The sequence below is a fragment of the Pseudomonas sp. NPDC086581 genome, from assembly GCF_044746165.1.
Taxonomy (GTDB): Bacteria; Pseudomonadota; Gammaproteobacteria; order Pseudomonadales; family Pseudomonadaceae; genus Pseudomonas.
This window is the reverse complement of record NZ_JBIVBR010000010.1, coordinates 281,238-322,863: the sequence shown is the minus strand read 5'-3', so window position 1 is coordinate 322,863 and position 41,626 is coordinate 281,238. Positions and strand designations below refer to the sequence as shown.

The 41,626-nt window shown below is 65.1% G+C and carries 37 protein-coding genes (1 of these 37 running past the window's edge); 12 read left to right on the top strand and 25 right to left on the bottom strand.

The features are described 5' to 3' along the window. Both ACIPK7_RS21395 and ACIPK7_RS21390 read right to left on the bottom strand, forming a co-directional pair. Nucleotides 1-143, bottom strand: a 143-nt coding sequence (locus tag ACIPK7_RS21395; protein WP_401090032.1) for a hypothetical protein, incomplete at its 3' end; no start/stop codon positions are given. A 457-nt stretch (nt 144-600) separates the two neighbouring features. Then, nucleotides 601-1,617 (bottom strand): ABC transporter substrate-binding protein, encoded by a 1,017-nt coding sequence (locus ACIPK7_RS21390; protein WP_401090021.1) that lies wholly within the window; start codon nt 1,615-1,617, stop codon nt 601-603. Nucleotides 1,618-1,851: 234 nt separating this feature from the next. Between ACIPK7_RS21390 and hutH the strand changes: the two genes are divergently transcribed. Then, nucleotides 1,852-3,381 (top strand): histidine ammonia-lyase, encoded by a 1,530-nt coding sequence (hutH, locus tag ACIPK7_RS21385; RefSeq protein WP_401090019.1) that lies wholly within the window; start codon nt 1,852-1,854, stop codon nt 3,379-3,381. Nucleotides 3,382-3,618: 237 nt separating this feature from the next. Here hutH and ACIPK7_RS21380 read toward each other — a convergent pair whose 3' ends face one another. After that, nucleotides 3,619-4,209 (bottom strand): HutD family protein, encoded by a 591-nt coding sequence (locus tag ACIPK7_RS21380; RefSeq protein ID WP_401090017.1) that lies wholly within the window; start codon nt 4,207-4,209, stop codon nt 3,619-3,621. After that, nucleotides 4,206-4,916, bottom strand: coding sequence for a histidine utilization repressor (hutC, locus tag ACIPK7_RS21375; RefSeq protein WP_192433448.1), 711 nt, complete (start codon nt 4,914-4,916; stop codon nt 4,206-4,208). Before hutC ends, ACIPK7_RS21380 begins: the two co-directional genes overlap by 4 nt. Nucleotides 4,917-5,151: 235 nt before the next feature. Between hutC and ACIPK7_RS21370 the strand changes: the two genes are divergently transcribed. Further along, entirely contained in the window at nt 5,152-6,516 is a 1,365-nt protein-coding gene (locus tag ACIPK7_RS21370; protein ID WP_401090015.1) for a formimidoylglutamate deiminase, read from the top strand. Nucleotides 6,517-6,579: 63 nt separating this feature from the next. Here the strand turns inward: ACIPK7_RS21370 and ACIPK7_RS21365 are convergent, their stop codons facing one another. From ACIPK7_RS21365 to thiI, 9 genes are all read right to left on the bottom strand, one after another. After that, nucleotides 6,580-7,131: a lipocalin family protein gene (locus ACIPK7_RS21365; protein WP_401090013.1), complete on the bottom strand. Its 552-nt coding sequence runs from the start codon at nt 7,129-7,131 to the stop codon at nt 6,580-6,582. A gap of 37 nt (nt 7,132-7,168) precedes the next feature. Continuing rightward, nucleotides 7,169-7,423, bottom strand: a complete 255-nt coding sequence (gene bamE / locus ACIPK7_RS21360; protein WP_192433067.1) for an outer membrane protein assembly factor BamE — start codon at nt 7,421-7,423, stop codon at nt 7,169-7,171. A 73-nt stretch (nt 7,424-7,496) separates the two neighbouring features. Then, nucleotides 7,497-8,102, bottom strand: a complete 606-nt coding sequence (locus ACIPK7_RS21355) for a DUF924 family protein (protein WP_192433068.1) — start codon at nt 8,100-8,102, stop codon at nt 7,497-7,499. Then, nucleotides 8,102-9,115: a class 1 fructose-bisphosphatase gene (locus ACIPK7_RS21350; protein ID WP_017517185.1), complete on the bottom strand. Its 1,014-nt coding sequence runs from the start codon at nt 9,113-9,115 to the stop codon at nt 8,102-8,104. Before ACIPK7_RS21350 ends, ACIPK7_RS21355 begins: the two co-directional genes overlap by 1 nt. A gap of 237 nt (nt 9,116-9,352) precedes the next feature. Further along, nucleotides 9,353-11,260, bottom strand: coding sequence for an esterase EstP (gene estP, locus ACIPK7_RS21345; protein ID WP_401090010.1), 1,908 nt, complete (start codon nt 11,258-11,260; stop codon nt 9,353-9,355). A gap of 101 nt (nt 11,261-11,361) precedes the next feature. Then, complete coding sequence (locus ACIPK7_RS21340; RefSeq protein WP_401090008.1) at nt 11,362-12,726, bottom strand: DUF3999 domain-containing protein; 1,365 nt, start codon at nt 12,724-12,726, stop codon at nt 11,362-11,364. Then, complete coding sequence (locus ACIPK7_RS21335; protein WP_401090006.1) at nt 12,723-16,427, bottom strand: DUF2339 domain-containing protein; 3,705 nt, start codon at nt 16,425-16,427, stop codon at nt 12,723-12,725. The genes ACIPK7_RS21340 and ACIPK7_RS21335 overlap by 4 nt, the downstream gene beginning before the upstream one ends. Nucleotides 16,428-16,748: 321 nt before the next feature. Beyond that, complete coding sequence (typA, locus tag ACIPK7_RS21330) at nt 16,749-18,569, bottom strand: translational GTPase TypA (RefSeq protein ID WP_138523659.1); 1,821 nt, start codon at nt 18,567-18,569, stop codon at nt 16,749-16,751. A gap of 170 nt (nt 18,570-18,739) precedes the next feature. Further along, nucleotides 18,740-20,194 (bottom strand): tRNA uracil 4-sulfurtransferase ThiI, encoded by a 1,455-nt coding sequence (gene thiI / locus ACIPK7_RS21325; RefSeq protein ID WP_401090004.1) that lies wholly within the window; start codon nt 20,192-20,194, stop codon nt 18,740-18,742. Nucleotides 20,195-20,525: 331 nt separating this feature from the next. Between thiI and glnA the strand changes: the two genes are divergently transcribed. Then, nucleotides 20,526-21,935, top strand: coding sequence for a glutamate--ammonia ligase (gene glnA / locus ACIPK7_RS21320; RefSeq protein ID WP_045215805.1), 1,410 nt, complete (start codon nt 20,526-20,528; stop codon nt 21,933-21,935). 204 nt (nt 21,936-22,139) lie between these two features. Here glnA and ACIPK7_RS21315 read toward each other — a convergent pair whose 3' ends face one another. Next, nucleotides 22,140-24,347, bottom strand: coding sequence for a mechanosensitive ion channel family protein (locus ACIPK7_RS21315; protein ID WP_401090002.1), 2,208 nt, complete (start codon nt 24,345-24,347; stop codon nt 22,140-22,142). Nucleotides 24,348-24,540: 193 nt separating this feature from the next. Between ACIPK7_RS21315 and ACIPK7_RS21310 the strand changes: the two genes are divergently transcribed. The 4 genes from ACIPK7_RS21310 to ntrC all read left to right on the top strand — a co-directional run bounded on the left by ACIPK7_RS21310 (nt 24,541) and on the right by ntrC (nt 28,398). After that, nucleotides 24,541-25,089: a DUF4124 domain-containing protein gene (locus tag ACIPK7_RS21310; RefSeq protein WP_401090000.1), complete on the top strand. Its 549-nt coding sequence runs from the start codon at nt 24,541-24,543 to the stop codon at nt 25,087-25,089. A 2-nt stretch (nt 25,090-25,091) separates the two neighbouring features. After that, the gene (locus ACIPK7_RS21305) at nt 25,092-25,682 is read left to right on the top strand and encodes a DUF4124 domain-containing protein (RefSeq protein WP_192433074.1); all 591 of its coding nucleotides are present in this window, start codon (nt 25,092-25,094) and stop codon (nt 25,680-25,682) included. A 206-nt stretch (nt 25,683-25,888) separates the two neighbouring features. After that, nucleotides 25,889-26,965: a nitrogen regulation protein NR(II) gene (glnL, locus tag ACIPK7_RS21300; RefSeq protein WP_192433075.1), complete on the top strand. Its 1,077-nt coding sequence runs from the start codon at nt 25,889-25,891 to the stop codon at nt 26,963-26,965. Nucleotides 26,966-26,967: 2 nt separating this feature from the next. Then, complete coding sequence (gene ntrC / locus ACIPK7_RS21295) at nt 26,968-28,398, top strand: two-component system response regulator NtrC (RefSeq protein ID WP_192433076.1); 1,431 nt, start codon at nt 26,968-26,970, stop codon at nt 28,396-28,398. Nucleotides 28,399-28,722: 324 nt separating this feature from the next. Here the strand turns inward: ntrC and trmL are convergent, their stop codons facing one another. Then, complete coding sequence (gene trmL, locus ACIPK7_RS21290; RefSeq protein WP_081515348.1) at nt 28,723-29,184, bottom strand: tRNA (uridine(34)/cytosine(34)/5-carboxymethylaminomethyluridine(34)-2'-O)-methyltransferase TrmL; 462 nt, start codon at nt 29,182-29,184, stop codon at nt 28,723-28,725. On the opposite strand from trmL, the gene ACIPK7_RS21285 reads away from it, so the two are divergent. Further along, the gene (locus ACIPK7_RS21285) at nt 29,183-29,635 is read left to right on the top strand and encodes a hypothetical protein (RefSeq protein ID WP_401089997.1); all 453 of its coding nucleotides are present in this window, start codon (nt 29,183-29,185) and stop codon (nt 29,633-29,635) included. The two genes, trmL and ACIPK7_RS21285, sit on opposite strands and share 2 nt — an antisense overlap. Before the next feature lie 819 nt (nt 29,636-30,454). Here ACIPK7_RS21285 and secB read toward each other — a convergent pair. Genes secB through ACIPK7_RS21270 form a run of 3 tightly spaced genes read right to left on the bottom strand, consistent with a single transcriptional unit; the run spans nt 30,455 to nt 31,653 of the window. Then, nucleotides 30,455-30,937: a protein-export chaperone SecB gene (gene secB, locus ACIPK7_RS21280; RefSeq protein ID WP_024762250.1), complete on the bottom strand. Its 483-nt coding sequence runs from the start codon at nt 30,935-30,937 to the stop codon at nt 30,455-30,457. Nucleotides 30,938-30,974: 37 nt separating this feature from the next. Continuing rightward, nucleotides 30,975-31,229, bottom strand: a complete 255-nt coding sequence (gene grxC / locus ACIPK7_RS21275; RefSeq protein WP_192433077.1) for a glutaredoxin 3 — start codon at nt 31,227-31,229, stop codon at nt 30,975-30,977. A 1-nt stretch (nt 31,230) separates the two neighbouring features. Then, nucleotides 31,231-31,653 (bottom strand): rhodanese-like domain-containing protein, encoded by a 423-nt coding sequence (locus ACIPK7_RS21270; RefSeq protein WP_401089995.1) that lies wholly within the window; start codon nt 31,651-31,653, stop codon nt 31,231-31,233. Nucleotides 31,654-31,798: 145 nt separating this feature from the next. On the opposite strand from ACIPK7_RS21270, the gene gpmI reads away from it, so the two are divergent. From gpmI to ACIPK7_RS21250, 4 genes are all read left to right on the top strand, one after another. Next, nucleotides 31,799-33,334 (top strand): 2,3-bisphosphoglycerate-independent phosphoglycerate mutase, encoded by a 1,536-nt coding sequence (gene gpmI, locus ACIPK7_RS21265; protein ID WP_401089993.1) that lies wholly within the window; start codon nt 31,799-31,801, stop codon nt 33,332-33,334. A gap of 138 nt (nt 33,335-33,472) precedes the next feature. Further along, nucleotides 33,473-34,762, top strand: coding sequence for a murein hydrolase activator EnvC (locus ACIPK7_RS21260; protein ID WP_192433079.1), 1,290 nt, complete (start codon nt 33,473-33,475; stop codon nt 34,760-34,762). 27 nt (nt 34,763-34,789) lie between these two features. After that, on the top strand, nt 34,790-36,106 hold the full coding sequence (locus tag ACIPK7_RS21255) for a S41 family peptidase (RefSeq protein ID WP_401089991.1): 1,317 nt from the start codon (nt 34,790-34,792) through the stop codon (nt 36,104-36,106). A gap of 3 nt (nt 36,107-36,109) precedes the next feature. Further along, the gene (locus ACIPK7_RS21250; RefSeq protein ID WP_401089989.1) at nt 36,110-36,892 is read left to right on the top strand and encodes a divergent polysaccharide deacetylase family protein; all 783 of its coding nucleotides are present in this window, start codon (nt 36,110-36,112) and stop codon (nt 36,890-36,892) included. Between the two features lie 118 nt (nt 36,893-37,010). On the opposite strand, the gene ACIPK7_RS21245 is transcribed toward ACIPK7_RS21250, so the two are convergent. From ACIPK7_RS21245 to hisB, 7 genes are all read right to left on the bottom strand, one after another. Beyond that, the gene (locus ACIPK7_RS21245) at nt 37,011-37,766 is read right to left on the bottom strand and encodes a substrate-binding periplasmic protein (protein WP_401089987.1); all 756 of its coding nucleotides are present in this window, start codon (nt 37,764-37,766) and stop codon (nt 37,011-37,013) included. 152 nt (nt 37,767-37,918) lie between these two features. Then, the gene (locus ACIPK7_RS21240) at nt 37,919-38,674 is read right to left on the bottom strand and encodes a substrate-binding periplasmic protein (protein WP_401090030.1); all 756 of its coding nucleotides are present in this window, start codon (nt 38,672-38,674) and stop codon (nt 37,919-37,921) included. Nucleotides 38,675-38,972: 298 nt separating this feature from the next. Further along, a complete protein-coding gene (gene hisF / locus ACIPK7_RS21235) occupies nt 38,973-39,743 on the bottom strand; it encodes an imidazole glycerol phosphate synthase subunit HisF (protein WP_138213856.1) in 771 nt (256 codons plus the stop codon). Nucleotides 39,744-39,765: 22 nt separating this feature from the next. Continuing rightward, nucleotides 39,766-40,503: a 1-(5-phosphoribosyl)-5-[(5-phosphoribosylamino)methylideneamino]imidazole-4-carboxamide isomerase gene (hisA, locus tag ACIPK7_RS21230; protein WP_401089985.1), complete on the bottom strand. Its 738-nt coding sequence runs from the start codon at nt 40,501-40,503 to the stop codon at nt 39,766-39,768. Nucleotides 40,504-40,543: 40 nt separating this feature from the next. Then, nucleotides 40,544-40,804, bottom strand: coding sequence for a DUF2164 domain-containing protein (locus ACIPK7_RS21225; protein WP_045215778.1), 261 nt, complete (start codon nt 40,802-40,804; stop codon nt 40,544-40,546). A 3-nt stretch (nt 40,805-40,807) separates the two neighbouring features. Continuing rightward, nucleotides 40,808-41,446, bottom strand: coding sequence for an imidazole glycerol phosphate synthase subunit HisH (hisH, locus tag ACIPK7_RS21220; protein ID WP_192433084.1), 639 nt, complete (start codon nt 41,444-41,446; stop codon nt 40,808-40,810). Continuing rightward, nucleotides 41,446-41,626, bottom strand: partial view of an imidazoleglycerol-phosphate dehydratase HisB gene (gene hisB, locus ACIPK7_RS21215; RefSeq protein WP_015479330.1) — the final stretch only. 413 nt of this gene lie beyond the right edge of the window; only the last 181 of its 594 coding nucleotides appear in the window; the start codon falls outside the window, past its right edge — the gene reads right to left on this strand; its stop codon occupies nt 41,446-41,448. The genes hisH and hisB overlap by 1 nt, the downstream gene beginning before the upstream one ends.

Below are 41,626 nucleotides of genomic sequence, written 5' to 3'. Positions count from 1 at the left end.
ACCACCAGCTCCTTGGGGTTCTCGGCAACTTCCGGGTCGAGGTTGTTCATCAGCATGCGCAGCGGCGCTTCGGTCAGCCAGCTCTTGGCGTTCAGTTGGGTGCCACGCGGGGCACGGATTTCGACGTCGCGGAATTTGGTCACGGAAGGCTCCTTCGCTTGCTCGGATCGTTTAAGCCGGTGAGGGCTTGGCAGTTCGTTCGACAGCTTCGAAGGTTCGAAACCATCATGTCTATGCTTGTATGTACAAGTATAAGCAAAGCAAGGGCCAATCTTGGCTGGGGAGGGCCTCAGTCAGTCTCGAAATAAATTCATCTTATTGATTTAAAAGGAATAAAAATTAGAAGAAGGGATTCTAGAGTAGCTGTCAGCCATGGCCGTGCTTCAGACAATCGCACCAGAAGAAGGCTTCGCTGCACCGTTTCGTTGCGTTCGGTAACACCGCTCGCTACCAAGGGACACAAGTTGTATAGACAAGTTCTTTCCGAGCGGAAATGGAAGACAGCAGCGGCTGATGTTCGCGAGCAAGCTTGCTCCTACAACAAGCGCGCCGATGCACACCTGTAGGAGCGAGCTTGCTCGCGAACCGCATACTGCCGCCCTACTTCAAGGCCGCATCGATCCGCGCCGCCGCCTCTGCCGTCACCCACTTCGACCACAGCTCCCGGTGCTCGCGGAAGAACTTCGCCCGCACGTCCGCCACGTCCCGGTGGTGCTCCGCCATGTCCGCCAGCAGCGCGTTGAACAACGGCAATGGCAGCTCGACCTTCTCGAACACCTGCACCAGTGCCGGCGCCTTGTCGTGAAAATCGCGGGACACGCCGATGCTGATCTTCGCCGGCAGCGAGCGCGAGCCCTTGGGGTTGGGATCGTTGGCATCGGTCAGGGTCTTCCACGCAGCCTCGTCGAACGGCGGCTCCTCCAGCTGCACCAGCTTGAAACGTCCCAGCAGCGGCGTCGGCGCCCAGTAATAGAAGAGCACCGGCTTGCCCTGGGCGATGGCCGAGCTGATCGCCGCATCCAGCGCGGGGCCGGCGCCGGTGCGGAAGTTCACGTAGCTGCTTTGCAGCCCATAGGCCTTGAGCTTCTGCGTGTTGACGATCTCGCAGGTCCAGCCGGTGGGGCAGTTGTAGAAGCGGCCCTTGTCCGGCTCCTCATCATCCTTGAACAGCGCCTTGTACCTGGGCAGGTCACTGACGGATTTCAGGTCCGGCGCGACTGCCTTGATGCCCCGCTTCGCGTCGCCGTGCACCACGTAGTCCGGCACCCACCAGCCTTCGCTGGCGCCCTTCACCGTCTCGCCTACGGAGAATACCTGGCCGGCCTTCTCCGCCTGCTGCCAGACGGTGCTGCGCCCGGCCCACTGCTCGCCGGTGACCTGGATGTCGTTCTGCTTCAGCGCGTTCTCCATGGTCACGGTGTTACCCGGCACGGCGTCGGTCTGACAGCCGTAGCCCTTCTCCAGGATGAAGCGCAGCACCTCGGTAGTGAACATGCCACTCTCCCAGTTCAGCCCGGCGAACTCCACGGGTTTCGGGTAGGGACAGCCAGCGGCAAGGGTCTGCGTGCAGAGACCGAAGGCCAGCAGCAGGGCAAACAGGCAACGGGGGGCGGACATGGGCGTCTCCGGGCGCGTTGGTGTCCCTTTGGGTTTAGCCGCCGATCCACGATTTGCCCACGACCATCGGACTGGAAATGCCACCGGCGGTGACACTCACTCCTCCCTGCGCCAGCGCACGCCACGGCGAAATGCCAGACCACGCGTCCCGGAGCGCCATGGCACAGCGATTGCTATACCTGTATATACAGGATCGATCCGCGGTAACACTTTCACCGAACCCAGGATGCTGACATGTCCGAAACCCTGCTCCTGACGCCCGGCCAGTTCGACCTCGACCAGCTGCGCGCCATCTACCAGCACCAATCCGAATTGCGCCTCGCAGATGAATGCCGCGAAGCCATCCTGCGCAGCGCGCAGACGGTCAGCCAGATCATCGCCGACCAGCGCACCGTGTACGGCATCAACACCGGCTTCGGCCTACTGGCACGCACCTCCATCGCCGAGGGCCAGCTCGCCACCCTGCAGCGCAACCTGATCCTCTCCCACTGCACCGGCACCGGCCCGCTGCTGGACGACGCCAGCGTGGCGCTGATCATGGCGCTGAAGATCGGCTCCCTGGCGCGCGGCTTCTCCGGCGTCGGCCTGCCGGTGATCGAGACGCTGCTCAAGCTGTACAAGGCGCGGGTCTACCCGTGCATCCCGTCGCAGGGTTCGGTGGGCGCTTCCGGCGACCTGGCGCCGCTGGCGCACCTGTCCGCGACCCTGTTGGGCGTCGGCCAGGTGCGCCATGAAGGGCGCATCCTCGAAGCTACCGAGGGCCTCGCCATAGCCGGCGCCGAGCCGCTGGTGCTGGGGCCGAAGGAAGGTCTGGCGCTGATCAACGGCACCCAGGTGTCCACCGCACTGGCCCTGCGCGGGCTGTTCGCGGCGGAGAAGCTGTTTATCTCGGCGGTGGTCGCCGGTAGCCTGACGGTGGAAGCGCTGAAGGGCTCGTTCGTGCCCTTCGATGCGCGCATCCAGGAAGTGCGCGGCCAGCCGGGGCAGATCGCGGTCGCCGCGCTGTACCGCGAATTGCTTCACGACAGCCCGATCAACCAATCGCACATCGACTGCAAGCGCGTGCAGGACCCGTACTCGCTGCGCTGCCAGCCACAGGTGATGGGCGCATGCCTGGATCACCTGCGTTTCGCTGCCGGAGTTTTCCTGCGCGAGGCCAACGCCGTTTCAGACAACCCGCTAGTGTTCAGCGCTGACGGCGATGTTCTGTCAGGCGGTAACTTCCACGCCGAACCGGTGGCGATGGCCTCCGATGTGCTGGCGCTGGCGATCTCGGAGATCGGCGCGCTGTCCGAGCGGCGCATCGCCCAACTGGTGGACCCGGCGATGTCGGGGCTGCCGGCCTTCCTGGTCAAGGAGGGCGGGCTGAACTCCGGCTTCATGATCGCCCAAGTCACCTCGGCAGCCCTGGCCTCGGAGAACAAGACCTGGGCCCACCCGGCCTCGGTGGACAGCCTGCCGACCTCGGCGAACCAGGAAGACCACGTCTCCATGGCCACCTTCGCCGCTCGCCGCCTGCAGGACATGGCCGGCAACAGCGCCGGCGTGGTCGCCATCGAACTGCTCGCCGCCGCGCAGGGCGTGGACTTCCACGCGCCGCTGCAAAGCTCGCCACAGCTGCAGGAAGTGCGCACACTGATCCGCAGCCAGGTGCCGCACTACGAGCAGGACCGTTACTTCGCCCCAGACATCGCCGCCGCGCGGGCATGGGTGGAGGATGGGGTGATGAGCCGGTGGATCGGCTACGCACGGTTGTATTCGTAACTCGGCGTAGGGCGTATAACGCCTCTGGCGTTATACGCCGCCCGGTCGTGACGGCGGATAAAGCGTTCCGCTTTATGCGCCTTACGGGTGCCTCCAAGCGAACAGGACAGCACGGGGCCCGTAGGATGGGTGGAGCACAGCGATACTCATGCGGATCACCGCACAGTGATTGATGGGTATCACTTCGCTCCACGCCATCCTACAAAAGCAAAGGGCGCCTTCCGGCGCCCTTTCTGCTCAGCGTGCTTCGAGTTCGATCACGCAGATGTCCGCACGGCCCGCCACTTTCAGCCGCCACTCGCGCAGCGCGCCGTCACCTTCGGCGATCAGGGTGTCATGCAGCCCCAGCACACCGCTGGCCGCACCCTTCAGGCTAGCGTGAACCCCCTCGCCCACGCTGAACAGCAGGACGGTCGATGCGCTGCTGAAGAAGTGCGCCGCACCCTCCAGCTTCAGCCACTGCAGCCGCGCCCGGTAGCGGGCGGGCGAATAGATCAGGTTGAAGTCGCGGATCGCGCCGCCCAGCAAAGTGCAATCCACCACGCTTGCACCATCGAAGGCGAAGGCATCGAGCGCGCGCAAGTCGCGGGAGTCGGCGCCATCCACGTTCAGCCGCATGCCCTCGCCTTCCAGGACGCTGATGACACGCTGGTAACCGGTGAACGCTGAGAACGGACCGGGTGCCCCGACGTCGGCGATGGACACCCGCCAGCCGAAACCTTCCAGGCCGTCGCCGGCGTCGCGGACAATCTCGCGGGTCGTGCCCGCACCGTTTTTCCAGGGCATCGCCGGGTAGTCGGCGGCGCGCAGCAACTTGATATCGCTCATGAACTGAAACGTCCCTCCAGGCGGTAGCGCGAGCCCGGATACAGCAGGCGCGCGCTGGTGACGGTATTGCGTCCGGACCAGGTGCGCCGGCGGATCAGCAGACACGGCTCGTGGCGGTCGACGGACAGCAGCTTGCATTCCTCGGGGCTGGGCAGCACCGCCTCGACCACGTGCTCGCCCTCGCTCAATGGCGCCACCTGCGTGAGATAGGCGAACGGCGTCTGCCCGGTGAAGTCCTGCTTGAGGTAATCCGGGGCCACCGCCGCATTGACGTAGCGGTCCTCGATCTGCACCGGGATGTCGTTCTCGTAGTGCACGATGATCGAGTGGAAGATGCGCTGACCTTCGCGCACGTCCAGCGCCAGGGCGCGTTCGGCGCTGGCCAGCTCTTCCACCAGGCTGATCACCACCAGATGATGTTTGTGCCCGCGGGCGGTGATTTCCTCGGCGATGTTCTGCACCTGGAACAGCGCCGACTGGCCCTTGGGCTCGGCGACGAAGGTGCCCACGCCCTGCATACGCACCAGTAGGCCGTCAGCGGTCAGCTCGCGCAGCGCGCGGTTGATGGTCATGCGGCTGACACTCAACTCTTCGACCAGCTCCGCCTCGGACGGCACGCGGTGGTGCGGCGGCCAGGTGCCGGACTGGATCTGCTGGATGATCAGCTGCTTGACGCGGGCATACAACGGCGCGGGAATTTCCCCCATCTGCGCGGCGAGCGACGAACCCTCGGCGGGCGGGGTAGGCGTGGGCGATGCGGGCACGGGAAACTCCTTGTCTGGGCGACGATGGGCGAAAGCCTGGGTCTGTCTCCGGCATGTACCGGATTCGACCGGTGCATACAAGTCCTCTGACGACCGTCGGGTGCCTTGTAGTTTACGGCCTCGGCAAACGTCTGTATATGTATATACAAATTCCAAGAACCTCGCGAGGCCTCCGCGCATGTCCGTCCTGTTCGCCGAATCCGCCCTGCTGCCCACCGGCTGGGCGCGCAATGTCCGCTTCGAGATCAATGCCGACGGCCTATTCACCGCGATCACCCCGGATGGCAGCGCAGAGGGCGCCGAACGGGTTTCCGGGCCAATGCTGGCGGGCATGCCGAACCTGCATTCGCACGCCTTCCAGCGCGCCATGGCGGGCCTGGCGGAAGTCGCCGGCAATCCCAACGACAGCTTCTGGACCTGGCGCGACCTGATGTATCGCCTGGTCGGCCGCCTGTCGCCCGAGCAGGTCGGCGTCATCGCTCGCCAGCTGTACATCGAGATGCTCAAGGCCGGTTACACCGGCGTCGCCGAATTTCACTACGTGCACCACGACGTCGACGGCAAGCCCTACGCCAACCCGGCGGAACTGGCCCTGCGCGTCAGTCAGGCCGCGACGGACGCCGGCATCGGCCTGACCCTGTTGCCGGTGCTCTACTCCCACGCAGGCTTCGGCGGCCAGGCACCCAGTGAAAGCCAGCGCCGCTTCATCAACAGCACCGAAAACTACCTGAAGCTGATCGACGGCCTGCGCGCGCACCTGGCGACCCGGCCGCAGCAGGGCGTGGGACTGTGCTTCCACTCCCTGCGCGCAGTAACCCCGCAGCAGATCACCGAGGTGCTGGGCGCTGACTCCAGCGGTTGCCCGGTGCACATCCACATCGCCGAGCAGCAGAAGGAAGTCGACGACTGCCTGGCCTGGAGCGGGCGTCGCCCGCTGCAGTGGCTGTACGAGAACGTCGAGGTGGACGAGCGCTGGTGCCTGGTCCACGCGACCCATGCCGAACCCGACGAAGTGACGGCCATGGCCCGCAGCGGCGCGGTGGCCGGCCTTTGCCTGACCACCGAGGCGAACCTGGGCGACGGCATCTTCCCGGCGGTGGATTACCTCGCCCAGCACGGCCGCTTCGGCATCGGCTCGGACAGCCATGTATCGCTCAGCGTGGTCGAGGAACTGCGTTGGCTGGAATACGGCCAGCGCCTGCGCGACCAGCGTCGCAACCGCCTCTATGGCCAGGACCAGCCGATGGTCGGCCGAACTCTGTTCGACGCGGCGTTGACCGGCGGCGCGCTCGCCCTTGGCCAACCCACCGGCGAATTGGCAGTGGGCAAGCGCGCCGACCTGCTGGTACTAGACGGGGGCGATCCTTACCTGCAGACCGCCCGTGGCGACGCCATTCTCAACCGCTGGCTGTTCGCCGGCGGTGATCGGCAGGTGCGCGACGTGATGGTCGCTGGGCAATGGCGCGTGCGCGATGGCCGGCATGCGCTGGAAGAACAGAGCGCCCGCGACTTCGCCCACGTGCTGCGCGAGCTGCTGGGATGACCGAACCTCCGGAAAACAACCCGGAATACGCTCCATGAAAAACTCCCCTCGGGGCGTTTTTCGTCAGGGCGCGGTGGAGGTCTCCCCCGCCCGCCAGATCAGGTCGTCAGTCTGGTAGCCGCGCTCGTGGGCCAGTTCCAGCAGCTTCATGCGGGTGGCATCCGGCACCACCGGCTGGCGCGAGAGCAGCCAGAGGTATTCGCGGTTGGGGTTGCCGACCAGCGCGGTCTGGTAGTCGTCGTCGACATAGAGCACCCAGTAGTCGCCCTTGGCGAGGCCGGGGAAGATCCGCGAGAAAGTGTTGTCGAAGCGCACCCAGAGCTTGTCGGTGCGGCCCGGCACCTGCGCCTCGGCGCGGCCGGTGGCCTGGTCCCATTCGCCATCCTTCGTCAGGCAGCGATTGGTCACCGCAATACTGGCATCGTCCTGCAGACGGTAGTGCGCTTCGGACTGCGCGCAGTGGCGCTGGAAGAACATCGGCTTGCGCGCCAACTCGTACCAGGTGCCCTCGTAGCGCTTGAGGTCGACCTGCGCGGTCTGCGGCGGTTGCTGGGTAGAACCGGCGCAACCGCTCAGCGCGACGAGGCAGGCCAGCCAGGTGATGGATCGACGCATTCGCTTCTCCTTGGCTGCCTGCCCTGCCAGGGCAGAATTACTTCAGGCCCTGGGCGGAGAACAGCAGCACTTTGTCGCCGGCGTACTGGATGCTGATGAAGGCTTTCTCATCACCCCAGGTGCAGCTGGAAACACCCAGTGCGCCGGAGCATTCGGTGGGCTTGCCGAGCAGGTCCTCGACTTCGGCCTTGCTCATGCCGGTTTTGATCTTGGAATAGTTCTCCTGGTTCACTTTGCTGCAAGCGGCCAGGACGACACAGAACGCGACGAGCGCGAGGCGGCGGAAGGACATCGACAACTCCATTGTTTGGGGGGCAGGCCAACAAGCTTGGCACAAGGCGACCAGTTCGGCCGCCGGGTTGGAGTCAGAATCGTGAGCCAGGTTCCGTGAGGAAGCGAGCTTCTTCGGCCGTGGACTCGCGGCCGAGGATGGCATTGCGGTGAGGGAAGCGACCGAAGCGCTCGATCACCACCTGATGCTTGCGCGCGTAGGCAAGGTAGCCGGCGAACAGGACCTTCTCGCTGTCGCTGGATTCCGCCTGCAGGGCTTCGAACAGGCGCACCGCCTCGTTCTGGCTGGCCAGGTCTTCGGCGTGCTCAAGGACGATATAGACGAATACTCGCTCGATGCGCGGCAGCTGGCGGTCGAAACCCGCCTCCAGCCCCTGGCGCACCAGTTGCTGGGCGCGGGCGTCGCCGGCATAGGCACGCGGCGTATCGCGCAAGACCATGCGCGGCAACTGGTCCAGCAGCAGGATCAGCGCCAGCCAGCTCTGCGGCTCGCGCTCCCACTCCCGCAGTCCGCCTTCCAGGGCCTGGCGCACCAGGCCGCCGAAACGGTTTTCCGAGTCCACGTCCTGGCAGGCGCTCTTGCCGAACCACAGCGCATTACGCTGGGCGGCGACTTCGTTGGCATCCAGCGCGCTGCCGAACCACCAGTCCAGCAGCGCTTGCCAGGGCGCGGCAGCCATCAGCCTTCCTTGTGGTAGGCGGTGGCGCGCTCGACTTCTTCCTTGGAGCCCAGGAACACCGCAACGCGCTGGTGCAGGTTCTCCGGCTGGATGTCGAGGATGCGCTGGTGGCCGTTGGTGGCTGCACCGCCGGCCTGTTCGATGATGAAGGACATCGGGTTGGCTTCGTACATCAGGCGAAGCTTGCCGGGCTTCTCCGGCTCACGGGAGTCGCGCGGGTACATGAAGACGCCGCCGCGGGTCAGGATGCGGTGCACGTCGGCCACCATGGAGGCAATCCAGCGCATGTTGTAGTTCTTGCCCAGCGGGCCTTCCTTGCCGGCCAGCAGTTCGTTGACGTAACGCTTCACCGGGGCTTCCCAGTGGCGCTCGTTGGACATGTTGATGGCGAATTCGGCGGTGCTGGTAGGAACGGTGATGTTCTCGTGGGTGAGCACGAAGCTGCCCAACTCGCGGTCCAGGGTGAAACCCTTCACGCCGTTGCCCAGAGTCAGGATCAGCATGGTCTGCGGACCGTAGATGGCATAACCGGCGGCGACCTGGGTGGTGCCCGGCTGGAGGAAGGCTTCCTCGCGCAGGCTGTCGTTCTGGCTCAGGTACTCATGCGGGCAGCGCAGCACGGAGAAGATGGTGCCGACCGAGACGTTGACGTCGATGTTGGAGGAGCCGTCCAGCGGATCGAAGACCAGCAGGTAGGCGCCCTTGGGGTACTTGCCCGGAATCTGGTAGGGATGGTCCATTTCCTCGGAAGCCATGCCGGCCAGATTGCCGGCCCATTCGTTGGCTTCCAGGAGGATCTCGTTGGAGATCACGTCCAGCTTCTTCTGCACTTCACCCTGCACGTTCTCGGTGCCCATGCTGCCTAGAACGCCACCCAGGGCGCCCTTGGATACGGCATGGCTGATTTCCTTGCAGGCGCGCGCTACTACCTCGACGAGGAAGCGCAGGTCGGCCGGGGTGTTGTGACTGCGGGTCTGCTCGATCAGATAGCGGCTCAGGGTAACGCGGGACATGGAAGGCTCCGGGGGAGAAGAAGGTAGAAAAAATCAGGGCGCATTCTAGCGTGGAAACGTCCGCGACGCCTCCTGCACGGCGACCTCGCAGAATGCTTGGAGCCCGCCGGGAACGGGCAGTTCCCCGACGCTCATCGGCGCCGCGACCTTCAGCCGCGCAGCGCAACGCGCGCGCGGGAAAGAAAGCGGGGCGACTGCCGGACCCGACCGTCGCCCCACATCACTCGCGTGAGCCGGTCAGAAGTCCAGGCTCAAGGCCAGGTTCACCCCCTGCGCCAGGTCGTCGCTGCTGCGGTGCGCGCTGTAGCCGCCACGCAACGACAGCTCCGGTGTCAGCTTCTGGGCGAAGCCGATGGTGGCACGCTGCAGGTGGCTCTGCGGGGTGTAGCCTTGCAGGCTGAAGCCGACGTCCGGCAGGCTGGTGAAGTTCATCCCGACGTTCTGGGTGTCGTCGGCATATTCGCGCTCCACGGCGACCTCGCTGAACAGCTGGGTTTCCTGGGACAGGTCCAGCTTGCCCTGCAGGCCGACGCCGAGTCGGCGGGAGTAGCGGTTCTGCTCATCAAAGGCCAGCGCGGTGGAACGGCCGCTGTCCTCTTCGTAGCTGTCCACCTTCACCCGTGCCCAGTCGGCGCTGACGAAGGGCGACAGGTGCCAGTTCTCGCCACCCTGGGCGATGTCGTAGCCCAGTCGGCCGCTGAAGGCCAGGAGGCTGCCGTCGGTATCGGCCTTCTCCTCTACCTCGTGGTTGATGATGGAGAACTTGCGGTTGGCATCGTCGAAGTCGAGCTTGCCGCCGGTCACGGAGGCATCAGCCCACCAGCGGTTCTGCTGGAACTGCACGAACAGGCTGCCCAGGTAGCTGTTGAGCTTGTAGTCGGAATCGTCCGAGCCCAGCTCCAGCTTCTGCCGGTAGAAGCCCAGTGAGCCGCCGACACGCCAGGCGTCATCGAGGCGGTAGCTGGTGCCCAGGGTCAGGTTGGCGCCGTAGCCGGAGCCGTCGGCTGCGCTGTCCTGGTCGTCGTAGTCCAGGTGTTGCGCGCCGCCGGTGACGAAGCCGCGCCACTGGCCGGTGCCCTGCCAGTTTTCCCAGTCCGCCAGCCACTGGCTGCGCAACTGGTCCTGGTAGGCGTTGTACGTGCCCAGGGCCATTTCCGGCAGCATGGTCGCTTCCCACGGGGCGGAGAGCACCGAGTAGGCGTAATCGGCGATCAGGCTCTGGCCGGCGATGGTCGGGTGCACGCCGTCGTTGAAGATCAGCTTGGTCGGGTCGGGGTTGCTGCCGTGGCGGCCGTAGACCGCGTTCTCGGGGCAGCTGTTGCCGCTGAAGCAGGTACCGACCAGGTTCTGGCCGGTGGCCAGGCCGTAGGCGCCGGGGTTGGCCAGCACTTCCTTGAACATCGCCGGAATGTTCAGCGGGATGACGTTGGCATTCGACGCAGCCAGTTGGCTGACCAGCTCCTGGTTGAAGATACCCGACAACTGGGTGCCGATGGATTGCAGCGCAGTGCCGTTGGTAGCGGGTGTCTGGCCAAGGTCAGGCAGCAGCCAGACCATGATGTAGCGCGCACCCGCGTTGTGTAGCGCATCCACGCTGTCCACCAGACGACCGGCCGCCGCGCGGGCCGTGGGGTCGTTGGTGATGCGCAGCTGAAGGAAGTCGTTGCCGCCGCCGGTGAGGTAGTAGAGCGCGTTCGGGTCGGCGCGGTTGTTCACCAGGTAGCCGTCGCGGGTACGGCTGTTGGAGCCGGAGGTGACCACCGAGCCACCGGCAGCGGTGATCGAATCGTAGATCTGGTCGGTACGGTAGCCGCCTACGGCCCAGTTGTTGCCGTCCACGGTGCCGGGGACCAGCGAGGTCGAGGGGTTGAGGTCGGTGCCACTGATACCCAGCTTCCCGCCCAGGATCATCGGCGCGGTGGGGCCGAAGATCTCGCCGCTGCCGTCCAGGTAGGTTGGGCCGACACGGTTGGTGAAACGGGTGCTGGCGCCGGCAGGGCCGCCGGCGTCGGCGAACTGTCCGGAATCGCTCAGGCTGTCGCCGAAGACGACCAGGGTGGAATACGGCGAAGGGGCTGCGGAGGCCTGGGTGGCAATGGCCAATGCGCACGCAGCCGCCAGCGGGGTGAGCGCCTTTCTGATCATTCTGCTACTCCATGCTTTGTTGTTATTTGGCAATCAGAACAACCAAGACAGTATCAGAATTTCTACAGGCGACACCCCTATCTTGCGGCGATCCGCGTCGATCAGCGCGCCTGACGATTGCTTCGCAACAGGCTCAGCGCCATCAGCGCGAGCAGGCCGACGCCTGCCAGCAGCAACGCCCAAAGACCGTAGCGTTTCCAGTGGGCATCAACCTTGGCTGTATTCGCCGGCAATTGTGTCGCCGGCGCTTGAAGAGTGCCCTTGAGCCGCGCTTCGCCCATGCTCGCCAGGCGCTTGGGCTCGTAGCCCGGCACCAGGGTGGTCAGCGGCAGGCTGCCATCGCTGATGGAGCTGCCGCCCACCGCCAGTTCGTAAGGCGCGCCTCCGCGGGCGAGGAATACCAGCTCGCTGGCACGAACCCCCACGCTCAGATGCGCCGTCGAACCGCCCAGGCCGCCGCCGCGCGAATCCACCTGCAAGCGCAGCTCGCCCAGGGTGGTGCCGGGCAGTTCCAGCTCTTCCTGGGTGATTTCTCCGCCCTGCCCCGGCAGGCGATACAGCACGCCGCGCGTCAGGGGAGTCCACTGCACATTGCCGTCATGGCGGCCGGAGATCACCACCGGCGCCAGGGTGTTGTCCTGCTGCAGGGGAATCCGCACGCGCTCCACTGGCAGCGCCAGCGGCAGGCTCCAGCTGAAGTCGCCGTTGTTGTCGGCCTTGGCCGCCAGCGGCTCGGACCAGAGCATCGGTACCGGGCCGCTACTGCTGCGGCTGCCGCTGAGCGTGGCGCCGACCAGTTGCGCGGCCTGCTCCGGCGACTCCCACCAAAGGCGCAGATAGCGCGCCGCCTGGCCGGGCAGCGCGATGTCGTTCTGTTCGATGCGTTGGCCGTTGAAATCCAGCCGCGCCAGCTGCCCTTCCCCCAGGGAACGCCAGTGCTCCAGGTCGTCGCTGGCCTCGATGCGCAGGCGCTGGAAGCCGTCGCTGTCCGCCGTCCAGTCCAGCTGCAAGCGATCCAGCGGCAAATCGCCGGAACCGGTTTCCAGCAGCCAGCCGCGCAGGACCTGGGTCTTGTCCTGGGCAGGCGCGTTCGGGGTGATTTCGAGGATGGTGCCGGTGGTGCTGCGGACGATCTTCAGGTTGTCGCCGGCCGCGCTGCCGGAAGCACCGCGCAGCGGGAAGATGCGCGCCTGCACTTCGCTGCGCACCTCCTTCTCGCTGGCCGCACTGGAGCGCAGGCTGTAGGGCAGCGCCTCGCCTTCGGCGTTGAAGATGCGTACGTCGCGCAAGTCGCCATGGCGGGCCGCGAACAGCACCTCGATGGGCAATTGCACGCGGTACCACGGACCGTCGCCGGACACTTCCAGCGGAACGCGGTTGGCGAAGTCCGCCGGCGTGGGCGCGGCACTGGCCTGGTTGCCCAACAGGCAGGCACCTGCGAGCAGAACGAGGGTATTGAGCTTCATGCGGAGGGTTGCTCCTGTTGCGGTTGCTCTTCAGGCACCGGCCGGCGCGGCGGCAGCGGCGCGAAGTAGCCAACGATCAGCATCAGCACGCCGACGCCGATGAAGGAAATGATGCGTTCCAGGCTGCCGCCGCTGGCGCGGTCGACGAGGAACAGCTTGATCACCACTACGACCAGCAGCACCGCACCGACCAGCCAGAAGTCGCGGCGGCCACGCAGATGCCCGGCGATCATCAGGCCCAGGGCGATCAGCGCCCAGACGATGGACAGCCCGGCCTGCACCAGCATCGACTGGCTCAGCGAGTCGAACTCGAACGGCACGCCGCCCCAGTGGTGCGCCGTGCGGCACACGGCCATGGTCAGCAGGGCGAACAGCGAAGCGCCGAGCACCGCCTGCACCGGCAGGCGCAGGGTCGACTCGGCCACGCCCAGTTGCGGCAGGCCCAGGCGCGTCCACTGGAAGATCGCCGCCAGCACGATGAGCATGCCCAGCTCCAGCGGGTTCACCAGCGGCAGGTAGGGCAGCGGGTCAGCCGCTCCGTTGCTGAACAGGTTGACCAGCCAGAACCAGCCCAGCAGCGCCAGGGCTACCGGGGCGGCGGCGATGGCGCGGTACTCACGCTCGAAGGCCGCCACCGGCCACGGCAGGCGTGCGACCCCACCCATGAGGATGAGGAACAGGCTCGGCACCAGCGCCCAGCCCAGCCAGCGCCAGGCGTTGTAATGCTCGGCCAGGGCGAAGAACAGGTAGCGCAGTTCCAGCGCCAGCACGCCGAGGATCAGCCAGCAGCCCAGCACATGGGCCGCCTGCGCAGCACGGTGCGGCAGCAGTGCAGCCAGTCGGCGCAGGGTGAAGAAGTGCACCGCGAACACCAGCAGCCAGCCGAGCCAGCCCAGTTCGGCCAGCGGGAGGTACTGCGGGTTCCAGGCGCTGGCCAGCGCCACCAGCGACACCGGCACCAGCGCCAGGCACAGCAGCGCCAGCGCGCGCCATTGCTCGCGACGCGCCAGCAGCGACCAGAGGCCGACGCTGATTGCCGCCACCAGCAGTGCCACGTGCTCTCGCATCTCGCCGGGCACGAAGCGGGCGATCTCCCACAACGCGGTCAGCGCCCACCAACCGGCGCCCCACACCAGCAGCAGCTGCGACAACTGCTCCAGGCCAAGGCCACCCAGCGCCAGGTTGCGCTCGCGTTCGCTGGCCCGGTGCAGGCGCCAGGCGCCAACCAGCGCGGCCAGCGCCAGCACCGTAGGTGTCCAGAAGCCCATGTGCGCCAGCGGTTTCAGACCCTCGCTGGGCAAGTCGCCAAACAGTGCCGAGCCGCCGAGCAGGAAGGCCCCGGCACCGATCACCTGCAGCACCAGGCCGAAGACGAAGGCCGCGCGCTGCTGCAATTGCAGGCTCAGCCAGAGGATCAGCAGGCCGCTGCCGGCCCAGACGGCGGCGGCGGTCTGCCACGGCAGCACGAAGAGTACGGCGAGGTTGATAAAGGCCAGGCCCAGCAGCAGAACCACACTCAGGCCGAGCATCAACCGGCGGTCGTCACGCACCAGGGGATCGCGCGCGGCGATCAGCATGGCAGCGATCAGCGCCAGGCCGATCAGCGAGGCAGTCACCAGCCCGCGCCAACCCGAGCCGAGCACACCACTGCCCTCCTGCGCGCCATGCAGATGCAGGAGGAACACCGCACCGCCCAGCAATTGCACCGCAAAGGCACAGGCCAGGACGGTGCGCGAGCGCAGGCGCAGCGCGGCGAACAGGGTCGCCAGACCGGCCACGGCCCAGCTCATGGCCGTGCCGTCCGCGCCCATCAGCAGCGGCGCGATCAGGTAGAGGAAGGCGAGGCCGAAGGCCGCCAGCACCGGGCAGGCATTCGGCTCCCAACTGCGCAGGGTTTGCGCATCGGCATTGCGCAGATTCCAGAAGCTGAACAGCAGCGCCAAGCCGAGCATCAGCGCACCCAGCGGCGCGCCGTCGAGCAGCGTCAGCGACTGCGGGGCGGCGCGCAGTTCGCCGAGGAAGGCCAGTGCCGCACCAATTTGCAGCAGCAAGGCGAAAATCCGCGCCAGCGGCCGCTGTTGGCGCAAGCCGAGCCAGAAGATGCCGGCGCCTTCCACAGCCCAGGCGGCGGAGGTCCAGCGTGCATCCAGGCCCAGCGGGATCGCCAGCGTGCCGAACACTACGCCCAGCGCCAGACAGGCTTCCACCAGCAGCAGCGCACGGCCGGCGGTGCGCTCGGCCAGGAGGCGAGCGAGCACCATGTAGAACAGGCCCAGCGCCAAGGCGCTGAACGCCGCGCCGAACTCCAGATGCTGGATGATCCCGTATTGCAGACCGAAGCCCACCAGCGGCGTGCCGAACAGCACGGTGCCGTCGACGTAGTCGGTCTGCCGCGCCGACCAGCGCAGCAGCGCCTCGCGGGAATCATCCTCCGGCTCGCCAGTCGCCTCGCGCAGGCGACGGCGGGCGAACAGCAGACCGATGGCGACGTAGGTGAGGAAGAACAGGATCAGGAACGGCTCGGTCGTGCCGAGCAGCTCCGGCTTGTATGACCGCAGCCCCCAGGCCAGACCGATACCGAAGGTGCCGAAGAAACCGATCAGGTTAAGCATTCGCCAGGCCTTGAACCAAGCGATGGCGAAGATGCCGGCATTGAGCAGGGCGAAGTAGCTGAACAACGCGACGTGGCTGCCACCGCCGGTGGACGCCAGGATCGGCGCGGCGAAACCGCCCAGCGCCGCGGCGGCGGCAAGGCCCACGGCGTCCTGCAGGATGGCGAGAATCGCCGAGAACAGGGTGACCGCCACCAGCAGCACGAAGCCGGCCTTCGGATCGATCAGCACTTCGCCATGGTTCATCGCCGGGTACAGCTTGATGCTGGCGAACACCGTCAGGTAGAGCACGGCGACGCCGGTGCCCTGGAGGATCAATGCATAGGCCGGGCGCCGGTGACGCAGCCACCAACCGAGCCCGAGCAGCGCCAACGCGGCGGCGGCGGTGCCGATGTAGGGGCCTTGCGGCGGCATGGTCATGCCTTCGGTGGCGTAGCGCAGCAGGAAGGCCAGGCCGAGGAACAGCAGCACAACGCCGACGCGCAGCACGGTGTTGCCGCCCAGCAGCCAGTCGCGGGCGGCGCCGAAGGCGCGGTCGAACAGGGAAGGCACGGGCGGAGATGGCGGCAGCGGTGGTGCGGAAGGCGCCGGCTGCTGGGCCTCGGACTCCTCGGCGCGAGCCAGGGAGGCAGGCCTTTGCATCGGTTCGAGCACCAGGTCGAACCACTCGATGGGCGCCTCTACCCGCGCGGCAGCCGCCGGAGTCGGCGCCAGCTCGTCGGTGGGCAGTTCGATGTTCCACTCCAGCTCGGCAGCAGCAGGTTCGCTGACAGGTGTCTCGGGCTCGGGCACGTCCTGTGCGGCCGGCATTTGCGGCGCAACGTGCTCGACGCTGGCCGGCGGCGTCTGTCCGCTCGTGCCACGTTCCACCTGCAGCAGGCGCTCATATAGCGCCTTGGTGCCCTGGTCAAAGCGCTCGCCGAAGGCCTTCAGCTCACCGCGAAGGCTCGCGTTCTCCCGCTGCAGGCTATGCAGCGCGAAGGTCTGCCCCAGTGCGAGGCCAACCACCGCGCCCAATACCGCCCCGGTGATCGACTCGCCCGCAGCGGCGCCGATGACCAGGCCGACCAGCATGAAAATCCATTGCATGCTTTCGAATCCTTGAGGTTCTGTGCGAGTCCATCCCGACCCGGACGGCAAGGTCCGGGAGGCTGAGTATATCGGCCCAAGTCCCTGGCCTGCGTTCACTATCTCTCAGCTTCACAGGATCAGACGCCGCGACGCCCCCTTCCAGCCACGTGACGCGCTTCGATTTACTGCCCAGTGCCATCCCGTCCAGCGCCAGCGCTGTCAGGCGATCCGTTCGCGAGCACTGAGGCCGCCGGGTGACTCGCCCTACGAAAAGCGCCCGCGCCTTGCGACAGGCAAAAAAAAGCCGGGCATGAGCCCGGCTTTTTCACTGCTGATCGATCAGACCTTGGCGCGTTCGTAGCGCTTGCGGTCGTTCTCGTTGAGCATTTTCTTGCGCAGACGGATCGACTTCGGCGTCACTTCCACCAGCTCGTCATCAGCGATGAATTCCAGCGCCTGCTCCAGGGTGAAGCGGATCGGCGGAACCAGGGCGATGACTTCGTCCTTGCCCGAAGCGCGCATGTTGTCGAGCTTCTTGCCTTTGGTGGGGTTGATCACCAGGTCGTTGTCACGGCTGTTGATGCCGGCCAGCTGGCCTTCGTAGATCTCGTCGCCTGGGCCGAGGAACAGCTTGCCGCGGCTTTGCAGGGTTTCCAGCGAGTAGGTCAGCGCGGTGCCGGTAGCCATGGAGACCAGTACGCCGTTCTGACGGTTGGTCACTTCGCCTGCCTTGATCGGGCCGTAGTGGCTGAAGGTCGAGGTCAGGATGCCGGTGCCCGAGGTCAGGGTCAGGAAGTTGTTACGGAAGCCGATCAAGCCGCGCGCCGGGATGGTGTATTCCAGGCGCACACGGCCCTTGCCGTCGGGGATCATGTTGGTCAGATCGCCCTTGCGCAGGCCCATCTGTTCCATCACCGAGCCCTGGTGCTGCTCTTCGATGTCGATGGTGACGTTCTCGTAAGGCTCCTGCTTCTCGCCTTCGGCGGTCTCGATGATGACCACTTCCGGACGGCCTACGGCCAGCTCGAAGCCTTCACGGCGCATGGTTTCGATCAGTACCGAGAGGTGCAGTTCGCCACGGCCGGAAACCTTGAATTTCTCCGGGGAGTCGCCTTGCTCGACGCGCAGGGCCACGTTGTGCAGCAGTTCCTTGTCCAGACGGTCCTTGATGTTGCGGCTGGTGACGAACTTGCCTTCTTTACCGGCGAACGGCGAGTCGTTGACCTGGAAGGTCATGCTCACGGTCGGCTGGTCGACGGTCAGCGGCGGACGCGCTTCGACGTTCTGCGGGTCGCACAGGGTGTCGGAGATGTACAGCTCGTCCATGCCCGAGACGCAGACGATGTCGCCGGCTTCGGCTTCAGCGACTTCGACGCGCTGCAGGCCCGAGTGACCCATGATCTTCAGGATGCGGCCGTTGCGCTTGGTGCCGTCGTCGCTGATGGCCACGACCGGGGTGTTGGTCTTGACCTTGCCGCGGGCGATACGGCCGATGCCAATCACGCCGAGGAAGCTGTTGTAGTCCAGCTGGGAGATCTGCATCTGGAACGGGCCGTCGACGTCGACTTTCGGCGCCGGGACGTGGTCGATGATCGCCTGGAACAGCGCGTCCATGTTGTCGTCCATCTTCTCGTGGTCCATGCCGGCGATGCCGTTCAGGGCACTGGCGTAGACGATCGGGAAGTCCAGCTGCTCGTCGGTGGCGCCGAGGTTGTCGAACAGGTCGAAGATCTGGTCGATGACCCAGTCAGGACGCGCGCCCGGACGGTCGATCTTGTTCACCACGACGATCGGGCGCAGGCCGGCCTTGAAGGCCTTCTGGGTCACGAAGCGGGTCTGCGGCATGGGGCCGTCCTGGGCGTCGACCACCAGCAGTACGGAGTCGACCATGGACATCACGCGCTCAACCTCGCCGCCGAAGTCGGCGTGGCCGGGGGTGTCGACGATGTTGATGCTGTAGTCGTTCCATTTCAGGGCGGTGTTCTTCGCCAGAATGGTAATGCCACGCTCTTTTTCCTGGTCGTTGGAGTCCATCACGCGCTCGTTTTCCGCCTCTTTGCGGTCGAGGGTGCCGGACAGGCGCAGGAGCTTGTCTACGAGGGTGGTCTTGCCATGGTCGACGTGGGCGATGATGGCGATGTTGCGCAGTTTTTCGATCACAGTGTCAGTCTCGATAGTGAATCTTCGGCCGCCGTATTCGGCAGCGGGGGCCGGGCCGTGGCGCGGCGGTGCAAAAGGTCAGGGCGTGAGCCTACGCACCGAATGTGTCGGGAGGTCGGTGGCGGATACTGCCGCCGAACAGTCCGGGCTGGCGGCGTTGGTCCGCGCCTTTATTGCGGACGGTAAACACGCACATTGGTGTGCCCTTCGTTGACCAGGTGGTGGGCGTGCAGGCGACTCATCACGCCCTTGTCGCAATACAGGAGGTACTGGCGGTTGGGGTCCAGTTCCTTGAACTTGCTGTTGATCGCGTAGAACGGCATGGCCAGGACTTCGATGCCCTCGATGGCCAGCGGTTCATCTTCCTGGGCATCCGGGTGACGGATGTCCACGACGATCTGGCCGGCCAGCACTTCGTCGACCATTTCCACCGCGAGGTCCTTGCCCAGCTCGTCGATCACGCGATCGACGGTCATCTGGGTGGAACGCTCAAGGGCGCGGTCGAGCACGGCCATGTCGAACTTGGTTTCTTCGTGGTCGACGCGGTATGGCTTGGCCTGGGTGGTCGGGTTCACCGAGATCACACCGCAATATTCTGGCATGTGCTTGGCGAACTCGGCGGTGCCGATCTGCGTGGCGGTGTCGATGATGTCCTGCTTGTGGCTGACGATCAGCGGGCGCAGGACCAGGGTGTCAGTCACCCGGTCGATCACCGAGAGGTTCGGCAGGGTCTGGCTGGACACCTGGGAAATCGCCTCACCGGTCACCAGCGCGTCGATCTCCAGGCGCTCGGCCACTCGGCTGGCGGCGCGCAGCATCATGCGCTTCAAGGTCACGCCCATGTAGCTGTCGTCGACCTTGGTGAGAATCTCGCCGACCACTTCCTCGAAGGGCACGCTGACGAACAGCACGCGCTGGGAGCTGCCGTACTTCTTCCACAGGTAGTGCGCGACTTCCATCACGCCCAGCTCGTGGGCACGGCCACCGAGGTTGAAGAACACGAAGTGGCTGATCATGCCGCGGCGCATCATCTGGTAGGCCGCCACGGTGGAGTCGAAACCACCGGACATCAGCACCAGCACCTGCTCCAGCGCACCCAACGGGTAGCCACCCAGGCCATCATGCTGGGCGTGAATCACGTAGAGGCGGTCGTGGCGGATTTCCACGCGCACTTCCACTTCCGGGTTCTTCAGCGAGACGCCCGCCGCGCCGCAATGCTGGCGAAGGCCACCGCCGACGTAGCGTTCCACGTCGATGGAGGTGAAGGGGTGCTTGCCGGCGCGCTTGCAGCGCATGGAGAAGACCTTGCCCGGCAGCTTGTCACCAAAGTGGGCCTTGCACTTCTCGAGGATGTCGTCGAAATCGCCCAGCGGGTATTCGTGCACTTCCAGGAAGTGGCCGATGCCTGGCGTGCAGGTCAGGCGCTCGATCATCTCGCGCAGGACCTTGGGATCGGTGACCTTGGTCTCGACCTCGAGGTTGTCCCACTCGCCTTCGACCAGCAGCTCGGGGTCGAGGTCGCGGAGCACCGTGCGAATGTTCTTCGCCAGCTGGCGGATGAAGCGCTTGCGCACCGGCCGGCTCTTGATGGTGATTTCCTGGAAGACCTTGACGATGAGTTTCATGCGGATCGGGCGATTGCCATGGGACTGAAAAAAAGGGGCGGAATTATATCCGAAATTGCTCAAGACTTGAGCAGAAATCGAAGACTTTCTTTTTTGCGCACCAAAATGGACTGGCGCACCACGATGAAGCACCAAAGCGGTGCACTATTATTGCGCAATTCTCTGTAACACCCGCTACACCCCGTGATTTCAGGGCCCCTGCCCATTTACGGGCACTGGCACGCAACTTGCTCTCTTGTGAGGCAGGTTGCCCTGGCCGACTATGCCGGCCGGCATCACCCGATACTGGGGCACAGAAAGCTCCCAGCTCTAATCCCTCCTGGAGGACAGCATGTCGTACAAGTCGCAACAACTGATCAAAGATCATGACGTGAAGTGGGTTGACCTGCGCTTCACCGATACCAAAGGCAAGCAGCAGCACGTCACCATGCCCGCCCGCGATGCGCTGGACGACGAGTTCTTCGAAGCCGGCAAGATGTTCGATGGCTCCTCCATCGAAGGCTGGAAGGGCATCGAAGCCTCCGACATGATCCTGCTCCCGGACGACAGCACCGCCGTGCTCGACCCGTTCACCGAAGAGCCGACCCTGATCATCGTTTGCGACATCATCGAGCCGAGCACCATGCAAGGCTACGAGCGCGACCCGCGCAACATCGCCAAGCGCGCCGAGGAGTACCTGAAGTCCACCGGTATCGGTGACACCGTATTCGTCGGCCCGGAGCCGGAGTTCTTCATCTTCGACGAAGTGAAGTTCAAGTCCGATATCTCCGGCTCGATGTTCAAGATCTTCTCCGAGCAGGCTTCCTGGAACACCGACGCTGACATCGAGACCGGCAACAAAGGTCACCGTCCGGGCGTCAAGGGCGGCTACTTCCCGGTACCGCCGGTCGACCACGACCACGAAATCCGTACCGCCATGTGTAACGCCATGGAAGAAATGGGCCTGGTCATCGAAGTTCACCACCACGAAGTGGCGACTGCCGGCCAGAACGAAATCGGCGTGAAGTTCAACACCCTGGTTGCCAAGGCTGACGAAGTTCAGACCCTGAAGTACTGCATCCACAACGTAGCCGACGCCTACGGCAAGACCGTGACCTTCATGCCGAAGCCGCTGTACGGCGACAACGGCTCGGGCATGCACGTTCACATGTCCATCTCCAAGGATGGCAAGAACACCTTCGCTGGCGAAGGCTATGCCGGTCTGTCCGATACCGCTCTGTACTTCATCGGCGGCATCATCAAGCACGGCAAGGCCCTGAACGGCTTCACCAACCCGGCCACCAACTCCTACAAGCGTCTGGTTCCGGGCTTCGAAGCCCCGGTTATGCTGGCCTACTCGGCTCGCAACCGTTCCGCCTCGATCCGTATCCCGTACGTATCCAGCCCGAAAGCCCGCCGCATCGAAGCGCGCTTCCCGGACCCGGCTGCCAACCCCTACCTGTGCTTCGCCGCTCTGCTGATGGCCGGCCTGGACGGCATCCAGAACAAGATTCACCCCGGCGATGCCGCCGACAAAAACCTGTACGACCTGCCGCCGGAAGAGGCGAAGGAAATCCCGCAGGTTTGCGGCAGCCTGAAAGAGGCGCTGGAAGAACTCGACAAGGGCCGTGCGTTCCTGACCAAGGGCGGCGTGTTCACCGACGAGTTCATCGATGCCTACATCGAGCTGAAGTCGGAAGAAGAAATCAAGGTGCGCACCTTCGTGCACCCGCTGGAATACGACCTGTACTACAGCGTCTGATCCACGAATACCTATAAATAGCGACACCATTAAGGCCTCCTTCGGGAGGCCTTTTTTATGCCCTCGCGAAAGCGCACAGGCGCTTTGACAGGCGAGTGCGGCGTCACCGACCTGTAGGAGCGAGCTTGCTCGCGAACCGCCCGGCACCGGAGCTGCCGAATAACCCGTTCGCGAGCAAGCTCGCCCCTACGAGAAGCAGCTGGATCAGATCCCGCCGTCCGCCGGCGCGCCCTGCTCCTCGTCATCCTCGCGGCGCGATTTGCGCATGCGCGACAGCTGCACGTTCAGGCGTGGCATGGACAGCTCCAGCCCTGCCTTGTCGAGCTTCTGCCGCAGGCGCAGGTTGAAGGCGCGCTGCACTTCCCACTGGCGGATTGGCGCGGTCTTGAAGCGGAAGCGCAGGATCGCCTGGCCGGCGTCGAAGCTCTCGATGCCCTGGATTTCCAGCGGCGACCAGATGGCGCGGTTGATGGTTCGGTCACCGCGCAGTTCGCCGGAGACTTCCTTGACCAGCGCCAGCGCGTCGTCGATCGGCATGCTCGCCGGCACCGGCCAGCGGAACATGGCGTAGCCGAACTGCCGCGAGTAGTTCTTGATGCTCTTGATCTCGCTGAACGGGATGGTGTGCACCACGCCATCCAGGTCACGCAGGCGCACGGTGCGGATGGTCAGGCCTTCCACCGTGCCAAGGTGGCCACCGACGTCGACATAGTCGTCGATGGACAACGAGTCCTCGATGATGATGAACAGGCCGGTGATCAGGTCGGCCACCAGCGATTGCGCACCGAAGCCGATGGCCAGACCGATGACACCAGCACCGGCGAGCAACGGCGTGACGTTCATGCCCATGTTGGCCAGGGCGACGATCAGCGCGATTACCGCGATGGTCACGAACAGCACGTTGCGGATCAGTGGCAGCATGGTCAGCGCGCGGGCGTTCGCACCCCTCTTGCCGCCCAGGCCGAGGCTGTGCTGCACCGCAGTGTCGGTGAGGATCCAGACCAGCCAGGCGACCAGCAGGGTGGTGCCGAAGCTGAACAGCTTGAGGCTGATCTGCGAGCCGTCGCCTTCAGCGAAACGCACCAGCGACATGCCCCAGACGCGCAGGCCGATCTCAAGGAAGAACAGCAGGCTGCCGATGTGCAGCAGCGTGTAGCCGAAGCTCTGCAGCTGCTCGACGTACGGCGCATGGCGACGCGCACCGCGCCGCGCGGAGCGCTGGTGTGCGCGGCGGATCAGGCCGTTGACGGTCATCGCCACGACGGCCACGGCGGCGCAGACCAGGGCGCGGCGCAGGGCGTAGCTGCTATCGCCAGCGGTGACGATCGTGGCGAACAGTGAGATGCCCACGAGCACCAGCACCGGCAGGAACCAGATCGAGCCGATGAACTCTACGAGATCGCTCAGGCCACGGCGCTTGAGGCGGCGCTCCAGCGGCTGATTGCGGATCAGATGGGCGATGGGCCGGCGGAACTGCAGGACGAACAGTGCGGTGAGCAGCGCCGCGCAGATGTTCGCCACGGAGCCAACGAACAGCGAGATGTTCATCCCCAGGCTCTCGATCACACGCGGGTCATGCATTACTTCGCCCAGCGCCGCGAGGCTGCCGATCAGCCAGAGCGGGCGGAAGGCGCGGCGGCGCAGGATATCCAGCGCACGCATGCGGTGCGGGCCGCTGAGCAGCGACAGGGAGATCACGCACAGCGCGGAGAACAGCGTGCCGCACACCAGGGTGTAGGCGATCACCATTGCTACCAGCTTGCCTAGCGAGCTGGGCAGCACCACGGACAGGTAGACGGTGATCAGGAAGGCCACCAGCCAGGGGCCGAGCTTGCGCAGGGCGAACAGCAGCAGGTCGCGTGTCTTCGGATGTTGCGGCAACTCGTCTTCCAGGCCGAAGCGCTTGCGCATCCGCCCGGCTATCCAACGCAGGCCGAGGGCGACGCAGGCCCAGATGAGGATGACCAGGGCGAAATCGAGGATCATCCCCGGCCACTCCGCCAGCGATGGGGTGCGCACCTCCAGTTCGAAGCCGGCGCCCTGGAACAGTTCGGACCAGCGCACCATCGGGCTGTTGGCACCTTCGAACTGGCGCTCCAGGCTGCCCAGGGTGTCGCCGATCAGACCGAGTACGCCACCCTGGTCGTCCGAGCTTTTCTTCGTTGCATCGCGCAGTTGCTTGAGCTTCTTCAGCAGGTCGGCGCGCTGCTGGTCGTTCTCCAGGGTCTTGATGACCTGGTTCAGCGACTGCTCCAGTTGAGCGTCACTGACCTTCGCCTCGCCACTGCCCGTCACCCCGGCCAGCGGCCCGGGAAGCGCCGCCAGCGCGGGCCCGGCAACGGACAAGCCGAGGCCCAGGCAGCACAGCAACAGCCACTGACGAAGCAGGTAACGAATCGGAATCACAGGCATACCCCACAAACATGGAAAATCACGCTAGCCGGCATCATACAGAGGCCGGCGCCTGGCTCGGACCCGTCCCACGCAGGAAAGGTCCCCCACGAGCAGCAGCGCACAACGTGCGGCGCCCCGCTGAAAGACAATAGGCAACTTGCCAGCTGCCGTCGGCAGTGCAAGGCTTGGCAGGACCATCCGGAGATTCTTCATGCGCCTGATCCTCACCGCCCTGCTGCTCGCCGCCGCATTGCCAGCCAGCGCGCAGATCTACAAGTACACCGACGCCAACGGCAATACGGTGTTCACCAACCAGCCGCCGACCAATGTCGACGCGAAGCCTGTGGAACTGCCGCCGACCAACACCGTAGGCCCGCAGGGTTCGGTCGCCGCCCCCGCCGACAGCGGCACTGAGAGCCAGGCCACGACTCCCTACTCCATTCTTGCGCTGAGCAACCTGCCGGACGACGAATCGCTGCGGCAGAACAACGGCACCTTCATCGTCAATGTCGTGGTGCAGCCCGCCCTGGCTGGCGGCCATCAACTGCAATTGCTGCTCGACGGCCAGCCCTATGGCGCGCCGACCAGCAGCACCAGCATCGGCCTGCAGGAAATCGACCGCGGCGACCATACCCTGGCAGTCCAGGTGTTGCAGGGCAGTCGGGTGATTCAAACCAGCGCCCCAGTGAGTTTCACCCTGCAACGCATCAGTACCAACAGCCCGCAACGACCCAAGGTCCAGCCCAGGACGGGCGGCTGACGATGCGCTATCTGGCGACTCTCTTGTCGGCGGTCCTGTTGTCGTCGCTGTTCTGCCTGTCGGCCAGCGCCGAGGTCTACACCTACATCGACAAGGAAGGTAATCGCGTCTTCACCGATCAGCCGCCGCGCGGCAACGCGCAGAAACTGCAACTGGCGCCGATCAATTCGCAGCCCGGTTCCCCCAACGGCGTGCGCATGCCACCGCCGCTGTACGCACCGGCCACGCCCGCTCTGCCGCCCGGCCCTCCGGCCTACCAGCTGCTGCGCATCATCGTGCCGGAGCCGGACGCCACCGTGCGAGCCAATGACGGCGCGCTGATCGTCTCCGCCACCAGCGACCCGCCCCTGCTGCCCGGGCATCTCTACCGCCTGCTGCTGGACGGCAAGCCTGTGGGCGAGCCCGGCCGCAGCCCGGTGTTCCCGCTGAACAATATCGACCGGGGCACCCACCAGCTTTCGGTAGAGATCATCGATACCCTCGGTCGCACCATCGAGCAGACGCCCAGCCAGCCCTTCCATATGTTCCGCGTTTCCGTGGCCGAATCGGCCGACCTGGACGCCTCCCGCCCGCTCGCCGCCGCCGACCGCTGACGCGGCGTGTGGACAGAGACAAACGCACCATATCGGTGCATACGCCTGCACCACTTTCTATACTCTCCCCATTTCGGGTCACTTCCACTGACCGGATCGGCCGACTGCGCACCGCAAATCAGCGCGATGCCGCTAAATACGCGTCTTTTCAGGGCCTGGTTTGCTTTTTGCATTTTCCCGCACAGTCTTGGGACATCTCTTACGCCATGCCTACAGAAACCCAGCTCCGCCTGTTGCTCGACAATCTCACCACGGCGGTGATCCTGCTCAATGCCGAGCTGCGCCTGGAGTACATGAACCCCGCGGCGGAAATGCTGCTGGCGGTCAGCGGCCAGCGCAGCCACGGGCAATTCATCAGCGAGCTGTTCACCGAATCGCCCGAGGCGCTGCAGTCGCTGCGCCAGGCGGTGGAAGAGGCGCATCCCTTCACCAAGCGCGAGGCGAGCCTCACCTCACTGACCGGCCAGAGCATCACCGTGGACTACGCGGTGACGCCGATCCTCGACCGCCGCGACACCCTCCTGCTGCTGGAAGTCCACCCGCGCGACCGGTTGCTGCGGATCACCAAGGAAGAGGCACAGCTGTCCAAGCAGGAAACCACCAAGTTGCTGGTGCGTGGCCTGGCCCATGAGATCAAGAACCCGCTGGGCGGCATTCGCGGCGCGGCGCAGCTGCTTTCCCGCGAGCTGCCAGAGGAATCGCTCAAGGACTACACCAACGTCATCATCGAAGAAGCCGATCGCCTGCGGAACCTGGTGGACCGCATGCTCGGCTCCAACAAGCTTCCGCAACTGGCGGTGACCAACGTCCACGAAGTGCTGGAACGCGTCTGCAGCCTGGTGGAGGCCGAGACCCAGGGCACCATCCCGCTGGTGCGCGACTACGACCCGAGCATCCCCGACCTGCTGATCGACCGCGAGCAGATGATCCAGGCCGTGCTCAACATCGTGCGCAACGCCATGCAGGCGATCACCGCGCAGAACGAACTCAAGCTGGGGCGCATCACCCTGCGCACCCGCACCCTGCGCCAGTTCACCATCGGCCATACGCGCCATCGCCTGGTGTGCAAGGTGGAGATCATGGACAACGGCCCGGGCATCCCGGCCGAACTGCAGGACACCATCTTCTATCCGATGGTCAGTGGCCGTGCCGACGGCACCGGCCTGGGCCTCGCGATTACCCAGAACATCATCAGCCAGCACCAGGGCTTGATCGAATGCGACAGCCATCCGGGCCACACCGTATTCAGTCTGTTCCTGCCCCTGGAACAAGGAGTGCATTGACCATGAGCCGATCAGAGACCGTCTGGATCGTCGACGACGACCGCTCCATCCGCTGGGTACTGGAAAAAGCCCTGCAACAGGAAGGCATGACCACCGTCAGCTTCGACAGCGCCGATAGCGTGATGAGCCGCCTGGGCCGGCAACAGCCGGACGTGATCATCTCCGACATCCGCATGCCCGGCTCCAGCGGCCTGGACCTGCTGGCGCAAATCCGCGAGGTGCACCCGCGCCTGCCGGTCATCATCATGACCGCGCACTCGGACCTGGACAGCGCCGTGGCCTCCTACCAGGGCGGTGCCTTCGAGTACCTGCCCAAGCCCTTCGACGTCGACGAGGCGGTCTCCCTGGTCAAGCGCGCCAACCAGCACGCTCAGGAGCAACAGGGCCTGGAAGCGCCGGCCAACCAGACGCGCACGCCGGAGATCATCGGCGAGGCGCCGGCGATGCAGGAGGTGTTCCGCGCCATCGGCCGTCTCTCGCACTCCAACATCACGGTGCTGATCAACGGCGAGTCGGGTACCGGCAAGGAGCTGGTCGCCCACGCCCTTCACCGCCACAGCCCGCGCGCGGCCTCGCCGTTCATCGCGCTGAACATGGCGGCGATCCCCAAGGACCTGATGGAATCCGAGCTGTTCGGCCACGAGAAAGGCGCCTTTACCGGCGCGGCCAACCAGCGCCGCGGACGCTTCGAGCAGGCCGACGGCGGCTCGCTGTTCCTCGACGAGATCGGCGACATGCCGGCCGACACCCAGACCCGCCTACTACGCGTGCTGGCGGACGGCGAGTTCTACCGCGTGGGCGGCCATACGCCGGTGAAAGTGGACGTGCGGATCATCGCCGCGACCCACCAGAACCTGGAGAACCTGGTGCGCGAGGGCAAGTTCCGCGAAGACCTGTTCCACCGCCTGAACGTCATCCGCGTACACATCCCGCGGTTGGCCGACCGCCGCGAAGACATCCCCGCGCTGGCCCGGCACTTCCTCTCCCGCGCCGCGCAGGAACTGGCGGTGGAACCCAAGCTGCTCAAGCCGGAAACCGAGGAATACCTGAAGAACCTCGGCTGGCCGGGCAACGTGCGCCAACTGGAGAACACCTGCCGCTGGATCACCGTCATGGCCTCCGGCCGCGAGGTGCACATCGATGACCTGCCGCCGGAGCTGATGACCCAGCCGCAGGACAGCGTGCCGGCCGCGAACTGGGAACAGGCCCTGCGCCACTGGGCCGACCAGGCACTGGGGCGCGGGCAATCCAGCCTGCTGGATACCGCCGTGCCGGCTTTCGAACGGATCATGATCGAGACCGCGCTCAAGCACACCGCCGGCCGCCGCCGCGATGCCGCCGTGCTGCTGGGCTGGGGCCGCAACACCCTGACCCGCAAGATCAAGGAGCTGGGCATGAAGATCGACGGCCCGGACGACGACGGCGAGGACTGAAATACTTCCACGACGAAGGGGCCAGAAGGCCCCTTTTTCTTGCGCCGCGCTTCCCGCAAACAGCGCGGGCGCAGGGGATGCGCAGGCTCAACGCGGTCATATCCCGGCAACATCCATCCCCAGAACCTGTGGATAACACTGTGCACGGAACGGGGAAGGAACGTGCTACAGCCCAGAGCACGCGCGGCCTGGAGGTTTGCGTGGTTTCTGTGCAGGAATTTCCGGCTTGCCCACATCCACTGTGTGCCCTCCTGTGGATAAGCTTGGGGCAAGCCGCTGCGCTCCCCGCCTGGCGCGGGTTTGCGCGAATTGATCAGAAAACACTCAATCCATCGCGAAGCCGTGCTGACGCCAGGCTTCGTAGACGGTCACAGCCACGGTGTTGGACAGGTTCAGGCTACGGCAGCCAGGACGCATCGGCAGGCGCACGCGCTGTTCCGGTGGCAGGGCGTCACGCACTTCTTCCGGCAGGCCACGGCTTTCCGGGCCGAACAGGAAGGCGTCGCCACGCTCATAGGCCACTTCGTGGAACGGCTGCGAACCCTTGGTGGTGAACGCGAACAGGCGCGGCTGGCCGAGCTGCTCCAGGCACTCTTCCAGGCTCGCATAACGGCGCACGCTGGCGTACTCGTGGTAATCCAGCCCGGCGCGACGCAGACGCTTGTCGTCCAGCTCGAAGCCCAGCGGCTCGATCAGGTGCAGGCTGCAGCCCGCGTTGGCGCACAGCCTGATAATGTTGCCGGTGTTTGGGGGGATTTCCGGTTGAAAAAGGATTACGTGGAACATGCAGCGCTCCGAGCCTGAGAACGGCGGGCATTCTACTCCCGCCAAGGAGCAAATGCGGCCCAGGCCCTGGTTGAAGGTGCTGGTTTCGCTGTGCGTGTTCGGCCTGCTGCTGGGGCTGATGCTTGGCCGGCTGGTGAACCCGCCGCACGAGGGACCGCCGCGGATCCTAGCCGTAGAGCCTTCTGCCGATGGATTGGTAGTCACCCTGGATGCGCAGCCCGCCGTTCGCGCCGGCCATCTGGATGGCGTCCTGGCGGTTCAGATCGATGCCAGTGGGGAGGCGCAGCAGGGCCAGTTGCGGATCGGCGATGCGCCGGTGCGCTGGAAATTGGAACTAGGGGAGCGCGGGGTTCTGCTGACTTTGCTGTCGACCCGGCGCCTGCAGGGCACCTGGAACAGCGCCGAGGCCGGGGGCCGGTGGCGCCTGACCATCAGCGCGCGGCCCGAATAAAAGCGGGGTTTTCCCGGCCTGCCTGGTCCGGGGCCCCGAAGCGAAAAGCGAACATTCCGAAGGGAGGTTCGCGGGCATAAAAGAGGGGTTTACCCGGCCTGCCTGTACCAGGACCCCTAACGGGTGCGAGGCTCGCGTCAGCGCGCCTGCGGGCATAAAAAGGGGGCTTTCCCGGCCTGCCTGTACCAGGACCCCCGAACCGGCTGCGACGGCCACCGCTTAAGGGCGGCACGCTCGCAAGTTGTAAAAGAGGGGTTCCCCAGCCTGCCTGTACCGAGGCCCCTGAAATCGCTGTTGTCAGGGTTATTGCAGAGGGCGTGCCAAGATTGCTCGCGGGCCGTTGGAAGCCATATCCAGCGATTTGAAATCTGGCTGAGAGCCGCGAAACAAGCGCTTTCCGGGGAAATCCAAGAGGATTCCAAACAGCGCCCGCCAGAGTCTGCGCCGGGGATTTCCGGGGTACCTGGCCTATCCGCTCTGCGCCCCTCTAGTGCGCATGCACCAAACTTGAACGCCGCGTAGAAGCGGACGCCGTCCACGACACGCCCGCAGCTCGTGGGGCGCATAACGCGCCAGCGTGATCCGCCACGCGGCATCAGCGGGTAACCCGTTCCGGGTTATCCGCCCTACGCTCCCTGGACGCCGCGCTCCTACCTCTGCATTACCCCAGCAGCCCTGAGCAAGTGACGGCCCATCCTGTGGGTAAGCGCGCCGAAGCCCGCCCGAGTCCCACACGAAATTGGTCGAAATTCGACCAACTCCGAATCGCGGGCAAAGAAAAAGGCGCCCGAAGGCGCCTTTCTTTTTCGGACTCAGTGATTACTGGGCCGGGATCTCGCCGGATGCCTGCATGCGGGCGATTTCCTGCGCATACAGCGCGTCGAAGTTCACCGGGGACAGCATCAGCGCCGGGAACGAACCACGGACAACCAGGCTGTCGAGGGTTTCGCGGGCGTACGGGAAGAGGATGTTCGGGCAGAAGGCGCCCAGGGTGTGGCTCATGCTGGACGCGTCCAGGCCCTTGATCAGGAAGATGCCGGCCTGCTGCACTTCAACGATGAAAGCGGTTTCCTCGTTGTTCTTCACGGTCACCGAAACGGTCAGGACCACTTCGTAGAAGTCGCCATCGAGCTGCTTCTGACGGGTGTTGAGGTCCATCGAAATGGCCGGCTGCCACTCCTGGCGGAAGATTTCCGGAGCCTTGGGGGCCTCGAAGGAGAGGTCGCGCACGTAGATGCGCTGCAGCGAGAACTGCGGGTTGTTGTCTTGTTCGGCTGCGCCGTTGCTGGCTTGTTCAGTCATTTCGGGACCTTCTTGTGCATCGTTTCAGAATGAGGAATTACGCCGAGAGCAGCGTATCCAGCTTGCCCGCGCGTTCCAGCGCGTAAAGATCGTCGCAGCCGCCGATGTGGGTTCCGTCGATCCAGATCTGCGGCACAGAGGTCCGACCCGCCTTGCTGGCCATCTCGGCGCGAACGCCAGGCTTGCCGTCCACGGAGATTTCCTCGTAGGCGACACCCTTCCTGTCCAGCAGGGCTTTGGCGCGGATGCAATAAGGGCACCACGCGCTGGTGTAGATCAAGATCGACGACATCTCACTTCACCAGGGGCAGGTTGTCGCCACGCCAGCTGCCGATGCCGCCGGAAAGCTTGGCGGCGGTGTAGCCGGCCTTCTGCAGCACGCTGCACCAAGTGCCCGAATGCTGGCCCATGCCATCGACCACGATGATGGTCTTGGCCTTGTGTTTGTCCAGCTCGCTCAGGCGGGCGTTCAGTTTGTCCGCCGGAATGTTCAACGCGCCGACGATGTGACCGGTGGTGAACTCCTTGGTGGGACGGATATCCAGCACCACGGCCTGCTCGGCGTTGACCATGGCAGTCAGCTCGCGGGTGGACAGCGCGCGGCCGCCCTTGCGCATTTCGTGCAGGGCCAGCAGTACCAGCAGGATGACCAGGGCACCGACCAGCAGGTAGTGGTGGGTGGCGAATTCGATCAGACGAGGAAGAAACGAAGACATGCGCAGGACATCCAGACGTAAAAATGCCGGCCAGTATACACGCGCGTATCTGACGGCTGAACCCTAGGGATCATGGCGTCTGTCGGCACCAAAAGGTAAAATATGTGTCCTTTTCTGACCCCTATTCTCGGAAAGAGCCGTAACTATGACTGCAACGCCCAAACCGCTGGTCCTGATCATTCTGGACGGCTTCGGCCATAGCGAGAGCCCCGAATACAACGCCATCTATGCCGCGAAGAAGCCCAACTGGGACCGCCTGCTGGCCAGCCAGCCCAACGGCCTGATCTCAGGCTCCGGCATGGACGTCGGCCTGCCCGACGGCCAGATGGGCAACTCCGAGGTCGGCCACATGAACCTGGGCGCAGGCCGTGTCGTCTACCAGGACTTCACCCGCGTCACCAAGGCCATCCGCGACGGCGAGTTCTTCCAGAACCCGGTGCTGACCGGCGCCGTCGACAAGGCTGCGGGCGCCGGCAAGGCCGTGCACATCCTCGGCCTGCTCTCCGATGGCGGCGTGCACAGCCACCAGGACCACCTGATCGCCATGGCCGAACTGGCCGCCCAGCGCGGCGCGCAGAAGATCTACCTGCACGCCTTCCTCGACGGCCGCGACACCCCGCCCAAGAGCGCCGAGCCGTCGCTGAAGCTGCTCGACGACGCCTTCGCCCGCATCGGCAAGGGCCGCACCGCGAGCATCATCGGCCGCTACTTCGCCATGGACCGCGACAACCGCTGGGACCGCGTCGAAGCCGCCTACAACCTGATCACCGAGGGTACCGCCGAATTCACTGCCGACACCGCCGTGGGCGCGCTGAACGCCGCCTACGAGCGCGGCGAGAGCGACGAGTTCGTCAAGGCCACCCGCATCGGAGAACAAGTGCGCGTGGAAGACGGCGACGCCGTGATCTTCATGAACTTCCGCGCCGACCGCGCCCGCGAACTGTCGCGTGCCTTCGTCGAGCCGGGTTTCAAGGAGTTCCCGCGCCAGCGCGAACTGCACCTGGCCGAGTACGTGATGCTCACCCAGTACGCGGCAAGCATCCCGGCGCCCAGCGCGTTCAAGCCCGAGTCTCTGGATAACGTCCTGGGCGAGTACCTGGCCAAGAATGGCAAGACCCAGCTGCGCATCGCCGAGACCGAGAAGTACGCCCACGTGACTTTCTTCTTCTCCGGCGGCCGCGAAGAGCCATTCGAAGGCGAAGAACGCATCCTCATCCCCTCACCCAAGGTCGCCACCTATGACCTGCAGCCGGAAATGAGCGCGCCGGAAGTCACCGACAAGATCGTCGACGCCATCGAGAACCAGCGTTTCGACGTGATCATCGTCAACTACGCCAACGGCGACATGGTCGGCCACACCGGCGTGTTCGACGCCGCGGTGAAAGCCGTCGAGTGCCTGGATACCTGCGTCGGTCGGATCGTCGAGGCACTGGACAAGGTCGGCGGCGAAGCCCTGATCACCGCCGACCACGGCAACGTTGAGCAGATGGAAGACGCCATGACCGGCCAGGCGCACACCGCGCACACCTGCGAGCCGGTGCCGTTCGTCTATGTCGGCAAGCGCAAGGTCAGCATCCGCGAGGGCGGCGTGCTCGCCGACGTGGCCCCGACCCTGCTGAATCTGATGGGTCTGGAACAGCCGAAAGAGATGACCGGCAAATCGATCGTCACCCTCCTTTAAGGGTCACAATCGCGCGGGAACGTGAGCTATCTCCCGCCGGTCAGAGCAAACGCCCCACGCCATGCGGCCTGGGGCGTTCTTTTTAGCGTCCGCCACGGGCATACTAGCCCGGTCCAGAATCCAGGTGCCCGCCGCCCAATGCCCCGCGCCCTCCTCCCGCTGCTGCTGATCTGCCTCCTGAGCCCGCTCGCGGTCGTTGCCGACGAACGTGCCGACGCCCAACGTCAGCTGGAGCAGACGCAGAAAGACATCAATGAGCTGAAGAAGAACCTGAAGAACATCCAGGACGAGAAGTCCGGGGTGCAGAAGCAGCTCAAATCTACCGAAACCCAGATGGGCGACCTGGAAAAGCAGATCAGGCAGATCCAGGACGAGATGAAGAAGAACGAGGAAGAGCTGCAGCGCCTCGATTCGGAGAAAAAAAAACTCCAGGGCGCACGCCTTGAGCAGCAGCGCCTGATCGCCATCCAGGCCCGCGCCGCCTACCAGAGCGGCCGCCAGGAATACCTCAAGCTGCTGCTGAACCAGGAACACCCCGAGAAGTTCAGCCGCACCCTCACCTACTACGACTACATCAACAAGGCGCGCCTTGAGCAGCTCTCGGCCTTCAACGAGACCCTGCGCCAGCTGAGCAACGTCGAACAGGAAATCACCTCGCAGAAAGACGAGCAGGTCGCCCAGCAGGCCGCCCTGGAAGCCCGCCGCCAGGAACTGGCCGACGCTCGCAAGGCGCGCCAGGAGACCCTGGCCAAGCTCAACAGCGACCTGAAGGACGGCAGCAGCAAGCTCAAGGACCGCGAGCAGAGCCAGGAAGACCTGAATAAAGTCCTCAAGACCATTGAGGAAACCCTCGCCCGCCAGGCTCGCGAAGCCGAGGAAGCGCGTCAGCGCGCACTGGCCGCAGAGCGCGAGCGGCTCAAGCGCGAGCAGGAATTGGCCGCGCGCGGCGAGAAGCCCGCAACGCCCTCCAAGCGCCCCGACTACAGCGGCCCGCTGGTTTCCAGCGGCGCAGGCTTCGGCGGCGCGTTCGCAGCCACCAAGGGCAAGCTGCCCTGGCCCGTGGATGGCCGCGTGCTGGCGCGCTACGGCAGCCCGCGCGGCGACGACCCCCGCGCCACCTGGGATGGCGTGCTGATCGGCGCCTCCGCCGGCAGTACCGTGCGCGCCGTGCATGGCGGCCGCGTGGTGTTCGCCGACTGGCTGCGCGGCTCAGGCCTGCTGGTCATTCTCGACCACGGTGGTGGCTACCTCAGCCTTTATGGGCATAATCAAAGTCTTCTGAAGGACGCCGGCGATACCGTCAAAGCGGGCGATCCCATTGCAACCGTGGGAGCCAGCGGGGGTCAGAGTACCCCGGCGGTGTATTTTGCCATTCGCCATCAGGGCCGCCCGGCGGACCCTTCGACCTGGTGTCGCACGCAGGGATAAGCGGCGATCACGCATTAGGAGCCAAACATGTCGCAAGCTTTCCGTCTCACTACCCTGGCCCTGGCCCTGGCCTTGCTGCTCGGCGTCGGCGCGGTCCAGGCCGCCGACGCGCCGGCCGCATCCCCCGCGGCCAACGGCAAGGAGGCTCCGCTGCCGCTCGACGAGCTGCGCACCTTTGCCGAGGTCCTGGACCGGGTGAAGGCGGCTTACGTCGAACCGGTGGATGACAAGACGCTGCTGGAAAATGCCATCAAGGGCATGCTCAGCAACCTCGACCCGCATTCGGCCTACCTCGGCCCGGAAGAGTTCGCCGAGCTGCAGGAAAGCACCAGCGGTGAATTCGGCGGTCTGGGCATCGAGGTCGGCAGCGAGGATGGCTTCGTCAAGGTGATCTCGCCGATCGACGACACCCCGGCGGCCAATGCCGGCATCCAGCCGGGCGACCTGATCGTCAAGATCGACGGCAAACCGACCAAGGGCCAGTCGATGAACGAGGCGGTGGACAGCATGCGCGGCAAGGCCGGCTCGCCCATCACCCTGACCATTGTGCGCGGCGGCGGCAAACCGTTCGATGTCACCCTCAAGCGCGCCGTCATCAAGGTCAAGAGCGTGAAGAGCCAACTGCTCGAACCGGGCTACGGCTACCTGCGCATCACCCAGTTCCAGGTGAACACCGGTGAAGAGACCGTCAAGGCGCTCTCCAAGCTGCGCAATGACAACAAGGGCAAGCTCAAGGGCATTGTGCTGGACCTGCGCAACAACCCCGGCGGCGTGCTGCAGTCCGCGGTGGAGGTGGCCGATGCCTTCCTGACCAAGGGGCTGATCGTCTACACCAAGGGCCGCATCCCGAACTCCGAGCTGCGCTTCTCCGCCGACCCGGCCGACCCGAGCGATGGCGTCCCGCTGGTGGTGTTGATCAACGGCGGCAGCGCCTCGGCAGCGGAGATCGTCGCCGGCGCCCTGCAGGACCAGAAGCGCGCGATCCTCATGGGTACCGACAGTTTCGGCAAAGGCTCGGTGCAGACCGTTCTGCCGCTGAACAACGACCGCGCCCTGAAGCTCACCACCGCGCTGTACTACACCCCCAACGGCCGCTCCATCCAGGCCCAGGGCATCACCCCGGACATCGAGGTGGAACGCGCCAAGGTGACCCGCGAGAAGAGCGAGTTCGACGGCTTCAAGGAAGCCGACCTGCAAGGCCATCTGGCCAACGGCAACGGCGGCCAGGATCGTCCGACCACTTCCGGCAAACCGCCGGTGGATCGCCCGCAGGATGGCGACTACCAGCTCAGCCAAGCCCTCAGCCTGCTGAAAGGACTCAGCGTCAGCCGCGGCAACAACTGACCGATGCGCCCGGCCCGGCTGCTACTGAGCCTGTGCCTGGGTGCGCTGTTGTGCCTGCCGGTGGCCGCCGCGCCCCGGCCGGACGGCAGCAAGCCGCTGGTCAGCATCGTCATCGACGACCTCGGGCAGAACCTGGCGCGCGACCGCCAGGTGCTCGACATCTCCCCCGCCATTGCCCTGGCGATCATCCCCGACACGCCCCACGCCGCCGAATTCGCCCGCGAGGCGCACCATCGCGGGCGCACCGTGATGCTGCACATGCCGATGGACCCGGCCGGCGGCGACTACGCCTGGCGCCCGGAACTGACCCAGGAGGAACGCGCCCGCCGCCTCGATGCCGCGCTAGCGAAGGTGCCCTACGTGCAGGGTGTGAACAACCATGAAGGCAGCCGCATGACCGCCGACCGCCCGGCCATGGCCTGGCTCGCCGCGGAGCTGCAGCGTCGCCACCTGTTCCTCCTCGACAGCCGCACCAGCGCCGCCACCGTGGCCGCCGCCGAGGCGCAGAAGATCGGCCTCGCCAGCCTGTCGCGGGACGTTTTCCTTGATGACGATCCGAGCGAGGCGGCGGTGATGGAGCAGATGCAGCGCGGCCTGAAACTGGCGCGCAAGCAGGGTACGGTGGTGATGATCGGCCACCCGAAGCCGGCGACCCTGGCGGTGCTCAAGCGCGTGCTGCCGACCCTGAAGGCCCAGGGATTCGAGCTGGTGCAGCCGTCGCTGATGATCGCCGAGCGCGGCAACCGCGCCATGGCGGGGCATGGGCGGGACGGGATCTACCGCTAGACGCGGGCTTTTCGTAGGAGCGAGGGGGATGCCTAGTTCTTGCTCGCGAACAGCCCCGGCACCGGAGTTTCCGAGAGCGGTTCGCGAGCAAGCTCGCTCCTACAAATTCCGGCCGGCCTTACAGATAGTTATTGGTCGCCTGCTCGATGAAGCCATCGGCGCGCATTTCATCCAGCGCCTTCTGCAGCTTCGCCACCACCTCGTCCGGGGTGTCCTTGTTGATCGCCAGGTACAGCTGGGCCTCGTTGAAGCGCAACACGGTCTGCAGGCCTGACACCCCTTCCTGCTTGGCCAGATAGCGACCCACCGGATCGGTGGTGGCCCACAGGTCGATCTCGCCGGTGGTCAGTTTCTTCACGTTTTCCTGGTCGCGCAGCGCGTTCACCACCGGGATACCCTGGCTTTCCAGGTTCTGGCTGACGGCGTCGTTCTTGTAGGCGCCGAGCTTGTACTTGGCGGCGTCCTTGAGGTCCTTCACCTTGATCGAGCTGCCTGGCGGTGCGAGCAGCACCCAGTGGGTCTTGGCGATCGGACCGACCCACTTGAACAGCGGCACGCGCTCAGGTGTGTAGGTGGTGGAGAACAATCCATAGTCGGGCTTGTCCAGCGCCAGCTTGTACAACCGATCCCAGGGGAAGCGCAGGCTCAGGCTGTACTGGATGCCGGCGCGCCTGAACATCTCGCGGACAATATCGGCGCTTATGCCGTCGATGCCGTCATCGCGGGCGAAGTTCTTGTCATCCACCGCCATGTTGAACGGCGGGAAGTTCTCGGTGAGCAGCACCATCTTGTAATCGGCGGGCAACTCGGCACGGGCCGTGGCGGCCCCCACTAACAGACCCAGGGTAAGGGTCTTGATCAGGACTTTCAGCATGGTCATACCGCTCGCTTGGTTATCGTTATTGGGCTTGCGGCATCCCTGCAGGGGGGACGGAATACTTCGCTCGTCTGCCTTCCGTGGCAAAACCGGCGCCGAGGGATGTCGGCGCCAAACACGAAGGCCGGCGAGTGGCCGGCCTTCGGGTGTTACAGGTAACTGTTGAGTACGTCGTCGACGAAGCCTTCGGCGCGCATCTTGTCCAGCGCCCCTTGCAGCTTCTGCACCACGGCATCCGGCGTCTCGCGGTTCAGCGCGAGGAACAACTGGTCGCTGTTGAAACGCAGCACGGTCTTCAGGCCGGTAACGCCGACCTGCTTGGCCAGGTAGCGGCCCGCCGGGTCGCCACTGGCCCACAGGTCGATCTGACCATCGCGCAGCTTGGCGGCATTCTCCTGGTCACGCAGCGCCAGCACCGGCTCGAAGCCGTGCTCGCCCAGGTACTGGGCCATGGCATCACCCTTGTAGGCGCCGACGCGGTACTTCTTCGCTTCATCCAGGTTATTGAGGGCGATGGGGCTGTCGGCCTTGGCCAGCAGGACCCAGTCGTCCGGACCGATCGGGCCGACCCACTTGAACTGGCTCTCACGCTCGGGCAGGCGCGCGGTGACGAACACGCCATAGCCGGGCTTCTCCAGCGCCAGCTTGTAGATGCGGTCCCAGGGGAAGCGCAGGGTCAGGCTGTACTGCACGCCGGCACGCTTGAACATCTCTTTGACGATATCCACGGCGATGCCGTCGATGCTGTCTTCCTGGGCGAAGTTCTTGCCGTTGATGGCCATGTTGTAGGGAGGGAAGTTCTCGGTGAGCAGCACCACGCTGTAGTCCGAAGAATCCGTTTCAGCCCTTGCCGCACTGGCCAGAAGCAGGCCGCAGCCTAGCCATGCGAGCAGAATGCGCTTCAGCATCGAGATATTTCCTGCGTATGACATTTCTGAGAAGGCGCAGAGCTTACTCGGAGAATTGACGTCAATAAACCCTATGAATATGGCGATGGGGCATAGGTACGCCAGTACATTGGGTTAAGAACGCCAGTACCTTGGATCAAGAACGCCAGCACCTTGACTCGGGCACGCCAGTTCCTTGACCGAAGGCTTCAGCTAGCAAGCTTCGTGCGCAGGAAGGGGGTGCGGCCAGCGGACTCAGGGGAAGGACGGCCCAGGAGAGAGCCATCGGGCCGGGAGAACCCCGGCCCGAAAGGAATCAGCGCACGACGATGCCGCGGCTGGCCAGGTAGGCCTTGGCCTCCGGCACGCTGTACTCGCCGAAGTGGAAGATGCTCGCCGCGAGCACCGCGTCGGCCTTGCCCTCGATGATGCCGGCGGCCAGGTGCTCCAGGTTGCCGACGCCGCCGGAGGCGATCACCGGCACGCCCACGGCCTCGCTGATGGCGCGGGTCACGCCCAGGTCGTAGCCGCTCTTCACGCCGTCCTGGTCCATGCTGGTCAGCAGGATTTCACCGGCGCCCAGGCCTTCCATCTTCTTCGCCCACTCGACCGCGTCCAGCCCGGTGGGCTTGCGGCCGCCGTGGGTGAATATCTCCCAGCGCGGGGTTTCGCCGGGGCCGGACACTTTCTTGGCGTCGATGGCGACCACGATGCACTGCGAGCCGAAGCGCGCGGCGGCTTCGCCGACGAACTCCGGGGTAAACACCGCGGCGGTGTTGATCGAGACCTTGTCCGCACCGGCGTTGAGCAGGTTGCGGATGTCCTGCACCGTCCTGACGCCGCCCCCCACGGTCAGCGGGATGAACACTTGGCTGGCCATACGCTCGACGGTATGCAGGGTGGTGTCGCGGCCATCGACGCTGGCGGTGATGTCGAGGAAGGTAATCTCGTCCGCGCCCTGCTCGTCGTAGCGACGGGCGATCTCCACCGGGTCACCGGCGTCGCGGATGTTCTCGAATTTGACGCCCTTCACCACGCGGCCGTTGTCCACGTCGAGGCAGGGAATGATGCGTTTAGCCAGTGCCATGTCAGGATTCCCGTGGTTCAGCTCAGCCCTTGAAGGCGTCGCACAGTGCCTGGGCCTCGGCGACGTCCAGGGTGCCTTCGTAGATCGCGCGGCCGGTGATGGCGCCGACGATGCCCGGGGTGCGGGCATCCAGCAGCTTCTGGATATCACCCAGGTTGTGGATACCGCCCGAAGCGATCACCGGGATGCGCGTGGCGTTGGCCAGGGCAGCGGTGGCTTCGACGTTGCAGCCCTGCATCATGCCGTCCTTCGCGATGTCGGTGTAGACGATCGCCGAGACGCCATCGGCCTCGAAGCGCTTGGCCAGGTCGATGACCTGCACCGAGCTCACTTCCGCCCAGCCATCGGTGGCGACGAAGCCGTCTTTGGCGTCCAGGCCGACAATGACCTTACCCGGGAATGCCTTGCAGGCTTCGGCGACGAATTCCGGCTGCTTGACCGCCTTGGTGCCGATGATCACGTAGCTGACGCCAGCGCGGACATAGTGCTCGATGGTTTCCAGCGAGCGGATGCCACCGCCGATCTGGATCGGCAGGCTCGGGTAGCGCTTGGCGATGGCGGTAACCACTTCACCGTTGACCGGCTTGCCTTCGAAAGCGCCGTTCAGGTCCACCAGGTGCAGACGGCGGCAGCCGCCCTCCACCCACTTGGCGGCCATGGACACCGGGTCGTCGGAGAAGACCGTGGCGTCTTCCATCAGGCCCTGGCGCAGGCGCACGCAGGCGCCGTCTTTCAGATCGATTGCGGGGATGATCAGCATGGGTTGAACCTGCTCGAATCCAAAGATGAATGGGGTCGGGTCAGCTCTTCTCGAGCGCCCACAAGTCGCTTTCGATGCTCTCGAACCGGTCTTTCAGGTGAGATTGCACGTCGAAGATCGCCTTGTTGTAGAACAGCGGGCCGAATTCGCGCAGGAAGAAATCCAGCGCCTCTTCGGCCTCGAAGGAACCGACATCCAGCTCGAAGCGATCTTCGAGGAAACGCTGGATCGCCCGCGCCGCGCTCTGGCGCTGGGCGCCGTCGAGTTCGAGGATCGCCGGCTTGTCCTTCTGGCGGGCCATGGCTTACCAGCGCCCGTCCCAGGCGGCGAAGTTCTGCAGCAGCTGCAGGCCATGGGTATGGCTCTTCTCCGGGTGGAACTGCACGGCGAAGCGCGAGCCATCGGCCAGCGCGGCGGCGAAGTCGACGCCGTAATGGCCGCGACCGACCACCTGGCGCGGGTTACCGGCCTGGATGTAGTAGCTGTGCACGAAGTAGAAGCGCGCGCGGTCCGGGATGTCGTGCCAAAGCGGGTGGTCCACGTTCTGCGCGACTTCGTTCCAGCCCATGTGCGGCACCTTCAGGTGCTCGCCGTCCTCATGCAGGTCCTTGCCGAAGAAGCGTACCTGGCCGGGGAACAGGCCGATGCAGTCGACACCGTCGTTCTCCTCGCTGTGCTCCAGCAGCGCCTGCATACCGACGCAGATGCCGAGGAACGGGCGGTCCTGGCTGACTTCGCGCACCAGGCTGTCGAAGCCCAGGCGCTTGATCTCGGCCATGCAGTCACGGATCGCGCCGACGCCGGGGAACACCACGCGGTCCGCCTCGCGGATCACGTTGGCGTCGCTGGTCACCAACACGCGACCGGCGCCCACGCGCTCAAGCGCCTTGGCCACCGAGTGCAAATTGCCCATGCCGTAGTCGATGACGGCTACGGTCTGCATTACAGGCACCCTTTGGTGGACGGCATCTGGCCGGCCATGCGTTCGTCCAGCTCGATGGCCATGCGCAGCGCGCGGCCGAAGGCCTTGAACACCGTCTCGATCTGGTGGTGGGTGTTGTGCCCACGCAGGTTGTCGATGTGCAGGGTGACGTTGGCGTGGTTGACGAAGCCCTGGAAGAAC

Bases quoted from the DNA above. Each gene is read 5' to 3' on its own strand.
- hutH (WP_401090019.1), top strand. From the start codon at position 1,852: ATGTCCGAAACCCTGCTCCTGACGCCCGGCCAGTTCGACCTCGACCAG.
- ACIPK7_RS21260 (WP_192433079.1), top strand. From the start codon at position 33,473: ATGCCCCGCGCCCTCCTCCCGCTGCTGCTGATCTGCCTCCTGAGCCCG.
- ACIPK7_RS21390 (WP_401090021.1), bottom strand. From the start codon at position 1,617: ATGTCCGCCCCCCGTTGCCTGTTTGCCCTGCTGCTGGCCTTCGGTCTC.
- ACIPK7_RS21355 (WP_192433068.1), bottom strand. From the start codon at position 8,102: ATGGCTGCCGCGCCCTGGCAAGCGCTGCTGGACTGGTGGTTCGGCAGC.
- glnL (WP_192433075.1), top strand. From the start codon at position 25,889: ATGCCTACAGAAACCCAGCTCCGCCTGTTGCTCGACAATCTCACCACG.
- ACIPK7_RS21310 (WP_401090000.1), top strand. From the start codon at position 24,541: ATGCGCCTGATCCTCACCGCCCTGCTGCTCGCCGCCGCATTGCCAGCC.
- ACIPK7_RS21370 (WP_401090015.1), top strand. From the start codon at position 5,152: ATGTCCGTCCTGTTCGCCGAATCCGCCCTGCTGCCCACCGGCTGGGCG.
- ACIPK7_RS21315 (WP_401090002.1), bottom strand. From the start codon at position 24,347: ATGCCTGTGATTCCGATTCGTTACCTGCTTCGTCAGTGGCTGTTGCTG.
- ACIPK7_RS21285 (WP_401089997.1), top strand. From the start codon at position 29,183: ATGCAGCGCTCCGAGCCTGAGAACGGCGGGCATTCTACTCCCGCCAAG.
- ACIPK7_RS21365 (WP_401090013.1), bottom strand. From the start codon at position 7,131: ATGCGTCGATCCATCACCTGGCTGGCCTGCCTCGTCGCGCTGAGCGGT.
- ACIPK7_RS21335 (WP_401090006.1), bottom strand. From the start codon at position 16,427: ATGCAATGGATTTTCATGCTGGTCGGCCTGGTCATCGGCGCCGCTGCG.
- gpmI (WP_401089993.1), top strand. From the start codon at position 31,799: ATGACTGCAACGCCCAAACCGCTGGTCCTGATCATTCTGGACGGCTTC.
- ACIPK7_RS21270 (WP_401089995.1), bottom strand. From the start codon at position 31,653: ATGTCTTCGTTTCTTCCTCGTCTGATCGAATTCGCCACCCACCACTAC.
- secB (WP_024762250.1), bottom strand. From the start codon at position 30,937: ATGACTGAACAAGCCAGCAACGGCGCAGCCGAACAAGACAACAACCCG.
- thiI (WP_401090004.1), bottom strand. From the start codon at position 20,194: ATGAAACTCATCGTCAAGGTCTTCCAGGAAATCACCATCAAGAGCCGG.
- ACIPK7_RS21245 (WP_401089987.1), bottom strand. From the start codon at position 37,766: ATGCTGAAAGTCCTGATCAAGACCCTTACCCTGGGTCTGTTAGTGGGG.
- ACIPK7_RS21350 (WP_017517185.1), bottom strand. From the start codon at position 9,115: ATGTCCCGCGTTACCCTGAGCCGCTATCTGATCGAGCAGACCCGCAGT.
- estP (WP_401090010.1), bottom strand. From the start codon at position 11,260: ATGATCAGAAAGGCGCTCACCCCGCTGGCGGCTGCGTGCGCATTGGCC.
- ntrC (WP_192433076.1), top strand. From the start codon at position 26,968: ATGAGCCGATCAGAGACCGTCTGGATCGTCGACGACGACCGCTCCATC.
- ACIPK7_RS21305 (WP_192433074.1), top strand. From the start codon at position 25,092: ATGCGCTATCTGGCGACTCTCTTGTCGGCGGTCCTGTTGTCGTCGCTG.
- ACIPK7_RS21225 (WP_045215778.1), bottom strand. From the start codon at position 40,804: ATGGCCCGCCAGAAGGACAAGCCGGCGATCCTCGAACTCGACGGCGCC.
- ACIPK7_RS21250 (WP_401089989.1), top strand. From the start codon at position 36,110: ATGCGCCCGGCCCGGCTGCTACTGAGCCTGTGCCTGGGTGCGCTGTTG.
- bamE (WP_192433067.1), bottom strand. From the start codon at position 7,423: ATGTCCTTCCGCCGCCTCGCGCTCGTCGCGTTCTGTGTCGTCCTGGCC.
- ACIPK7_RS21380 (WP_401090017.1), bottom strand. From the start codon at position 4,209: ATGAGCGATATCAAGTTGCTGCGCGCCGCCGACTACCCGGCGATGCCC.
- hutC (WP_192433448.1), bottom strand. From the start codon at position 4,916: ATGGGGGAAATTCCCGCGCCGTTGTATGCCCGCGTCAAGCAGCTGATC.
- glnA (WP_045215805.1), top strand. From the start codon at position 20,526: ATGTCGTACAAGTCGCAACAACTGATCAAAGATCATGACGTGAAGTGG.
- grxC (WP_192433077.1), bottom strand. From the start codon at position 31,229: ATGTCGTCGATCTTGATCTACACCAGCGCGTGGTGCCCTTATTGCATC.
- hisF (WP_138213856.1), bottom strand. From the start codon at position 39,743: ATGGCACTGGCTAAACGCATCATTCCCTGCCTCGACGTGGACAACGGC.
- hisA (WP_401089985.1), bottom strand. From the start codon at position 40,503: ATGCTGATCATCCCCGCAATCGATCTGAAAGACGGCGCCTGCGTGCGC.
- ACIPK7_RS21255 (WP_401089991.1), top strand. From the start codon at position 34,790: ATGTCGCAAGCTTTCCGTCTCACTACCCTGGCCCTGGCCCTGGCCTTG.
- hisH (WP_192433084.1), bottom strand. From the start codon at position 41,446: ATGCAGACCGTAGCCGTCATCGACTACGGCATGGGCAATTTGCACTCG.
- ACIPK7_RS21340 (WP_401090008.1), bottom strand. From the start codon at position 12,726: ATGAAGCTCAATACCCTCGTTCTGCTCGCAGGTGCCTGCCTGTTGGGC.
- trmL (WP_081515348.1), bottom strand. From the start codon at position 29,184: ATGTTCCACGTAATCCTTTTTCAACCGGAAATCCCCCCAAACACCGGC.